The sequence below is a fragment of the Neobacillus sp. NPDC097160 genome (assembly GCF_044762155.1).
Classification (GTDB): domain Bacteria; phylum Bacillota; class Bacilli; order Bacillales; family Cytobacillaceae; genus Neobacillus.
Map to the genome: position 1 here is coordinate 173,015 of NZ_JBIWDU010000008.1, position 57,671 is coordinate 230,685.

Below are 57,671 nucleotides of genomic sequence, written 5' to 3' on the forward strand. Positions count from 1 at the left end.
TCGCGAACCCGCGACTCATTTGACCTAAGCTGATGTCGTAATGAACGCAGTAAGTCACTCGCGCTATCTAGTACCTCGCCGCTTTCATCAATGGCATGTTTAATGTCCTGTTCCAGGTTTGTCAGCGGAATAATTCGCCCAACTTGTTCTAATAAAATCGGCAGTTCCGTTCTTTCCTCGGCAACATCCTCAATGAACCGCTTCATCTGACGGCTGGCATGAATCGTGCTGGCAATTTGGTTTAGTTCATGCGGACTTAAGACACCGCCAATAACCGAGCGTTTTATATGGGCACGAATATCATGTATCCCTGATAACGGCACATTTCCTTTAATGCGAAAAACCGTTGCCGCTTCATCGGTTTCTATTTGAAGTCTGACCACTTCATCAAAATCAGTAGAAGGCAGTAAGTTTTTTATTTTTTCTTTTCCAAGTGAAGAAGCGGCATGTTCTAGAAGCTGCTCTCTCACCTTCGTGAATTCTAATACCTTTAAGGCTCTTTCTTGCATGGAGTTAAACCCCCTATTTATCTATTGTGTAAAAATTCAAGTAAGTCATATTTATCGTGTGCGTTTAGCACCGTAGTTTTTTTAATCCAGCCTTTTTTGGCTGCGGAAACGCCGATTTCCATATGCGTTAAAGTATCCATTTTATGGGCGTCCGTATTGATGAGAATCTTCACCCCAGCCTCCTGGGCCTTTCGTAAATATTCGGCCGCTAAGTCTAATCGGTTTGGATTCGCATTTAATTCTAAAGCCGTATTGGTTTCTTTCGCTAACTGGATCAGCAAATCGATGTCAACATCGTAGCCCGCGCGTCGCCCAATTTTTCTGCCGGTTGGATGGGCGATTAAATCTACATGTGCATTTTCAAGTGCGTTCTTTAGCCGCTCCATAATTTTTTCTTTAGGCTGTGAAAAAGCAGAATGAATCGATGCAATGACGAAATCCATTTCAGCCAAAAGTTCATCATCGTAGTCCAGTGTACCATCTGGAAGGATATCCATTTCTACCCCTGAAAGGATAAGAAAGTCATCGTATTTTTCATTTAATTTCTTAATTTCTTCTTTTTGCTTCAATAGCCGTTCGCGGGTGAGACCATTCGCTACCTTAAGGTACTGTGAATGGTCCGTAATCGCCATGTATTGATATCCACGTTTCCGGCAAGCTTCTGCCATTTCCTCAATCGAATGGGCACCATCACTCCACGTTGTATGCATATGAAGATCACCTTTAATATCAGTGAGCTCGATTAATTCCTCATTGGACGTGAAGGTTTCCACTTCCTTGCCGTCCTCCCTAATTTCCGGCGGAATAAACGGTAGATCAAAATGCTTGAAAAATTCTTCTTCTGAAGTGAAGGTACGAACTTCTCCTGTTTCCACGTTTTCTACACCATATTCACTGATTTTTTCACCGCGTTCTTTCGCAAGCTGCCGCATCCGGACATTATGGTCCTTGGAACCAGTAAAATGGTGCAAGGTGGTGATAAATTCCTCCGGTTTAACGAGGCGAAAATCGACGGAAATATCATAATCAAGCGCAAATACTAGTGAAACCTTTGTATCTCCTGCGCCAATGACCTCCTTAATATTTTGAAAATTCAAAAGATGCTCGCGAACTTTTTTCAATTGGTTTGTGGCAATAATAAAATCAAGATCCTTTATTGTCTCTCGCATTCTTCTTAAACTACCCGCTCTTGAAAAACGGGTAATCTCCGGCAGTGTTGCAAGCTTTCCTTCAATTTGCTCGGCAATTGGAAGCATGTAGGCAAGCGGCAGCCTTTCCGGTCTTGTTCCAACATCCGCAATGGCGCTTAAGATTTTTTCCTCAGTTTTTTTTCCAAAACCGGCGAGAGCTTGTACTTTCCCAGCTTCACAGGCTTCTTTTAAACTAGAAACATCAACAATGCCTAACTCCTTGTATAGCTTGGCGATTTTCTTCCCTCCAAGACCCGGGAGCTGCAGCAAAGGGATTAACCCGGCCGGCACTTCTTCCTTAAGCTCTTTTAAGACGGAAGAAGAACCCTCCTTTATGTATTCATCAATCACAGCTGCTGTGCCTTTGCCGATTCCTGATATCGCAGTAAAGTCATCAATCTCTGTTAAGGTTCGCTCATCAATTTCAAGCGCTGATGCCGCCTTGCGAAAGGCTGAAACCTTGAATGGGTTCTCCCCTTTTAATTCCATATATACCGCAATCATTTCTAGTAAACGAATGATTTCTTTTTTATTAACTTCCATTACATCCACCTGCCCTCTAGTTTAGCATCTTCATTTTACCTTATTTTAAGGCGAGAAAAGAAAAACTTCTCTGCTACAGAGAAGTTCAAGCAGCTGTATATTCAATCCACAAGCTTTTGATTTGCTGTGAAAGGATAGGCGTGTGATTCACAATTGCTTTCGCCAAAACGGAGTGATCCAAAAGATTTTGGATAAGTTCTATTGGTATTAAGGCGCCTATGTATAATAAAATAAAAATAATTAAATAGACTTCGCAGAAACCAAGGATTCCGCCTGCCAAAACATTTAACTGCTTTAAAACCGGCAGATGGGCAACAAAGTCAAGCATTGATCCAATGATTTGGAATAAGATTTTTACGGCAAAAAAGATGATCACGAAGGAAATGGCACGGTAGAATGCCGTTTCAATATCGCTTGAGTCCGTTAAAATTTTTAATGTCGTGCCTTCACCAAAGTTTGGATAAGGAATCCATAGCGTCAGCTTGGGTGCCAGCTCTTCGTAGTATGAAGTGGCAGCAATATATGCAATAATAAAACCTGTTAAATGAACGAGCTGAAGGATAAAGCCCCTTTTAAGGCCGACAAAGAATCCTATAATTAAAAAAATGATAATTGCTAAATCTAACATGATCTTTAGTCCTTTTCTTTTTGTAGTTCAGATTGCAGCCGCTCCAATTGATCTTTTATTTTTATATAATCATTGACTGCATTTACCGCTGTTAATACAGCAAGTTTATTCACGTCCAGACCTGGATTCTTAGAATGTATTTCACGCATTTTGTCGTCAACTAACGATGCCACAAGCCGAATATGACTTGGACTTTCCGTACCCATTATGACGTATTGCTGTCCGTATATATCAACTGTTGTTCGATGTTTTTGTGTATTTGACAACGCTAATGCCTCCAATCAAGAATCCTACTCTATACTATAACACGAAGTACTAGAAATCGAAAAGTCAAACAAATTATAAAAGAAGAAGCGCCGGTGCTAGAAAGGTATCAAAGTTTGTGTGATATTACTATATTTATAATAGAAATGTGGTGTTTTTACATTGGGAAATGTGGTACTTAATTTGGAAATGTCAAAGATTAGCGAAATGAAAAACTATTACGGAAAGCAACTTTTAGAGAAAAACATACCTGGAAGTGTGTTTGCCGCGAAAACTTCAGCTTGTATGATCACGGCTTATAAATCGGGGAAGGTCCTATTTCAGGGGAATGATTGTGAGAAGGAGGCCGGTAAGTGGGGCAATGCCAGTGCACCTTCTAAAAAAACAACCCCCGGTGCTGCGAAATCAAGTGCGAAAGGCGATGTCCCTGCCGGTATTGGGGAAATGTCTGCTATCGGTTCAGATGAAGTGGGCACTGGTGACTTTTTCGGGCCGATTACCGTTGTAGCTGCATATGTAAGGAAAGAAGATATACCTTTATTGAGGGAATTAGGTGTCCGCGATTCAAAGGATTTAAATGATGAAAAAATCATTGCGATTGCCAAGGTCATCAAGGATGTTGTTCCGTTTAGCCTGATGACGCTGAAAAATGATAAATATAATCAGGTACAGCGATCGGGAATGTCCCAAGGGAAAATGAAGGCCATCCTTCATAATCAAGCAATTTTAAATGTATTGGATAAAATTGCGCCTGTTAAGCCTGAGGCAATCCTAATTGACCAATTTGTCCAGCCAAGTACGTATTTTCAGCATTTAAAAGAACAAAAAGCAGTTGCCAAAGAAACTGTTTATTTTAGTACAAAGGCGGAAGGTATTCATCTTGCAGTCGCCGCTGCCAGTATTCTCGCTCGTTATGCCTTTATTCAATACATCGATAAGCTTAGCGAAGCAGCAGGCTTTAAGATTCCAAAAGGCGCCGGGGCACAAGTTGATGTAGCTGCAGCAAAGTTAATTTTGAGTAAAGGCCGTGACATTCTGCCTTCCTTTGTTAAGCTTCACTTTGCCAATACCGAAAAAGCGATCGCCCTTGTAAATAAAAAACAGCGTTAAAGAATATAAATAGGATGTAATCGTGGTTTGGAGGAGGTTTTTTAATGGCGAAAAGACTTAGTTTAACAGAAATTGATCAAGCACTTGCGGAATTACCCGGCTGGAAACTGGACGGAAAATTTATAGTGAAAAAGTATCGCTTTCAGGAATTTTTAAAAGGGGTAGCGTTCGTAAACGAAATCGCCCAGCTGTCTGAGGAAAAAAATCATCATCCGTTTATGGCAATTGACTATAAATTAGTTACACTACGGCTCACCTCCTGGAACGCCGGAGGATTAACCGATTTGGACGTTGACTTGGCGAAGAAATATGATGAAATTTATGGGAAAATGTAATTGAAAGAGGCTGCCCTCCGGTTTTTAACGGAGTGGCAACCTTTTTTGTTGTTTTTTGAGAAGTTTTTGTTAAAAATCTTTAAAATAAGATTTTTGTGCTTTATTCACACAAAAATTGGTGCACTATTCCTGTCAAAATGTCACAAACTAATTATATCAGCGACTTTTTGAGTTATATCAGCGAATTTGGACCATATATCAGCGAATTTTCCATTTTATCAGCGAATATTAAAATTTATCAGCGAATCGAAATTTTCACCATGGAAAAGTCTTCGGAAAATAAACTCTCCCTTTATTTGTTCCTGAATAGCTTAGATTTATATAAAGCAGTAATCTTTTAGCTGTATCAATTGATTTCAAATGACAAAACTCTCGAAACTGCTTATTTGTTATTTTTGAATCAATAAGTAAAAAATAATCTTTCAAAGCATCGATATGGGCATCCTTTGAAAATTGATCGCATGACGTGCAAAACCATTTTTGTTTTTTACGAATAAGTGGAGCATGATTGCAGTAGGGACCAAATACGCCAGTTTTGATATCTTTCTTTTTGATACCATATTTATTTAATATATAGGTTGTTGGAATTGTATTCTTTTTTACTAGAAGACGGCTTAATTTTCGGAGATCTTTTGTGTTTAGAAGCGGATTTAAATACATTTTTTCAAAAAACTGAATCTTGTTTATAAATGCATCTGATTTACATACTCGTGGTTTCACTTTATGGGCGTTCTTTCCGGTGATGACATATGAGGTATAATTATTGCTGATAACTACTAAATAATCAACAGGAACTGGTGGAAATTTATGTTCAGCCAATAGTTGCTTTATGTATTCTTGATGTCTTTCAGCTTGAGAGATTGGATTTGAATACCCCTTTTCCTTTTCATTGTTTATTTGAATAAACTGTTCATTATCGGTATCAAATATCAATTTACCGGCCATATTTTTCACTTCAATAATAAGGGCGAATTCTGGTGTGAGGAGAAGGGTATCAATTTGGCAGTTGTAGTCACCATCAGGAAGATTTAAGTCATGAAGGATCAGATATTTATCAATTGGGAGGAGACGTAAATAATAATCAAGAGCCACTTCTCCTTGGTAACCAGCACGTCTCCGGCCCAGTTCCTCTATTATTTGCTGGTATTTGGGGTAATTCAGTGGGAGACGCCTGCATAATGCCTCCAAAATCAGAAGAACTAACGGAATTGTCCTTTCTTTTATTACCAAAACTATCACTCCTTTCATTTTAATATAAAAGTTCTTATAACCCGCCGAGACTCCTGCCGAATTTTAGCGAAATTTGTTAACGTTTTTTGTCTATTTCATTTTATCAGCGCTTTTGAGTGATATATCGGCGAATCTAGAAATATATCAGCGAATTTGGACCATATATCGGCGAATTTTACATTATATCGGCGAATCTAAATTTTACCCAATAAAAAGAAAAAGCCAGCCCGAAAAATTTCGAGCCAGCCTCTATAAAATTAACCTCTCAGCACTGCGCTAGCCTTTTCCTTCAAGGCTTCAAGCACACGCTCGTGAACCTTCGTAACCTCTTCATCCGTCAAAGTACGTTCAGGGTCAGCATATTTAAGAGCGAAAGCAATCGACTTCATACCTGCCTCCATCTTGTCTCCCTCATATAAGTCAAACACTTCAGCTTCCTTCAGAAGCGGCGAACCGGCTTCAATGATAATGTTTTTCATGGTGCCTGACACCGTTTCTCTGTTTACCACAAGGGCAATGTCTCTTGTGATGGATGGGAAGCGTGGGATGGCTTCGTATTGTAATGCTGGTGTGTCTGCTTCTAGTACTGCTTTTAATGATAGTTCGAATACATAGGTGTCTTTTAAATCAAGTTCTTTTTGGACGCTTGGGTGGACTTGGCCAACGAAGCCGATTTTGTTACCATTCAAGCGGATTTCTGCGGTACGGCCAGGATGCATGCCGTCTGCTTGTGCCTGAACATATTCAACGCGATCTGCTAGACCTAGCTTGGCAAACATTCCTTCTAAAATCCCCTTCACTACGAAGAAATCGACTGGCTTCTTTTCGCCCTGCCAAGAATGGTTATGCCATAAGCCAGTTACCGCACCAGCTACATGTTCTTTTTCTTCCGGAAGCACGCCCGCACCATTTGCTAAGAATACGGCACCAGTTTCATACACGGCTAAACTATCGTTTTGACGAGCACTATTGTATTTTACTACTTCTAAAAGTTGCGGCAATATGCTAAGGCGAAGGATACTGCGCTCCTCACTCATTGGCATTGCAAGACGAATCGTGTCACGTTTTTCTAAAGCAAATTGTGCTGCTTTTTCTTCACTTGTTAAAGAGTAAGTTACAGCTTGGTATAATCCTGCACCCTCAAGGTACTGACGAACTTCGCGACGTTTCTTCTGATACTCGGACAATTTACCAGGCGTGGTGGAACCAATCGGCAATGTTCTCGGAATATTGTCATACCCATAAAGTCGGGCAACCTCTTCCACTAAATCTTCCTCGATTCTGATATCACCGCGGCGCGTCGGGGCAGTGACCGTAATCACATCTCCTTCGATGCTTACAGCAAATTGCAGGCGGTCGAAGATTTCTTTTACATCGTTCATCTGCAGTTCAGTACCAAGGACCCGATTTATTTTTTCAAGAGAAATTGAAACAACTGCCGGTTCAACTGTAAGGGTATCAGCCTCCGCAGCACCTTCTAATACTTCACCTCCAGCGTACTTCGCCATTAAGTATGCCGCACGCTCGCCTGCCGGTCGAACACGGTTTGGATCCACACCTTTTTCAAATCGAGCACTCGCTTCGCTTCTTAAGCCGTGGTCTTTTGATGCTTTTCTGACAGTTCCCCCGGTAAAATAAGCAGCCTCCAATAAAACGGTTGTTGTATCTGAAGTTACCTCTGAGTTTGCTCCACCCATTACACCTGCAAGTGCAACTGGCTCTGTACCATTTGTAATGACAAGATGGTCAGATGTTAAGGTCCGTTCCACATCATCAAGTGTTACAAATTTTTCGCCATCTGCCGCACGGCGAACAACGATTTCTTTTGATCCTAAGCGGTCGTAATCAAACGCATGGAGCGGCTGACCGTATTCTAATAAAATATAGTTTGTAATATCGACAACGTTATTGTGCGGACGGATACCGGCTGACATTAATCGCGTCTGCATCCATAGCGGTGATGGACCAATTTTTACATTTTTGATCATCTTTGCCACGTATAATGGGTTATCCTCTTTCGCATCTACGACAATCTTTACATATTCAGATGCTTTTTCGGCTGATGGCTCCAGGCTTGTTTCTGGAAGCTTAACCTCTCTGCCCAGAATTGCTGCCACTTCATAGGCAACACCAAGCATGCTCAAGCAATCAGCACGGTTTGGCGTTAAACTAAGCTCAAGGACCTCATCGTCCCGATTTAACAATGCAAGTGCATCAACGCCTACCTCTGCATCCGCTGGAAAAACAAAGATCCCTTCAGAATATTCTTTTGGAACGACCTTTCCTTCCATACCTAATTCAGTAAGGGAACAAATCATTCCGTTTGATTCTTCCCCGCGAAGCTTCGCCCGTTTAATTTTAAAATTGCCCGGTAAAACGGCACCCGTTTTAGCCACGGCAACCTTTTGTCCTTGTGCCACATTCGGAGCCCCACAAATGATTTGCACAGGCTGATCTTCACCAACATCGACAAGACATTTGCTTAATTTATCGGCATTTGGATGCTGTTCACGTTCAAGTACGTGACCGACAACAACGCCTTTAATACCTTCGTTTAATACTTCCACTCCTTCAACTTCGATACCACTTTTGGTGATTTTTTCAGCTAATTCGTCAGCTGTTACTCCAGTTAAATCAATGTAATCTTGGAGCCATTTATATGAAACGAACATGTCGTCATCCTCCTTTTATTATCCAGCTTCAGCGCCTAGGGGCTCGAGGTCATAAGCCAATCCGACATAAAGGTTAAAGAACAACCTTTCTGCCGGCTCGTCTTATGCTTGTCACCCCTGACCAAGGCGCTTCAGCATTTAGTCTTACTCGTGTTTTGAAAACTGCTTTAAAAATCGAACATCATTTGTATAGAAGTGTCTGATATCATCGACACCGTATTTTAACATTGCAATCCGTTCCGGACCCATACCGAAGGCGAATCCAGTGTATTTTTTAGAATCATATCCAGCCATCTCAAGGACGTTTGGATGAACCATACCGGCACCAAGAATTTCAATCCACCCTGTTTGCTTACAAACACTGCAGCCAGAGCCGCCACAAATTTTACAAGAAATATCCATTTCAACAGATGGTTCTGTGAATGGGAAGAAGCTTGGTCTTAAGCGGATTTCGCGGTCCTCGCCAAACATCTTTTTCGCAAAAACCTCTAACGTTCCTTTGAGATCGCTCATGCGGATATTCTCGCCGACCACAAGGCCTTCGATTTGCATGAATTGATGTGAATGCGTCGCGTCATCATTATCACGGCGGTACACTTTACCTGGGCAAATAATTTTGATTGGGCCCTTGCCTTGATGCTTCTCCATGGTCCGCGCTTGAACTGGTGAAGTGTGTGTTCGCATGAGGATTTCGTCTGTGATGTAAAAAGAATCCTGCATGTCGCGAGCCGGATGTCCTTTCGGTAAATTTAGCGCTTCGAAGTTATAGTAATCCTGCTCAACTTCTGGGCCTTCAGCTACTTGATATCCCATCCCAATAAATAAATCTTCAATTTCTTCGATAATTCTTGTTAATGGATGGTGATTTCCTAGCTTAACCGGGCGACCTGGCAGGGTCACGTCAATGCTTTCAGAAGCTAACTTTTCAAGGACAGCCGCCTCTTCCAATCCCTTTTGTTTCGCCTCGATTTTTACCGCAATCGCTTCACGGACTTCATTTGCGAGTGCTCCCATGACTGGCCGCTCTTCAGCAGACAGCTTGCCCATCCCGCGAAGTACTTCAGTGATTGGTCCTTTTTTACCTAAATACGCAACGCGAATGTCATTTAATTCTTTCAAGCTTGCAGACTGTTCAATCTTTTGAATAGCTTCTTCCTGCAATTCCTTTAAACGTTCTTGCATGTCTAAATCCTCCTTATTTTTAATCGATATAATTGGGTGAGCGGTTGGAATAGGTGGGATTCCGCGGATTTTTTGATTATTTCCTCCAAACTTAGCGACATCACCATTACTAACACAACGGTAGTAGAAAGGGTGACAGGCACCATTTCTACTACGAAAAACAAAAAAACCCCATCCCTGGAAAGGGACGAGGTTTGTTATTCGCGGTACCACCCTTGTAAACACGATATGTATGAAGATATTGTGTTCGCTTCATTCGGATAACGGCATCTGCCGGTGCATCTTTACATTTCTATAAAAGGAAATGGTCCCGATGCCAACTCAGGAGGTGAACTTCTCAAGTCTTGAACCATAAAAGTACTTTCAGTCGCGGCACTTTCTCCCTAAATGGTCAATGACAAGATACTTTTCTCCATCATCGTTTTTGTTATTATCAATATTGTTCATTATTATATAATAATTTTCAGCAAATGGTCAAATCAATTTGCGCCTATTTTTTCAAATAATAAAGCAGAATCCCGGTCGCAACCGCGACATTTAGCGACTCGCTTTTGCCATATATCGGAATATAAAGATTGGCATTGGTGCTTGAAAGAATATCTTTTCCAACCCCGTTACCCTCGTTCCCAACAATCAGTGCAAAAGTGTCACCACCTGAAACCTCAGTGTATGGAGATGCCCCTTCTAAAGCTGTTCCGTAAACTGGGATATGTGCCTCTTGAAGTTTGTCTATCCATTCATGCAGGTCACCCATAATGATAGGAAGGTGAAAATGACTTCCCTGGGCCGATCTTAGCACCTTTGAGTTAAAAAGATCCACGCTGCCGCGGCCGACGACGATGGCGTCAATCCCTGCTGCGTCCGCGGTGCGAATCATCGTTCCAAGATTACCCGGATCCTGGACAGCATCGATCAGCAGGTAAGTTTTAGCATCTCGAACTTCCGGTTTTTCTTGGCTGCAAACGGCATAAATTCCTTGTGGCGACTCGGTTTCGGATAATAAATTCGAAATCTCTTCTGTCACAAGAGTGACTGCCGTACCCTTAGTGTCCCAGCGTGGCGGCAAGCCTACTTTTTCAGTCACGATAATTTCCAAAATTTGTTCACCCTGCTTGATAGCCTCTTCGACTAAATGAAAGCCTTCAATTAAAAATGTTCCCGACTTATCCCGCTCTTTTTTTGTTAATAGTTTTTTCCATTGTTTTACCTTAGGATTATTGACAGATTCAATATGTTTCAAAACATGCTCCCCTTTAAAAATTCTCATCTAATATAATCATAACAAAAATACATAATTAAACCAAAAATAGAAAACATATTAAAGAAATACAGGATAAAAAGGAGTGTTTAGATATGAACCTAAACCTAAGAAATGCCATTATTCACAATGTTTCCGGCAACACGCAGGATCAATTAGAAGATACGATTGTCGATGCTATTCAAAATGGGGAAGAAAAGATGCTCCCCGGACTTGGTGTCTTATTTGAAATCATTTGGAAAAATTCATCTGAAGAAGAGAAAAAGGAAATGCTTACAGTCCTTGAAAGCGGACTTAAGTAAATTCCTCCTAAGCTGCCATTCACCCCGGCAGCTTTTTTAATTTAAAAAACCCCCGGCCAGAAATCGACAGCCAGGGATTCTAACACTTCTATTCAAATGTAATTTTATCAACGGTCTCGCGGTCCAGTCGCTTGATAACTTCGACAATCAATTTAACCGCGTTTTCGTAATCGTCACGATGAAGCATCGCTGCATGTGAATGGATATAACGTGTAGCAATCGTAATCGCTAGTGCAGGGACACCATTATGTGTTAAATGGATTGAACCTGCATCGGTTCCGCCGCCAGGGATTGATTCGAATTGATAAGGGATATTCAGCTCATCCGCTGTATCGGTAACCAAATCGCGCAAACCTTTATGAGCTACCATTGAGGCGTCGTAGACAACAACCTGAGGTCCTTTGCCCATTTTACTCAGCGCTTCTTTTTCAGATATCCCAGGTGTGTCACCGGCAATACCAACATCAACAGCAAAACCGATATCCGGCTGGATTTTGTAAGTTGCAGTCTTTGCGCCGCGCAATCCAACTTCTTCTTGAACCGCCCCAACACCGTATACCTCGTTAGGATGTTCAACATCTTTTAATAGCTTTAATACATCAATCGCAATCGCACAGCCAATCCGGTTATCCCATGCTTTCGCCAGCAGCATTTTCTCATTGTTCATGACCGTAAATTCGAAATATGGTACAACCATATCTCCGGGACGGACGCCCCACTCAGAAGCTTCCTCACGGCTTGAAGCACCGATATCAATGAACATGTCTTTAATTTCGACCGGTTTTTTGCGGGCTTCTGCCGACAGAACATGCGGTGGTTTAGAACCAATAATACCTGTTACATCACCTTTTCTCGTAACAATGGTAACGCGCTGTGCGAGCATAACCTGGCCCCACCAGCCGCCGACCGGTTGGAACCGCAGAAATCCTTTGTCATCGATTTGGGTAATCATGAAGCCAACTTCATCTAAGTGGCCGGCAACCATAATTTTGGGGCCGCCTGCTTTCCCGATCTTTTTGGCAATTAAACTGCCGAGTCCATCGGTTGTCATTTCATCAGCAAATGGTTCTATGTATTTCTTCATCACTTCGCGCACTTCACGCTCATTACCGGGAATTCCCCTGGCATCCGTTAATTCTTTTAACATTGTTAATGTTGCATCCAACTGCACCATTCATTAGCCCCCTTTTATGTATATTCACTCTTAATTATACAGAAAAAACTGCAATATTCACAAATTTTCCGCTAATAATTATTTTGTTGTCTTTGATAATTTACTTCGTTTTTATCAAAATATGCCTGTTCTATTTCCTCGTTTTTGAACCCAAGGAGAGAAGCAAGCTGAAAATACGATTCAACGATTCGTCTATAGTCCTCCAAACTCCTGCTCTTTTGAAAAATCGTTATCCATTCATAAACACTGAGAAACTGCTCCGTCGCGTTCAAAGGGGAATCGCGGGCTTCCAAAACAACTGGTTTCTGTTCAAAGCCACACTCGATTCCAAGTGACAAAATAAAATGAACACCGTCGACAAACTCTTCTAAGATCACTTCTTTGGCCGAAGATGGTTTCACGCTCCAGAACTTAAAACAGCGGGTTTCATTCGCCAATTCACCGATTTCAACAAGTAAAGCAAGAACCTTTCTATCAAATAAGTCCTCATTCTGCAGCTGGTGTTTTTCTTCAATATGTGTATCTAATGCTTTTTGCATCTGAAACAGTTTTTCAAGTTGCATCATATCATCACTCCTTATGGAAAAATTATAGCAAAATGTGAAATGATTGAAACCTTTTCGCTACTAAGTCGTATTAAAAGAAAAATAGGTGTAGGGGGCTTAGCCATGATTTGGTTACTGCGCTTTGTATTGTTATTTATCATCATTTTTTTATTTTACATGGGGGTAAAATTACTTTTTCAATCTTCCCGAAAGCTTGAATCGGCACGTAAACATAAACGATTCTTACTTATTGATCATGAAGATGTCAGAAAGAATTTCCTGTTAACCTATAAAGGTGCTGTCTTTGCCGGCGAAAAATACATGGGAACTGCTAATAATACCTTTGACGTTGTCTCCATCTCAATTTGGCCGGAAAATACCGCCACCCTAAAAGGGATGGTCAAGGAAGACTTTTTTTATATGGATAAAAAAATACTTGAGCACTACCCAAATGCTGATATCAATTGGAAAAGTCCGGTGAAGGAATTCTTACAACAATAGCCGCTTACAATGCGGCTTTTACAATAAAACCTTTATCAAAAGAACCAATTCGACAACGGCAAGGACAGGAAAACCAATTTTAAACGATAGATGCTTTGTTTTGTGGCGGTATAGCTGCATACCAGCCGTCGTCCCGATGGCTCCCCCAAAGAGCGCCACAAGCCACAAGGTTCGCTCGCGAATTCTGTATTCATGCTTTTTCGCCCTCTTCTTATCCTCTCCCATAATCAAAAGACCAACTATATTCATAATGAAAACGCCCGCTAGCAATATTGTCATATCTTAATTTCCCCTCTTATTAGAAAAAGCCATCCTCATCGTTAGAGAATGGCTTGTTATTTAAATTACTTGTTGTTTTGTTGTTTTGCAACGTTTGCTAATTCAGCAAATGCGTTAGCATCGCTTACTGCTAATTCAGCAAGCATCTTGCGGTTTACTTCGATACCAGCAAGCTTTAAGCCGTGCATTAAACGGCTGTAAGAAAGACCGTTCATACGTGCTGCTGCATTGATACGAGTAATCCAAAGTTTGCGGAAGTCGCGTTTTTTCTGGCGACGGTCGCGGAATGCATACATTAAAGATTTCATAACCTGTTGGTTAGCAACTTTATATAATGTATGTTTTGAACCGTAATAACCTTTTGCTAATTTTAAAACTTTTTTACGACGCTTGCGCGTAACTGTACCGCCTTTAACACGTGGCATGTAATTTCCCTCCTATATATCGATCACTGAGATTACTTCATGTAAGTTAATAATTGACGAATGCGTTTGAAATCGCCTTTAGAAACAAGAGTTCCTTTGCGAAGTTTACGCTTAGCTTTTGTTGATTTGTTCGCAAATAAGTGGCTTGTATAAGCATGGTCACGTTTTAACTGACCAGAACCAGTTTTCTTGAAACGCTTTGCAGCGCCGCGGTGAGTTTTCATTTTAGGCATTATGATTGTCCTCCTTATTACTTCTCTTGTTTTGGTGCTAAAACTAGGAACATGCTTCGTCCATCCATTTTAGGATGTGACTCAATCGTTGCAACTTCCTTGCACGCTTCGGAAAAACGGTCTAACACACGTTGACCGATTTCTTTATGGGTAATCGCCCGGCCTTTGAAACGGATTGAAGCTTTTACCTTGTCGCCTTTTTCCAAAAACTTAATGGCATTGCGAAGCTTTGTATTAAAGTCATGCTCATCAATCGTTGGGCTGAGACGTACTTCTTTTGTCGTAATAATTTTTTGATTCTTTCGAGCTTCTTTTTCTTTCTTTTGATTCTCGAATTTAAATTTGCCATAGTCCATAATTCGGGCTACTGGAGGCTTCGCATTTGGTGCTACAAGTACCAAATCAAGATTCACTCTTCCAGCAATTTCTAACGCTTCAAATTTAGTTTTAATTCCTAATTGCTCGCCGTTTTGATCAATTAAGCGAACTTCGCGAGCGCGAATGCCCTCATTTAACAACATGTCTTTGCTAATAATTAGCCACCTCCAAGGATTTATCACGAGTACAACTTCAGGGTCTAGAAACATCTGATCTGACACTATGTTGAATCGACAGATTAAAAAAACTTTTACGTTTTTAACAAATAAAAAAGTGCGGATGAATACACCCACACTTTACGAAACATAAGTAATAAACAAAAAGTTCACGTAAAACCTGCCAACTGCCAATTGCGTCAATCAGGTGAGAAGCGGGTGCTTCTTCTTTTCCCAAAACTCGTATTCAATTTTCACCTTAGTAACTATACCATGAACAAAGACGTAATGTCAAACGACTATTTTCTTTGACAACGAAATTCATTGTAGCAAGAAACTAAAAATTATTCAACAGTTTTTTTTAAAGAAGGAGAGATCGCTCTCTCCTTTCAAAAAATTATCCACGTTTTACTTCAGTATTAAGTGCTGCAAGAAACTCGGCAAATGGCTTTGTTTCTGAGTTTTGCTCCCCGTATTTGCGAACGTTGACTGCTTGATCCTCAACCTCTTTGTCGCCAACAACGAGCATATATGGTATTTTTTGCATTTGCGCTTCACGGATTTTATAGCCGATTTTTTCATCACGGCCATCCAATTCAACACGGAAGCCCTCGTTTTGCAGCTGCTCCTGAACTTTTCGCGCATAATCGTAATGCGCGCCCGGCGACACAGGAATCACTTGTACTTGAACTGGTGCAAGCCAAGTTGGGAATGCTCCCTTGTATTCTTCAATTAAGAAGGCTACAAAACGTTCCATTGTTGATACGACACCGCGGTGGATGACGACTGGACGATGTTGTTTGCCGTCCTCACCCACATAATTTAAATCAAAGCGCTCTGGCAGTAAGAAGTCTAATTGAACAGTAGATAAAGTTTCCTCTTTACCTAAGGCCGTTTTCACCTGAACATCAAGCTTTGGACCGTAAAAAGCAGCTTCTCCTTCTGCCTCATAATAATCAAGTCCAAGGTCATCCATTGCTTCTTTCAGCATGCCTTGTGCTTTTTCCCACATCGCATCGTCGTCAAAATACTTTTCAGTATCCTGAGGGTCACGGTAGGAAAGACGGAAAGAATAATCAGTAAGGTTAAAATCTTTATAGACAGCTAAAATAAGGTTCACAACTCGCTTGAATTCGTCCTTAATTTGATCTGGCCGAACAAAAATGTGGGCGTCATTTAACGTCATTCCGCGCACACGCTGTAATCCGGATAATGCTCCGGACATTTCATACCGGTGCATCGTACCAAGTTCTGCAATCCGAATCGGCAATTCACGATAGCTGTGAATGCTGTTTTTATACACCATCATGTGGTGCGGGCAGTTCATTGGACGAAGAACTAATTGCTCGTTGTCCATGTCCATGACCGGGAACATGTCTTCTTGATAATGATCCCAGTGGCCGGAAGTTTTATAAAGGTCCACACTGCCCATCACCGGAGTATACACATGGTCATAACCAAGACGAATTTCTTTATCTACAATATAGCGCTCTACGATACGGCGGATAGTTGCGCCTTTAGGGAGCCATAACGGTAATCCTTGTCCAACCAATTGGGAATTAGTGAAAAGGCTCAATTCTTTGCCAATTTTACGGTGATCACGCTCTTTCGCTTCTTCAAGCAAACGTAGGTGCTCTGCTAAATCCTCTTTCTTAAAAAAGGCAGTTCCATACACACGCTGCAGCATTTTATTGTCACTATTGCCACGCCAATAAGCGCCGGCAATGCTCAATAATTTGAATTCTTTAATCTTTCCAGTTGATGGAACATGGATGCCACGGCAAAGGTCAACAAATTCACCTTGTTGATAGAGTGTTACACTTTCCTCATCTGGGATCGCTTCAATTAATTCAAGCTTATATGGGTCATCCATTTCTTTAAAAAGCTGAACTGCTTCATCCCTGCTTACTTCTTTACGGATAATTTCCAGGTTTTCATTGACGATTTTCGCCATTTCTTTTTCAATCTTTGGCAGGTCTTCAGGTGTTAATGATTCCTCCAGATCCATGTCATAATAGAATCCACCTTCAATAACTGGGCCTACACCAAGATTCACATCTGGATAAAGCCTTTTAACTGCTTGTGCCATTAAGTGTGCAGTACTGTGGCGCAATACCTCCAATGCATCATTGGAATCAGGTACAACGATTTCTATGGAACCGTCGTCTAAGATCGGACGGCGAAGATCAAACATTTGACCGTTCCATTTGCCGGCAATGGCTTTTTTCTTTAGGCCAGGGCTTATGGAAGCGGCAATATCTTCCGTTGTTGTTCCCCGTGGAAACTCCTTTACTGCTCCATCAGGAAACGAAATCTTAACAACGTCTGACATATTAATTCCTCCTTTGAATTAGAAAAGCGGAAGCGCCTTACTCAGGGGCTTATGAACCCGAGCCCCTAGGCGCTGCAGCTAGACATTTCTCATTGTTTTTTTAAAAATAAAAAAACCCGTCCCTGGAATAGGGACGAGTTTTGATTAACACGTGGTTCCACCCAATTTTTCATTTTCATTACACATTAAGGAAAATGACTTTGGTCAGGTAACGGCTGTAGACCGTCAACAATTACTGCCTCCATAAAACAGGAAGTTTTCACTGCTGAAGTTTAAAGGTGGTAAGTATATTTTTCGTGTTAGGAGACTTTCAGCCTTGTTCTCCCTCTCTATAAACCGTAAAAAGATACTGTTATCCTTATCATTACTTTTACTATGATAAATGCTATGTACGCTATTATAATGATTTCCCGTAAAAAAAGCAAGCGGCATAAAACTAAATATTGCCATAATTATAGTTTTTATGCGTGATTTTCGGAAGAATCGTGAACTTCCGCTGATTTTTTCATCTCACGGAGGGCCGCAAATGTTTTGATCGTTACTCGTTCTTCAAAGATATTTTTGATCGTCCTTACAAGCGGCTCGTCAGGATTATTTGTATAAATAAAAATAGATGTTGGCGCAAGCGATAACAGCGGCGCAATGGATGCAGAGTCTACATATACAGGATGGTTCACTAATAATTTACGGTCAATCATCCTCGTTAATTCACCCCTTTTAATCTCGGCAAACTGCTCATTATAAAAGGTAATTTCCTCATCCAATAATAAATGGAGAATATCCATTTTCGGTTCACGATTCGTCAGAAAATCACGGAGCATCTGGACAAACATTTGATACTCCTGCTCCATTTTATATTCATCAATAGCAATCTCTACATAGCTTTCCAGCAGCTGAATATAAGGACGCAACCGAAATTTAAGGAAAGAGTCAAACGAAAAAGAAATAGGATCCTGAAAAACATGATCAATTGCAGACTTAATCATATCGAGCTCCACACTTGTTTCTTTTAAAAAAACAGCAAGATCTTCTCTTTGCCCTTCAATCACAGAATAAATGATCTCCATAATTTGCTGTTGTTCTTCTAAATCCTCATAATAATAGTGATTCTTTAAAATTTCTCTAAACCAGTCATTTCGTTTTGTGTTCGTAATAAAATCATAAAATGCAGTTTTAAGCAATTCAAAAACATCAAAAGAAATAATACCGTCTAAAATTCTCACTATATGTTGATCTTCTAAAAGAAGAATAGTTTCCTTTTTTGAATGATATGGTAATTCCTTCAGCAAGTGGTTATAAAATCTTTGTGCATCCAGCTTGCTTTGGAAGATGATTTCCGCCAACCAAATCCCCCCTTTTTAGCAAATCTCTGTTCTAAATATATATGGGGGACTTGGCCAAAATAGAAGTTAGCTGACCACTACATTTTGGATTTAAACAAAAAAAAGATTGCCGATTTTTTACGGCAATCCTAAAATCACGATCTATTTCACTTTATTATCTCCGATTTGGACCATCTACCAACACCGGCTCGCTCAAGGTTCGAATCCTCTCCATGATTCTTCGTGCTTTCATTTTCTCTTCTTCTCCCCGCTGGCTGTAAGTTAAATGATGTTCCAGTTCTCCAAAATTAAAATTGGAGGTAAAAAACGTCGGCAGGCTTTCAAGCATACGGAACTGCAGAATCGGCCCTAGTACCTCATCCCTTGTCCAGCTCGACACAGCCTCAGCCCCAATATCATCTAGCATTAAGATCGGCTCTTTTTTTAACGCTTCAATTTTTTCATTTAAGGTAGAATCGGCAATAGAGCTTTTCATTTCTCTTAGTAATTCCGGAACATAGACAATCATCGATGAAATCTGTTTTCTAGCTAATTCATTGGCAATTGCCCCTAAAATATACGATTTACCTACACCGAATTTTCCATATAAATACAGACCTTTCGCTTTTTTACCTGCTTCATAATTCATTAAGAAAGTCGCTGCTCTATCACCTGCATCGAGCCGGCCGGAGTCTCCTTCAAAGTCTTCAAATGTCGCATCCAGTATATCTCTTGGTACATATAGGCTTTTGATTAGCTTTTCATTTTTCTTTTTTTCATCTGCCATGATTTTTCGTTTGCAACGCTTATAGACCACATCAATGGAGTTTCGTGACAGGACCAATTCAGGGTGATATCCCTTCATAAAGTTTATACATTTTTCAAGACTTTCACAGCGGTCGCAATCTTGGCTTTGGTTCGTGTACTCGTATAGTTTACTCATGCTTTTTTCAATCATTTCTTGGGTAATCTCATCTTCATGCTTTGATAAAAATACTTGGATCCCCCGATTTTGCAGGACTACCTGGCGCTGCTCCTGGTAGCGTTTTTGAAAATTTGGATTCGAGGCAAGCCGTTGCAATGTTTTATTTATTTTTTCCACACGATTCACATCCTACTTCCTAAAAGCCTTTAATTTTTCTTCTATGGCCCGCTTTTTCGCTTCGTCTTCGGAGCTGTTTCCTTGTGCCTGATTTTTAACCGGTGCATTCGAGCTTTCAAACCATTCAGGTATCAGTTCTGTCCGAATTGGCTTTTTCTTTGCTCCCTTTCCAGCCTTTTTACTTTCGATCTGAGCACTTTCATTATTTTTGGCGAGCTCCATCGCTTCTTTCACCGTTTTTATTTGCAGCCGCGCCCAAGTGCTGGCGACGGCATCAACATATTTCTTTGAAAATTGCATCTTCGTTTTTCTCATAACAAAATCAATCAAAACATTTACCACACCCGGAGTAAGCTTATATTTAATCATGACTTCTTCCAAAACTTTCAAATTGGCATCTGATGGTTCTACACCACCCGAGATTTCTTTAAAAACGGTAAGCGGTGAGGTTGTTTCATATGATCGAATTAAATTTTCCTCCGGTGTTTTCGGTTCGGTTAATTGAGTTTGAAGTGCAGCCGGCTGGGTGCGATTAATCAGGCTTGGAAGCTGATCGTAATTCTCAAATTGATACCAATCACGGGCACCCTTTCTTAAGTCTTCAATATCAATTTCATCGTTTGGATTAATCGCACCCAATATGAAATTTTTCATTTCAATGGGATTAATATTATAAAGAAATGCAAGATTGCTTATTACGCTCTTTACCTTTGGTGTCAATGATTTTTTAGGGACAAGCGATTCATTTAGTCCTGCTTCTAACAAATCAAAATCAAATAGGCTGCTATCAATTTGGATGGGGTCTGTTTCGGTTCGGCCAATAAACTGGTTATTTTCCCCGGCCGCTTCAATATCTTCGGAAACATCTTGAAGATATTGAAAACTTCCGGGTGTGGCTGAAGCAAATACATCCTGAAAAGCCCTCGTCACATTTTGATATTCTTTTTCTTCCGGTTTTTGCTGGTCAGTAAAGAAACGTTTCAGACGGGCAAAATGGTTTTTGCCAATCTTCCGGTAAAGATAAATATTTAACATCCCGTCTAAAAAGAATTGCTCAGGATTTAACGGGGGATATAATTCGTAAATAAAGGAGCGTTCCCCATTATCCGTTTTGACATATGTTTTTAATAACCCAATGCCCTCAAGTTTTAATCGCGCCTCATAAATATCCTTTAAATTCATTTCCATTAAGTTCATCAATAAATGATGCGTGGAGGATTCAGACCAGAGCCGGTTTTCCTCGAGTTCCGCCCAAAGAGTCATATACAAACTAAAACAAGTTGACCCGATCAAAGGCTGATATAACAACGTCAGCACTTTACGGTCATACTCGTGAAGCAGACCATCGGCCGCTACAATATACCGGTCGATAGGAAGAATCTCCTGCCAATGCTGCGCCATATCCATCCAACCTTTCCTCTGTTAGTGAAAAAAGAGCTAAAGATTTTTTAGCTCATTCGGATTTTTCTTTTTTGATCAATTCTTTTAATTCATCTATAAATACATTAATATCTTTAAATTGGCGGTAAACGGAGGCGAATCTCACATATGCGACTTCATCAACATGTGCCAGCCTGTCCATCACCATTTCGCCAACGGCCTCACTCTTGATTTCAGAAATACCCTGGCTGCGAAGATCCTTTTCGACACCATGGGTGATATCTTCCAATTCCTTTAAGGCTACAGGCCGCTTTTCACAAGCCTTAATCAAGCCCCGCAGTATTTTATCACGGCTAAATTCTTCTCTCGTTCCTTCTTTTTTCACCACTATTAAGGGAATCTCTTCAATCTTCTCAAAAGTGGTAAACCGATATCCGCATTCTTCACATTCTCGTCTTCTCCGTGTTGCACGTCCTTCATCAACAGGCCGGGAATCAAGCACACGTGTACCATAGTTTTGACATGAAGGGCATTTCATTATTTAATCAGCTCCAAATCCGACAAAATCCTTATCATTATCTTATTAAAAAGCAGCCCTTTGTACAAGTAGAAGTGTTACGAGTTTTTTCTTATTCCGACTAGGTTATGTATTTGGCCAATCCGCTCGTAATAGGAATTGATCCGTTTTTTTAAACCCGGATAGAGCCCAAGCAATGAAAATTTCTCTGATGAAATATTAAAATCTACTGCTGTTTCCATCGGTTTTACCGAAACGATGGTAACAATAAGGAAGCACGGTATTGGTTTACTGACTTCTACAGCAATCTCTCCATGTTCTTTAGAAACGGTTGTTACCTGGCAATCCGCGTCTTCATGGAATAACTTTTCTACAGATTGAAATAATTGATTAAAAGTTGCCTTATAATAATGTGTTTTCAAGGAATCATCCGTATTTCGATCTGAAGTTTCAATTTGTTTTTTAAAACGTGTTAGAATGCCCATATAAACCCTCCAAGTGTCTATTCTATAGTATTAGTTTACAACATTTAAGCAAAAATATAAAAAGAGGTGTACGATTGGTACACCTCTTGGCTATTTGTTTTTATTAAGATTATAGCACCTTTGCCTGTTTTACATGTACAGGACCCATTCCACGTGGAATTTCAATATTTTCACGTGTTTCAGCATTTAATGCTTCTGCAATGTAGTCAGCAGCTACATTCGGGTTTAAATCGCCGCAAGTATACACATCAATGCTGGCATATCCATGTTCAGGGAAGCTGTGGATAGTAAGGTGTGATTCAGAAATAATGACAACACCGCTTACACCTTGTGGAGCAAATTTATGAAATGCTACCTCACGGATTTCCGCACCTGATTTAAGAGCAGCTTCAACAAAAGTTGTTTCAATAAAGTTCATGTCATTCAATTTTTCAAAGTCGCAGCCCCAAAGTTCTGAGATTACGTGACGTCCCATTGTTTCCATATTCATTTTTCCCCCTTTAACCTTTTATGATGGTTTCTTGAAATCCTGTTATTGACGGTATCAGCGTAACTACCACGGGGGAAAGTTAGTCCAGAGAGGTCCTAACCCTTTAAGTAATTAACCGCTACCTAATTTCAAGAAGTTCACGATGACTAGTATACTTTGTTTATATTTTTTTTGCAACCTATCAAAATAATTTTTTTAAAAAGAATAATTTGTAACATAGTTCCACGGGCATTTTCCTGTATCTTTGTACGAACATGTCGCTAAATCTAAACTATAATATGCATAAAAAAACCAAGAATGTACAAACTAGTAAAAAAAAATGCTGTCGTTTGACAGCATTTTTTTATGAGTTTTGTTATTAGCTAACCTTTACCTTGGATGCTTTTGCGATCTCTTCCGCAACATATAAGGCTAGATCGACAACACGAGATGAATAACCCCATTCATTATCATACCAGGCTAACACCTTTACTTTTCTTGTCCCCATTACCATTGTCGAAAGACCGTCAATAATCGCAGAATGTTCATTTGTATTAAAATCAACAGATACCAATGGTTCCATTGTGAAATCAACGATCCCTCTTAATGAACCGTTCGAAGCTTCAATAAAGGCATGGTTAATATCATCAACTGTCACATCTTGATTTAGATCCACTACCAAGTCTACAAGCGAAACGTTAGGTGTAGGCACTCGAAGTGACATCCCATGTAATTTCCCCTTCAACTGCGGCAAAACAAGCGATAAGGCTTTGGCTGCACCTGTTGTGGTCGGAATAATAGATTGTCCACATGCACGAGCTCTGCGTAAATCTTTATGCGGATTATCAATATTCTTTTGGTCATTTGTATAAGCATGAATGGTAGTCATTAAACCGCTGTCAATTCCAAACTTTTTATCCAGCACCATTGCAACCGGTGCAAGGCAGTTCGTTGTGCATGAAGCATTGGAAATAATATCATGCTTCGTAATATCAAGCATATCCTCGTTAACACCCATTACAATCGTAATATCCTCATTTTTTCCTGGAGCTGTCAAAATGACCTTTTTCGCTCCAGCGACTAAGTGTAGTTCTGCTTTTTCCCTGGCATTAAACTTTCCAGTTGCCTCAATCACAATATCAATCCCAAGTTCTTTCCATGGAAGCTCCTCAGGATTACGCTTATTTAATAGTTTAATTCTTTTGCTATTCACGATTAATTCATCATCTAAAGGAATGACATCCCCTTGAAATGGCCCGTGGTTTGTGTCGTATTTAAGTAAATGGGCTAAAGTTTCTGCCGGATAACTCGCATTTATGGCTGTAATCTCAAATTTATTTTCAAGGATTGCTTTTCGAAAAACCATCCTTCCAATTCTCCCAAAACCATTAATTGCAATTCTCGCCTTCATTTTACGGCCCCTTCCGCATTAACGTTATACTTATTATTCACTTTGATGTAATTAGTATAACACATTTAGGTTTAATTGTGATGAATAAATGGCGGATTTTTAAAATGTTTTTTCAGCTAATAACTTAATTACATAAAAAGAGAAGAAAGCACAGGGCCCCCTTCTCATTTTGCAATTAGGCTATCATAATTTCCCACTTTTTTAAAACTTCAATGAGTTGTTTCATGGTATTCTCTTGTGATCCATTATTATCAATCACCGCATCCGCCAGCGCTACTTTTTCGGAAAGCGGCATCTGGGACCGAATCCTTGCTTCAGCATCCCCTACAGAGAGGTTATTCCTTGCGATGAGTCTTTGCAGCTGCGTTTCATTGTCCACAAATACAAGAATCGTTTTATCCACCATAAACGTTAGTTTACTTTCAAACAATAAGGGGATGTCGAGAACAACCACTGCTTCATTGTTCTTTTTTGCCTGTTCTACTTGTTCCCTCATTCTTTTCCTTACTTCCGGGTGGGTAATTTCATTTAAGAGCTGCCTTTTCTCTGCTTGATGGAAAATAATCGAGCCGAGTTTAGGACGGTCAATTTCGCCATCCTCCATTAAAATTTCACGGCCAAATTCAGCGATGATTTTATTGTAAGCAGGTTCCCCTTTTCCCACTGCCAGGCGTGCTTCAACATCGGCATCAACCACTTTTATTTCCATTTCTTTAAACATGTTAGATACTGTACTTTTTCCACTGGCAATTCCGCCTGTTAAACCAATAACTAATGTCATGCTCGTTTCCTTTCAAAGGATTAAATTTTCCAAATCCCAATTATTATTAATAAAATCCCTGGCAAAAAGGTAAACTTTTGAATCCATTCAAATTTATGAAAGAACGTTCCGCTTTTTATCCCTAATAGTACAAATAAAGAGCTCATAATCGCAACAGTTAAAGCTAAATAAATGGGCGAAAATCCAAGCATGGCTGCTCCAATCCCTGCTCCAAATGAGTCTATGGATAAGGCAAAGCCCAGCATAAACGCTTCAATCCCTGTAATCGTCCCTGATTGGTCAAAATCAGCTGACATTGGCTTTTTCAGGATATTAATCGCTAATCCTAAAGAGCGGATTTCAAAATTCACAATTGTCTTTTCATGTTTTAATATTTCCTTTTCTTTCTCTGGCCGGAAAAATTGGAACAATACCCAGGCACCGAGGGCGATTAAAATGAATCCGCCCAAGCTTGACGTAATCCTCGGCGATAGCACCTTTTCCAGGCCATGTCCAATTGACACGGCAAGCATTAAAGAGACAGCCGAGCATGTGGCAATAATGAGAACTGACTTAATCGGCATGACCATTTGCCGGAGCCCATAGGTAAACCCGACACTGAAGCTGTCAAGGCTGAGCGCAAAAGCTAATACAAGAAGTGAGAACAATTGAACCATTTAGACTCTGACTCCTTCCTCCAAAATCACTACGATAGTATATGGCAGGAGCCCATCCAATGTTATTCAAATGTTATTAATAGAAAAGAAAAGCGCCTTGGTCAGGCGCTGTAGCTAGACAATTCTCAAAGCTTAAAGCCTTTGACAATTCGGACAATAATGTGTGCCTCTGCCACCCACAGTCGTTTTCTCTAGAGGAGTGCCGCAATTTTTGCATGCCTCCCCTTTCCGGCCATAGGCGTATAACTCAAGCTGAAACATGCCGATCTCCCCTTGAGAATTAACATAAGAGCGAATCGTACTGCCGCCCTTTTTGACTGCTTCGCTTAACGTTGCTACAATTTCTCGGTGAAGAACGGCCGTTTCCTTTTCGTTTAGGGTACTGGCTAGGCGTTCCGGATGTATTCCAGCTCGAAAAAGTGCCTCATCAACATAGATGTTGCCCAGCCCGACAAAGAGCTTTTGATCAAGTAAAGCTGGTTTGACTTTCCTGTTGGTCTTTTTTAGCTTCTCCGACAAATATTCTTCGGTAAATTCCACTGAAAAGGGTTCCGGCCCAAGGTCAATCAGCGGCTGTTTTAGAAATTCATCGCCTTTCTTGTACAAGTGCATCGTTCCAAATTTTCGAACGTCCCGATACCTTAGTTCTGTACCATCTGTGAAATGGAACAGGACATGCGTATGTTTATCAAATGGTTCATCCTTTTGATAGAGCCCATATTTTCCTTCCATTCTTAAATGGGACACTAATGCGAATTCCCCTGTATAAATAATTAAAAACTTTCCTCTTCTGCCAACATCAATAATGGTTTCCCCTTTTAAGGCATCAATAAATTGTTCGACCTCTAGCGGATTTTTAATGATTTTTGGCCAAAAGACGGATATATTTTCAATTGTTTTATGAAGAACTAATTTCTTTAACGTTCTTCGTATTGTTTCAACCTCAGGAAGTTCTGGCATATTCCGAGTCCCCCTTGCTGTGTTTTATTTCGCATCAAACCAGGTTGGACCATAGGAGTAGTCTACTTTTAACGGAACCTTCAATTCGAGCGCGTTTTCCATCACGTCTGGAACTAATTTTTTCAGGATTTCCACTTCCTCTTCAGGCGCTTCAAAAATCAATTCATCGTGGACCTGAAGTAGTAGTCGTGACTTTAACCCTTGATCCTTTAATGCTTCATCCATATCGATCATTGCTTTTTTAATAATATCAGCGGCACTGCCCTGAATTGGCGTGTTCATCGCTGTTCTTTCAGCAAAACTTCTGATGTTAAAATTGCGGCTTGTAATCTCAGGGATATATCTTCTCCTTTGCATTACGGTTGATACATAGCCTTTTTCTCTAGCTGAGTGAATAATGTCATCCATATATTCCTTTACACCCGGATAGCTGTTAAGATACCGCTCAATGAATTGGCCAGCCTCTTTTCTTGTGATTCCCAAGGATTGGGAAAGACCATAATCACTTATGCCATAGACGATTCCGAAGTTTACTGCCTTGGCATGACGTCTCATGTTAGAGGTTACCTCATCTTTATCAACGTGGAAGACCTCCATGGCTGTTTTCGTATGAATATCCATATCATCTTTAAAGGCCTGAATCAGTTTTTCATCGCCGGCAATGTCCGCAAGTACGCGCAGCTCAATTTGCGAATAATCCGCTGCAAATATCACCCAGCCCTCTTCTGAAGGGACAAAGGCTTGACGGATCTTCCTGCCTTCTTCAAGGCGGATGGGGATGTTTTGCAGGTTCGGATCGATTGAACTTAATCTGCCAGTCGATGTTAAGGTTTGTTGGTACCTTGTATGAACTTTTTCTGTTTTGGGATCAATAACTTTTAGCAGCCCCTCAATATAGGTAGACTGAAGCTTTCCAAGTTGCCTGTAAAGCAGAATATGCCCAATGATTTCGTGATCGTCTGCTAATTTTTCTAACACATCTGCTGAAGTCGAATGACCTGTTTTTGTTTTCTTAAAGGAGTGAAGGCCCAATTTTTCAAATAAGATAGCACCCAGCTGTTTAGGAGAGTTGATATTAAATTTTTCACCGGCTAATTCACAAATATTCTCTTCAATTTCAATGAGACGCTCATTCAGTTCTTTCCCCATCATCTGAAGACGGTCCCGCTCAACCTTAATACCGCACGATTCCATATCGGCTAATATAAGCGATAAAGGCATTTCAAGCTCTGTAAATAATTCATATTGTTCATTTTTTCTTAATTCATCTTCCAGTTTTTCCTTTAAGTCAGACATGGCTAGACCCTTTCGAACGAGATGTTCTGCGAGCTTAGACGCTTCTGGAACTTTTCGTTTGGCCCCTTTGCCATAAAACGATTCATCTGATTGGATATTATAGATATCATATCTCTTCGCAATCGCTGCCAGATCTTCAATATTTTCGGATGGATTAATTATGTAGGAAGCCATTAAAATATCAAAGTCGGTTCCTTTCAAATGGATGTCCTGCCTTCTTAAGGAAACTTCGGACCGCTTTGCATCATAAACGATTTTCTTTTTTCCTTCATCTTCCGCCCATTTTTTAAAGGCTGCAGATTGTAATGCTTGCTCTGTCGGCAAGTAATAATGACCCTTTTCATTTACAAGTGAAAAACCAATGATCTCTGCATAGTGGTAATTGTCATCCAGCATTTCAACATAAAAATAATTGGTATCTGCAAATAGTTCATCCGTTATTTCAGCTGGAATTAGATACTCGACCTCTTCAAGCTCTTGCGCCTCGGTAACTGATGTATCTTCACCAAGTCTGTCCAATAACGAATGAAAACCTAATTCTTTAAATATGGCTACTAATTTTTCTCTCGTAAAGCCCTCATAGGCAATTGTTTCTAAATCCACTTCTACCGGAGCCTGCCGCTCAATTGTGGCAAGTTCCTTGCTCATTAAGGCTTGGTTTTTAAATTCAGCTAATTTTTCCTTTAGTTTGTTTCCACTTACTTGTTCAATCGAATCCAACAGATTTTCTAAGGTTGAAAACTCTTTTAAGAGTTTAATCGCAGTCTTTTCCCCAACACCCGGAATCCCGGGAATATTATCAGAAGTATCACCCATTAAGCCCTTCATATCGATAATTTGTTCTGGAGTTAGGCTGTATTTTTCAGCCACGTGCTCTGGGGTATACTCTTCAATATCGGTAATCCCTTTCCGGGTTATCCCTACAGTTGTAGTAGGGGAGGTGAGCTGGGTCAAATCTTTGTCTCCGGAAATCACTTTTACTTCATAGCCATCCTTTTCAGCTGTTAAAGAAAGGGTTCCGATAATGTCATCTGCCTCGTAATTCTCAAGCTCGTATCTGGAAATTCCATAAGCATCTAACAATTCACGAATGAACGGAAATTGTTCTGATAACTCCGGCGGGGTTTTTTGTCTGCCGCCTTTGTATTCCGTAAAGGTTTTATGACGAAATGTTGTTTTTCCGGCATCAAAGGCAACAAGCAAATGTGTTGGCTTCTCATCCTCCAGTATTCTCATCAGCATCATTGTAAAGCCATATACCGCATTCGTATGGATCCCTTTATCGTTATTAAGCAGAGGGAGTGCAAAAAAAGCACGGTAGGCAATACTATTACCGTCAATCAGCACAAGCTTTTTCTTTTCCATTTATTTTCACCATCCCAAAAAATCATTTCTTATGAAGCTCGATAATAAATTCACTGCCTTCGCCCACTTTACTTTTAACACTTATGTTCCCATGATGTGCTTCTATCAAATGCTTGACGATTGCTAAACCTAATCCTGTCCCGCCCGAGTTGCGGCTTCTGGCACGGTCAACCCTGTAAAAACGTTCAAAAATACGGGGAATTTCTTCTTCTTTTATGCCAACGCCAGAATCTTTTACATGAATCCGGACAGTTTCTTTACAGTCAAGCAGGATGATTTTCACATCCCCTTCAGACGGTGTATAGGTAATGGCATTGCCAATTAAGTTGATAAACACCTGTTTTAGGCGATCCGCGTCACATTTTATTAGCACTTGGTTTTGCTTGCAATAAAACTCAAGGCGGATATTCTTCTCCTCTGCTTTCCCTGTTAGGAGTGTGATCACTTCTTCCAAGAGGGCGCGCAGATCAACTTCCAGCAGGTTTAGTTGAAAGCCTTGCTGCTCTATTTTAGAAAGCTCCAGCAGTTCTTGAATAAGCGTTTGTAGCCGATCACTTTCTTTTAAAATAATAGAAAGGAATGCCTCCAATGTTTCTTGGTTATTCATCGCCCCATCCATAAGAGTCTCAGTAAACCCTTTAATCGATGTAACAGGAGTTTTTAGTTCGTGCGAAACATTGGCAACAAAATCCTTACGCATTTGCTCAAGTTTTTTTAATTCTGTTATGTCATGGAAAACGAGCAGTACCCCTTTCCAAACATTGTTTGTCCCAATAATCGGTACTCCATAAACGACAAAATATCTTCTTTCTATCAAAAATGGAATAAGTAATTGTTTGCTGGCCTTTTTTTCCGTCCGGAATACTTCTGCAATTAAATGAGAGATTTCATCATTTTCAATGATTTCGTAATAAAGTTTGTTTAAGTAATCTTTCGGATTTACATGAAAGATTTCAATATAGCCTTTATTAATTAGATTTATGTACCCGCGGCTATCAATTAAAACTAACCCGGCTCCCATATTTTCAATTAAAACACTTAATCGATCCTGCTGCATTTCATGGTCTTTCGTTAGCTCTTGAAGGTTTTCTGCCAGCATATTAATCGCTGTACCGAGCATTCCCGCATTGTCTAAACGATGCACTGTTGTTCTGGCCCGGTAGTTTCCTTGAGCGAGTTCTATGGCAACCTCCGTAGCCGCCTTAATTGGCTTTGTATATCTTGAGGTAATCCTAAGACCTAAAATAATGCTGACAATCGCGGCTATCCCAAGACCTATTGAGAGGATCCACCATAATTCAATTTTTATCTGTTCATTAAGCGAATCTAAGAAATCATATCTAAACATCAACCCGAGCAATATTCCTAATCCGACTAATACAATAATAATTAACGTAATTAGTGCAAATAATAGCCTTGTTCGGAAATTTGTCATTCTCCTTTGGGCTCCTCCAGTTTGTAGCCAAGGCCGCGGATCGTTTTAATATAGGCCGGCTTTCTCGTATCCTCTTCAATTTTTTCTCTAAGATGTGAAATATGTACATCAACAATCCTAGTATCGCCAGCAAAGTCATAATTCCAAACAGAACTTAGTAATTGATCCCGTGTTAACACGCGGCCTTTATTTTGGGCAAGGTAATGAAGCAACTCAAATTCCTTTAATGTTAATTCCAACTGATTTTTTGAAAAATATGCCTCATATTTTTCAGGGTATATGGTTAATTGGCCTATTTCAATTTGCCCATCTGGTTGATCATTTTCTCCAACAGCTTCTGTTTGAATCTGTGTTCTTCTTAAAATGGCTTTTACACGGGCAATGACTTCTCTTGGACTGAAGGGCTTTACCATGTAGTCGTCTGCACCAAGCTCGAGGCCTAATATTTTATCAAGCTCATCATCTTTTGCTGTCAGCATTAAAATTGGAGTCATGATATTTTTTTGACGAAGCTGCTTACAAACTTCCATTCCATCTAATTTTGGCAGCATGAGATCTAGCACGATGATATCAGGTGACTCGGTTTCAGCTAACTGTTTCCCCTCTTTACCATCCACTGCTGTAATAACTTCAAATCCGGCTTGCTTCAAATTATATTGAAGCAATGTAACAATCGATTGCTCATCATCGACAACAAGTACTTTATTATTCATAATAACCCCCGCTAAACAAGATACCTTCATTATATATTTAAGGAACAGGGATTATCTAGTTTTATGGGCTGATTGATTTTTTTAAAAATTTTACAAATTAGACATGTTTCAGCGAAAGCCCTTACTGTGTTTTTTTGTAAAATAAACTTAGGTATTTAGAAAGGATGTGGATTATGGCTTACAAACCTCGCTTTGAACCACCGGAATTGTTGAAATTAAGAATTTTGGATGTACGCATGAAATTATCCGCTGAGGAGCATCGGTATTATTTAAATAAGGAAAAAGGCTTTGCAGGTGAAGTACAGTTTGATTTATTGACAAAGCAGCTTCAAAGTGAATGCCTCATATTAAATGATTTGCAGTTAGAGGTGGACAACACGACTTTCCAACTAGATACGACCATCATTTACCAAGAAACTATTTACCCTTTTGAGGTGAAAAATTTTGAAGGCGATTTCATTTACAAACCTGACAGGCTTGAAACGACTTCCGGTAAGCGATATAAGAATCCGCTTGACCAACTAAAACGAAGCAAATTTTTGCTCACCCAATTACTCCAAAAGCTCAGGGTTCATTTTGCTATTGAGGGATTAGTTGTGTTTATTAACCCCGAATTTACCTTATATGAGACGCCCCAGGACAAACCCTTTATTTTTCCAACCCAGCTACCTGCTTTAATGAAAAAATTAAATGCGCTGCCTTCAAAACTAACTAATAGGCACCGGATACTTGCGGATAAGCTCGTTTCTTTGCATCAACCTAAATCAATTTTTAGTAAGGTGCCTGCTTATGATTACGAGAGCTTACGAAAAGGATTTACTTGTAAGGGGTGTCATTCATTTAAAATTGTTTTTGCGGAAGGCGGAAAGAAAATAGTATGTCAAGATTGCGGATGCGCGGAAGGTATTGACGCTGCGATTTTGCGTAATGTGGAGGAAATAAAGCTGTTGTTTCCGGATAAAAAGATTGCTACTAAACTTGTTTATGAGTGGTGTGGGGGGATTGTATCTAAAAAGCAAATCAATAGGAAATTGACTAAAAAGTTTAAGCGAGTAGGGCATGGGAAATTTTCATACTATGTAGATGATTGATATTTTTTATATGAACTACACATGAGGATGAATTCGAGTCTTATAAAACGGGTTCCGTCCTCATGAACCCCTCATGAGGACACTTTTGTCTTCCATTGACGATTACTGTCCTCATGAACCTCTCATGAGGACACTTTTCGTTTTTCATGCATGATTTCCGTCCTCATGAACCTCTCATGAGGACACTTTTGTCTTTCCATTTACGATTACTGTCCTCATGAACCTCTCATGAGGACACTTTTGTCTTTCCATTTACGATTACTGTCCTCATGAACCTCTCATGAGGACACTTTTGTCTTTCCATCTACGATTACAGTCCGCGTGAACCTTTCAAAAATACATTCTTGCATTAAAAATTCTCCAACACCCTCCCATGAATCTCTTCCAACCGGTGCGGCGGGCAAACTTTGATTTTACCATTGATCACTGTCTCGTTTTTTTCATTTGTCCCCACAACACGCATCACCACAGTGTGCTCAGTGGGATTCACCTCAATGACTTCCAGCAAAAATTCGACGGTGCCGTAATGATAGACTGGCTTAGGGAACTCAATATTCTGGCTAATGATATGGCTGCCAGGCCCTGGTAAATATTTTGAAACTGCAGAGGTTATCATACCTGTAAGCATAATACTTGGGACTATCGGTTTTTCAAATGGAGTTTGTGATGCATAGTCATGTTGAATATAGAGTGGGTTCGCATCATCGGTTAATCCTAGATAGAGAAGAAGATCCTTGTCTTCAATTTTTTCCGTTAATGATAATTTCTCACCAACCGTTATTTCTTCAATTCTCCGACCTAGCTTTCTTTTTTTTCCTAAAAGCATCAAATTTCACCTCAGTATTGTAAGCGATTTCACATCAAAAGATAGAGAAATTCGGGGACACCAGTAGGACCCCGAATTTCTCATTATATTACGCTAAAACTTGCATGACATTGCGAACAGATTCAACCGATTTGTCTAATGCAGCTTTTTCATCTGCAGTAAGCTCAAGCTCGATAATTTTTTCAATTCCATTTGCACCTAAGATGGTTGGTACACCAAGGTAAATGCCTTCATAACCAAATTCGCCTTCAAGGTAAGCAATGGACGGTAGAACACGACGTTGGTCTTTAAGAATTGCTTCACACATTTCAACTAAGGATGCTGCAGGTGCATAATATGCACTTCCGTTACCAAGAAGGTTAACGATTTCGCCGCCGCCTTTTCTTGTACGCTCCACAATTGCTTCCAAGCGATCTTTAGGAATCAATGTTTCTAACGGAATACCGCCGGCATATGAGTAGCGCACTAGTGGCACCATATCGTCCCCATGGCCGCCAAGAACAAATCCAGTAATATCTTTAACAGATAGGTTTAATTCTTGAGCAACAAATGTACGGAAACGAGCAGTATCAAGAACACCGGACTGACCGATTACACGATTCTTAGGGAAACCTGATTCTTTAAACACAGTGTAAGTCATGGCATCAACTGGGTTTGTTAACACAACAATCGTACAGTTTGGAGAATATTTAACAATCTCCTGCGTTACGCTTTTCATTACTTTTTGGTTTGTTTGCACTAAATCATCACGGCTCATGCCTGGTTTACGAGCAATACCGGCTGTAATGACAACAATATCAGAATCGCGTGTATCTTCGTAGTTGGATGTACCGGTAATATTAGCATCAAAGCCTTGAACAGGACTAGCCTCAAGCATATCTAATGCTTTACCTTTTGTAGGGTTTTCCATTGGAGCGATATCAACTAAAACAACATCACCAAGTTCTTTTTGTGCGAGTAAAAATGCAGTTGTAGCACCAGTAAATCCGCCGCCGATTACAGAAACCTTTTTGCGTTTTAATGACATGTTAAGCTCTCCCCTTTTATGTAAAATTAATTACTTGGGCTGTCAGTAAACAGCCCAAGTCAATCTTTGTCCTGCATTAGCGCCTAAACAATTATTCCATATTTTTGATTAATTCATCAGCAAACTCTGAAGTTTTTACTTCTGTTGCTCCATCCATTAAACGCGCGAAGTCATATGTGACAACTTTAGATGCAATTGTTTTTTCTACTGATTTAATAACCATTGTAGCTGCTTCATTCCAGCCTAAGTGCTCAAGCAGTAACACACCTGATAAAATGACAGATGAAGGGTTTACTTTATCAAGGCCTGCATATTTTGGTGCAGTACCATGTGTTGCTTCAAAAATGGCATGTCCAGTTTCATAGTTGATATTAGCTCCCGGAGCAATTCCGATTCCGCCAACTTGTGCTGCAAGTGCATCTGAAATGAAGTCGCCGTTTAAGTTCATTGTTGCCACAACATCAAACTCACGTGGGCGAGTAAGGATTTGCTGTAAGAAAATATCAGCAATGGCATCTTTTACGATAATTTTTCCAGCAGCTTCTGCATCAGATTGTGCCTTACTGGCAGCATCTGATCCTTGCTCAGCCTTAATTCGATCATATTGAGCCCATGTAAAGACTTTATCGCCAAATTCCTTTTCTGCTAGCTCATAACCCCAGTTTTTAAACGCGCCTTCAGTGAATTTCATGATATTTCCTTTATGCACGATTGTAACGGATTTACGGCCTTCTTTAATCGCATAGTTAATAGCTGCGCGTACAAGACGGCTAGTACCTTCTTCAGAAATAGGTTTAATACCGATACCTGACGTTTCAGGGAATCTGATTTTCTTTACACCCATTTCGTTTTGAAGGAAGTCGATGACCTTCTTAACTGCTTCAGTGCCTTTTTCATATTCAATACCAGCATAAATATCTTCAGTGTTTTCACGGAAGATGACCATGTCAGTGTCTTGCGGACGCTTAACTGGTGAAGGAACGCCTTCAAACCATCTAACAGGACGTAAGCAGACAAACAAATCTAATTCTTGGCGTAAAGCAACGTTCAATGAACGGATTCCGCCGCCAACCGGAGTTGTTAAAGGTCCTTTAATGGCAATCAAATATTCATTGATTTCATCAAGTGTTTCTGATGGGAGCCATTCACCCGTTTGGTTAAATGCCTTTTCACCTGCTAATACTTCTTTCCATACTAATTTACGCTCGCCTTTATAGGCTTTTTCAACCGCTGCATTTAAGACTCTTTCAGAAGCCGCCCAAATATCTGGTCCGATACCGTCACCCTCAATAAATGGGATAATTGGATTGTTTGGTACATTTAATACTCCGTCTTTAACCGTGATTTTTTCGCCTTGCATAGTTGTATTCCCTCCTAGTATGTATAAAAACTAAAACATTTGGACTGAATCAAAGGCTAGAGAGCTGAGAGCTTCTAACCTTTTCATACCTTCCTATTTTACTACAATTTTTTGAAAAAAAGAAAAATATTAACCTCTTTGCTCGATTGGAACATATTTTTGCATTCCAGGACCCGTGTATTCTGCACGAGGACGGATTAAACGATTGTTTTCATATTGCTCTAAAATATGTGCAAGCCATCCCGATATACGACTTACAGCAAAGATTGGTGTCATTAAGTCGTGGTCAATTCCTAAGCTGTGATATACAGATGCAGAATAGAAATCCACGTTTGGCGGTAAATTCTTTTCACCTGTAACGATGTCTTGAATTTTTACAGACATATTGTACCAGTGTGGCTCACCAGTAAGTTCTGTTAACTTTTGGGACATTGCTTTTAAATGCTTGGCACGTGGGTCGCCTTTACGATACACCCTGTGGCCGAAGCCCATAATTTTTTCTTTGTTTGCAAGCTTACCGCGAACATATGGCTCAACATTTTCAAGAGTGCCAATTTCAGTTAGCATTTTCATAACGGCTTCATTTGCACCACCATGGAGAGGACCCTTTAAAGCGCCAATTGCGGCTGTTACACCTGAGTAAACATCGGATAATGTTGCTACACATACACGAGCTGTAAAGGTTGAAGCATTTAATTCATGATCTGCGTGCAATACAAGTGCCTTATTCATGGCTTCTACGGCAATTGCTTCAGGTTCTTTACCAGTTAACATGTATAAGAAATTTGCTGCAAAGCTTAAATCCTGCCTTGGAGCGATTGGGTCAAGCCCTTTTCTTACACGTGCAAAGGTGGTTACAATGGCAGGCATTTTTGCTTGAAGTCGAACCGCTTTGCGATAATTGGCTTCCGCATCCATTAAATCGGCTTCGTCATCATAAAGTCCCAATAGAGAAACAGCTGAACGAAGTGCCGCCATTGGATGTACTTTTTGAATGGGATACATCTTAAAGTGCTCAATCACTTCTTGTGGTAGTGCGTAGTTTTCAGCGAGTTGTTGTTTCAATTCTGCTAACTGTTCAGCATTTGGTAATTTGCGATGCCATAATAAATAGATTACCTCTTCAAAGCTAGCATTTACAGCTAAATCATCAATGTCATAGCCAACGTATGTTAACGTGTCGTCAATAATTGAGCTGATAGAGGAAGTTGTTGCCACAATCCCTTCAAGACCTTGTTTTACTGTCATAGTAAATCTCTCCTTTATATTCTAAATTTCCCCATTACCCCTTTTGTAAATCAAAAAAACTTTCCGACTAGTGAACTTTTCCATAAATTGACTGAGCGATTGCTCGGGATTGACGCAAACAGTGTGTATACCTTTTCATTCACAATAAAAAATTATTTTACAAGTAATTTAGCATATATCTATATGGTTTATGTAAAAAAGGATACGCTTACAAGCCTATTATAAACAATTATCAAATTTTTGTGAACGAAAAGGAGTTGAAAAATACAAAAAAAATATTATTTTACAAAAAATCTAGCTAAAAAAACCAAAAACTTTCATTGCAGCATAGGCGATTCCTGCACCAATTAATGGTCCAACCGCCACACCCTTAAAAATAGAAACAGATAGAATGGTTCCAAGCACTAGTGCCGTTGTAATCTGCGGGTCATCAGCCAGCAGCTTTACACCGCCCTTTGCAAGCATAGCCACAAGCATCCCTGAGATGAGGGCAATCCAAGCAAATGGTGTTTTAAAAGCACCTGATAAGTCCTTAAACCCTATTTCTCCGCTGGCTATCGGAGCTAACACCGCAATGGTAATCACGGTGACCCCCCAGTTAATTCCCTTTGATTGTAAAAATGTAAAAGACTTTGCGTCCATTCCGCCAGCTTTCAATAAAAGCAGTACAGCAATAGCAATCATTAACGAACTATTTTTTGCGATTAAGCCGATTATCAGTAAAAGCAACAAGAATAATAATGACTCACTTATCAAACTTTCACAACCTTCCTCCCAAATTATCGTACCATAATATTTTTCTGATTTCGGAAAAAGCAAGTTTCATTTCTACCATGAAACTTTTCTTCAAAGTGTTCGTATAAATTTTTGAGAATATAAATCAAGTTGGGAAATTATGCAGTTTTATTCATAAAATGTTAAACTGAGACTATTAATTTTATAATAAAGGAGGCCTGTTTTTGAATCCCAAGTACATATACCGGACAATACGATTTGTACTCGTCGTTGGTGCAGTTGTTTTAACACTCTACGCATTTTATTTTTTGTCATCAGTAACATATCCGTTTTTAATTGGTCTTATTATTGCCTTTATGATTAATCCTTTCGTTAACTTTCTTGAAAAGAAGACAAAAATGCCGCGAATACTTGCTGTTTTCATCGCACTAGTTATACTCTTTGCTTTGTTTGCAGGGTTAATTACACTTTTAGTTGCGGAGATTGTCTCCGGCACATCATATTTGGCTAAAGTCGTTCCGGAACATCTGGATACGCTGATTAATTATATTGAGGATTATTTTACTGCCCAAATCATTCCACTTTACAATCAATTAACAAGTGTATTTAATAAGCTGGATGCCGGCCAGAAGGATACAATTATCGGGAATATTCAGCATGTGGGGACGAATATCGGGACAACAGTTGGAACATTTTTAAAAAATCTGTTTGGTAATATTCCCAATATCATATCATGGTTTCCGAATGCAGCAACAGTCCTGATTTTTTCGTTGTTGGCTACCTTTTTTATCAGTAAGGATTGGTATCGCTTGTCGGCAATAGGGGGAAAACTATTACCGGAGAGGGCTAAAAGAAGCGGCAGAACCGTTTTTGTCGACTTAAAAAAAGCATTATTTGGTTTTATTAAAGCTCAGGTAACGCTAATTTCGATTACTACTGTGATCATTCTAATCGGTCTTTTGATATTAAGGGTTGATTATGCGATTACGATTGCATTAGCAACAGGTATCGTCGATATTATTCCTTACCTTGGTACCGGTGCTGTGTTTGTGCCCTGGATCATTTATACAGCCATTAGTGGGAATACAGGCCTTGCCCTTGGTTTAGGAGTTCTTTATATTGTTGTCCTCGTTCAACGGCAAATTATGGAGCCGAAGATCCTCTCATCAAGTATTGGTCTTGATCCATTAGCTACATTGATTGCCTTATTTGTCGGTTTCAAATTAATAGGCTTTTTAGGCTTAATTGTCGGCCCTGTCACCCTAGTCATTATCAGTACCCTTTATCGCGCAAATGTCTTTCATGATGTTTGGGCATTTATTAAAGGGAAAGAGGTATAGTAGAAAAGCGGAAGGCGCCCGCCTATCGGCGTATGGACTGGAGCGCTTCGACTGAGATAAAGGAAACACGGAGAGCGGAGCGATCCGATGTTGACTTATCGTAGGGAGACGAGCGAAGTACACTAGCCGATGGCGCCTGGAGCTGGACAATTCTCAAAGTCGAAATTTATACTTTCTTATTTCTAAAAAAACGTCAGCTCCTTTATATGGAAGCTGACGTTTTTTATTATAGGACGCTCGCGTGGCCGTTATAGATAACGCCTCTTGTAGCATCAACGGTTATTTCTTGACCATCTTTGAACAGCTCTAACGCGTTATCCACTCCAACAATAACTGGAATGCTTAGGTTTAAACCAACAACAGCCGCATGGCTTGTTAATCCACCTTCTTGCGTAATAAGGGCAGCACATTTTTCAATCGCCGGCACCATATCACGGTCTGAACCGATTGTCACAAGAATAGAACCTGGCTTTACTTTTTCTAAAGCCTCCTTGGCATCATGTGCAAGTACTACTTTCCCAAATGCAGACCTGCGGCCAATTCCCTGTGCCTTTGCAATGACATCACCAACAACATGAATCTTCATTAAATTCGTTGTGCCTGCTTCTCCAACAGGAACGCCTGCAGTGATGACAACTAAATCACCATGCTTCACAATACCGCTATTTAAGCTTTCTTCCACTGCAATATCGAGCATTTCATCAGTAGTTGTGCAAATTCTGCCAAGCTGCGGGTAAACACCCCAAACTAGCTGCAAACGACGGCATACATGATCATTTGCTGTCACAGCTACAATCGCTGCCTTCGGACGATACCTCGAAATCATTCGCGCCGTATGGCCGCTTTCCGTTGGCGTAATAATCGATTTAACATCAAGGTTTAATGCTGTGTGGGCAACGGATTGACCAATAGCATCTGTAAGATTGTGTTCCGTGTCTTTGCTCCGGCTTGATAAAATTTCTTTATGATCCAATGCCTGTTCAGCTCTTGAAGCAATATTGTGCATCGTTTGGACGGCCTCAACTGGGTAAGTGCCGGCAGCCGTTTCACCTGAAAGCATGATCGCGTCTGTTCCATCAAAAATGGCATTGGCAACATCGCTCGCTTCGGCACGAGTAGGTCTTGGGTTCCGCTGCATCGAATCAAGCATTTGTGTTGCTGTAATGACAGGTTTTCCGAGGGCATTACACTTCTTAATTAGCATTTTTTGCACAAGCGGAACCTCTTCTGCAGGGATTTCCACGCCAAGGTCTCCACGGGCAACCATAAGGCCGTCAGAGATTTCAAGGATTTCATCAATGTTATCTACGCCTTCTTGGTTTTCAATCTTAGGAATAATATGGATATGTGTAGCATTGTTTTCTTCTAAAAGCTGACGAATTTCTAAAACATCTTTAGCCCTGCGGACAAAGGAAGCTGCAATGAAATCAACCCCTTGTTCGATACCAAAAAGAATATCTTGTCTGTCCTTTTCGGTAATCCCCGGCAAGTTAACTGATACACCAGGAACGTTAACACCTTTTTTATTTTTCAACGTGCCGCTGTTTAAAATTTTTGTATGAATTTCCTTTGCAGCCTTATTCAATTCTACAACTTCAAGTCCAATTAAGCCGTCATCAAGAAGGATTTTTGAGCCCACCTGAACATCGTCAATCAACTCAGCGTATGTAACAGAGAATTTCTGTGTGGTTCCTTCCACTTCAGTCATGGAAACAATCACATTTTCTCCAGATTTCAGCTCAATTGCACCATTTTGCATGTTATTTGTCCGAATTTCCGGGCCTTTAGTATCTAGCAGGATGGCTACCGTTTTTCCGGTTTGCTTCGCTGCTTCACGTATATTTTGAATCCGTGCACCATGTTCTTCGAAATCACCATGTGAAAAATTCAAGCGGGCAACGTTCATTCCCGAATTGATTAATTGAGTTAATTTTTCTGTGCTCTCACTTGCAGGACCGATCGTACATACAATTTTTGTTTTTCGTAACATCCTTTTTTTCCTCCCATATTAGAAAAGGCAAACGCTATTTTCTTAAATTGATAATTCTTTGGATAGTTTGAATAGGTCAAGATCCAACGTATGTTTTTTATCTAGAGCTTCAATGATATCGTAATCAACAAGTGTATTCTTTTCAATTCCTACCGCACGGCCGCCTTTTCCTTCGATTAAAAGCTCTACTGCTCTTGCTCCTAATCTGCTGGCAAGCACTCTGTCTGCAGCAGTTGGCGACCCGCCTCGCTGGATATGCCCTAAAACTGAGACTCTTGTATCCATGCTGGTTGCTTCCTGCAGCTGACGAGCAAATTCGTATCCACTGCAAACTCCTTCGGCAACCACGATGATACTATGCTTTTTCCCGCGTTCTTGACCGCTGCGCAGCCTCTCTGCTACTTCATTCATGTCATAGTTCTCTTCAGGAATTAAAATCGTTTCTGCGCCGCCTGCAAGCCCTGCCCATAAAGCAATATCACCTGCATTACGTCCCATTACTTCGATAATAAAGGTTCTTTCATGTGATGTTGCAGTATCACGGATTTTATCGATGGCGTCAATTACTGTATTTAAGGCCGTATCAAATCCAATAGTTTGTTCCGTTCCAGGAATATCATTATCAATCGTTCCAGGTACACCTACACATGGAAACCCTTGCTCTGTTAATGCTTTTGCCCCGCGGTAAGAGCCATCCCCGCCAATGACAACCAGCCCGTCAATTCCATGTGCTCTAAGCTGCTCAATACCTTTTTGCTGCACATCTTTTGTTTTAAATTCCGGACAGCGTGCCGAATGAAGCATTGTGCCTCCTCGATGAATGATATCCCCAACAGAACCAAGCTCAAGTTTTTTTATATTTCCGCAAATTAATCCCGAATAACCGCCATAAATACCATAAACCTCTACATTATGAAATATTGCTTTACGGACAACGGCACGAATCGCCGGATTCATCCCAGGAGAGTCGCCGCCGCTCGTAAGTACTCCTATTTTTTTCATGCTTATCACCTCAATCATAAATTAAAAACTTATGTAGAATCTTGTCAGTAAATGAGAAAAACTTGCCATTGGATAATTACTTCTTTTATTATTGACATAAAACCTGTGAATATTAATAAAATACCATGAAGAAATCCCCTTAACAACCGATTCATATTAGTAATTACAATAGACGGAATAGTAAGTGAACTGGAAGCGTTTTATTCATGATTGAAAGCGGCGTCATCATCTTTTTGAGGAATTTTTCGTGAAAAGTTTGTGAACACCTCACCCCTATAAAAAGCCGTGCCCGAATGAGCACGACTTTTTTAATTTACTCCAATGTAATCCTTCAATTCGGTGTACTGCCCAATTGTCCTAAATCGATTATAACGGTCTGCTATTAATTCATCTTCTGAAAGTTTAAGCAGCTGCTGAAGAGAATTTTTGAGCACCGTTTCGATTCCTTCTGCTTGCTTTTTAACATCCTTATGGGCTCCGCCTTTTATTTCGGGAATTATATCATCAATAACACCCAGTTCTTTCAAGTCAGGGGCAGTTATTTTCATTGTTTCAGCCGCATTTTTAGCAAGGGAGGCATCCTTCCACAAAATAGCTGCCGCTCCTTCAGGAGAAATAACGGAGTAAGTTGAGTTTTCAAGCATGTAGATACGGTTGCCAACGCCAAGTGCCAAGGCACCACCGCTTCCGCCCTCACCAATAACAATACAAATAACAGGGACTTTTAGGCCTGCCATTTCAAATAAATTTCGGGCGATTGCTTCACTTTGGCCGCGCTCTTCAGCCGCTTTCCCCGGGTAGGCACCTTTCGTATCAATAAAACAAATGATGGGACGATTAAATTTGTCAGCCTGTTTCATCAAGCGCAAGGCTTTACGGTAGCCTTCAGGATGGGGCATCCCAAAGTTTCGACGAATATTCTCTTTCGTATCTTTTCCCCGTTGGTGCCCTATTACAGTAACGGGCAGCCCCTTAAATTTAGCCACTCCGCCAACGATGGCCTCATCATCTCCAAAGCTTCGGTCTCCGTGGCATTCAAAGAAGCCTTCAAATAGGTAAGAAATATAATCAAGTGTTGTCGGTCTATTCGCAAGACGTGCTATTTGCACACGGTCCCACGGCTTAATATTTTCGTAAATGTCCTGCTCGAGCTTTACAAGCCTTGCTTCTAATTTTACAATCTCCGAGCTTAAATCAACATCGGCTGTTTTTGTGAACTCTTTTAATTCAGTGATTTTCTTTCTTAATTCCACAATCGGGCGTTCAAACTCTAATTCCCCTACCATTCGATCTCACCACCTGGTTGATGAATTTCTAAAATGTTCGTGATTTTCTCGACTAAATCTATTCGTGAAATAATCGCATCCAGTTGACCGTGTTTTAAAAGAAACTCAGCCGTTTGAAAATCCTCCGGCAATTCTTCACGAATGGATTGTTCAATGACTCTGCGGCCGGCAAAGGCGATTAGTGCTCCAGGCTCAGCGAAATTGTAATCGCCCAATGAAGCGAAGCTTGCAGAAACACCGCCAGTTGTCGGGTGTGTCATAATGGAAATAATTAACCCGCCATTATTACTGAACCTCTTTAACGCGACACTTGTTTTGGCCATTTGCATCAAGCTCAAGGCACCCTCCTGCATTCTGGCACCGCCTGATGCCGTAAAGACGATGAAAGGAATGGACAATTCATCTGCCTTTTCAATCGCAAGGGTAATTTTTTCACCAACAACAGAGCCCATACTTCCCATTCGGAAAGAAGCATCCATAATTGCAAAAACAATCTTTTGACCATTAACCGTTCCCATGCCAGTGACAACGGCCTCGTTTAACTTACTTTTTTGACGGTCTTTTTCTAGCTTTTCAAGATAGTCAGGGAAATTCAGTGGATTTTCAGATACCATGTTTTCGTTAATTTCTACAAAACTACCCTCATCAATAAAGCTATCAATTCGCTCTTTTGCATTCATTTGGAAATGAAAGCCGCAATGTAAACAAACCTTTGCATTTTTCGCTAATTCCTTAGAATACATGATTTTCTTACATGATGGGCACTTTGTCATAATCCCTTCAGGTACGTCATTTTTAGCAGTTTCTGTAGGAATTGTTGCATATTTTTTCTTTTTCGGCTGATTTTTAGTAAAAAGATCTTTAAGCGCCAAAATAAAACCTCCCTAGTGTAACACGGCCTGCCGAACGGCAAGATTCTCCATCTTTTACTATTCAGAAGTCTTCCTATACTAAGTCAACTTCATACCTGCAATCATCCAAAAGTGGTCAGACCACTGGATAATTAAAAATACCCGTTTTCTCAGGGCTTGTATAATTTCCACTATAAAATAAAAAAAGTTCAAAATCTGTTAGTATTTGTCGTTAAAATCAGACAAATTTCGAAGTTTACCATACGCAGAAAGTGTTTTTCCTAAATCCTTTTCTCCTAAAGCCTCTAGCAAACCAAGATAGTTTTCCCGCTTATAGTTTACATGATTGTCGTCTAATGAATAATAGTATTCCTTTAAAATTAACCACATTCTTGAAAAAAGATGGTTATCTGAAATCTCAATGATCCGATGAAAAAACTCATCATCCGTAAAGCTATTAGCCTTTATTACCCATTCCTTTAATGTATCAATATGTTGATTGGTGACTCTTTGCAATGCTAATCGCAAGCAATCCATCTCAATATAGTTTTTTGTTTCGAATACATCTCGTTTTGCTTTTTCATCCTGCAAAATAAATGTGCTGAGAAGCTGAACCAGTTGATGGCCGCGAAAGTCCCTGATAAACGTTCCTTCGCCCCGCCTTGTTTCAATTAAGCCAAGTAATTCCAACGCTCTTAGTGCTTCGCGAACGGAAGAGCGCCCGAAATTCAGGCGCTCTGACAATTCCCGTTCTGAAGGAATCTTATCTCCGGTCTTAAGTCCATCAATGGTAATCATTTCTCGTAACTGCTTTACAATCTCTATATACACTTTGGTATTCGTCACTTACTTGATCACTCACTTTTGCCAATAATCGCGAGCCTCTGTGTTTTTTCTTTTATATCTTCAGGATCTACCTTAATACGAGCTACGCCCGTTTCCATTGCTGCTTTTGCCACCGCGGCAGCTACATTTGGAGCTACTCTTGGGTCAAAAGGTGCCGGAATGACATAATCTGGACTAAGCTCATCCTCACCAATTAAGCCGGCAATGGCTTCCACTGCAGCTACTTTCATTTTTTCGTTTATATGTGTCGCACGAACATCAAGCGCTCCACGGAAAATTCCAGGGAAGGCAAGGACATTGTTTACTTGGTTTGGAAAATCAGAACGACCCGTTCCTACTACTTTTGCCCCTGCTGCTTTTGCATCATCAGGCATAATCTCAGGGTCTGGATTGGCCATGGCAAAAATAATCGAATCTTCATTCATCGACGCTACCATTTCTTTCGTTAGTGCTCCTGCTACAGATACTCCAATAAATACATCGGCACCTTTGATGACATCCGCGAGACTTCCCGTTAAGTTATCACGGTTGGTAAACTTCGCCACTTCTGCTTTGACATTATTCATCCCATTTGGGCGTCCTTCGTAAATCGCACCTTTAGTATCACACATAATAATATCTCGTACACCATAGCTATATAACAACTTAATAATCGCAATCCCAGCTGCACCTGCACCGCTTGCAACTACTTTTATTTCAGTTATTTTCTTTCCAATCAATTTAAGGGCATTGACAAGACCGGCAACCGTAACAATGGCAGTACCATGCTGGTCATCATGAAAAATAGGAATATTTGCTTCCTTCTTCAATCTTTCCTCTATGACAAAGCAATTTGGCGCGGCAATATCTTCGAGATTAACTCCCCCGAAGGTTGGTTCAAGCAGTTTAACCGTTTCAACAATTTTATCTACGTCGGTCGTATTTAAGCAAATTGGAAACGCATCAACACCGGCAAAGCTTTTAAAAAGAACAGCCTTGCCTTCCATTACAGGAAGCGCTGCTTCAGGTCCAATATTACCAAGTCCCAGAACAGCAGTGCCATCGGAAACCACAGCAACCATGTTTCCTTTCATGGTATAATCGTAAACTGTTTCCGGTTTTTCATAAATATCTTTGCATGGCTCTGCCACACCTGGTGAATAGGCTAAACTTAAATCATGTGCATTTCGAACTGGAACTTTTGATTTCGACTCTAACTTTCCTTTATTAATTCGATGCATATGCAATGCTTCTTCACGTAAAGTCAAGATTGATCACCCCTTAAATGATTCAAAAAGATAAATAAATAACAATCCGACTATAGTGGTCAGACCACACTCGTCTCTTTACCACTATAACATATCCTCAAAAGTTGTAAAGAATTAATCTTTCAGAACAACATTTTTTGACCCAAGTATATTTCTTAATTGCTGAATCAATTCATGGGATGGATTGACATTGTTTTCCTCCGCTAACCTTACTGTTTTTTTTGTCCCTTCATCATGCAAAATAACAACTGCATCCCCTTTATTTTCCTTTAAAAGCTGATTCATTTTTTGCAGCAATTGCTCATCCTGCTGATTCGAGATAATTTTTAAATATAAAACCGGTTGTTTTACAGCTTTTGTTTGTAACCAATGTTCTAACTCCGCCACCTGTTGTATGATAAATTGCGGCTTCCCGTCCCGTTCTTCCATTTTCCCTTCCAGCAGTACAAAATTCCCCTGTCGCAATAATGGTTGGAATCTTTTATATATAGCAGGAAATACGACTGCCTCCATTTCACCGCTGGCATCACTTACCGTTAAAAAGGCCATCGAATCACCCTTTTTGGTACGAATTGCTTTCAGAGCTGAAATATAAACACCTGAAACGGCTCTTTTATTGTCACTTCTTAATTGATACAACATATATGCCCCGCTTCGCTTAAGGTCTTTTTCAAAAATAGAAATGGGGTGATCAGAGAGATAAAAGCCAAGCGCCTCTTTCTCAAATGTCAGCTTATTTTCCAGGCTAATAGAGTCCACTTGAACATATTTCGGTTTTGGGATCATTTCATCTTCAAATAAGTCAAATTGGTTGGAATCATCCGGTTTGAAGATTTGTGCATGTTCGATGGCAACGTCTAAACTTGCCAGCAGAACGGCACGATCTTCGCCAAATTCATCGAAACATCCGGAGTGAACCAGGAACTCGAGTGTTTTTCGGTTAATCGCTTTTGACGAAACCCTAATACAAAAATCAAATAGGCCATCAAATTTCTTTCGTTTCCTTGATTGAAAGATTTCCTTTAAGGCGGCCGCTCCAACACTTTTTATGGCTGCAAGGCTATAGCGAATGTCCCCCGCTTTTTCTACTTGGAAAGAGTACGTACTATAATTAATCGATGGCGCCAGGACTTCAATATCCTTTTGCCGCGTTTCCATAACGTATTGGGCAATTTTCGTGTCATTGCCGATTGCTGAAGTCAAGAGACCTGCCATAAAATGAACCGGAAAATTGGCTTTTAAATAGGCCAGCTGATAAGCAATCATACTATAGGCAACAGCATGACTCCGGTTAAAGCCATAGTTTGCAAATTTGACAATTAAATCATATATTTCATTAGCAAGTACTTGTCTATATCCCTTTTTCAGTGCCCCCTGGACGAAGTGGCTCCGCTCTTTGTCCAATATTTCTTTTTGTTTTTTCCCAACGGCCCGTCGTAAAAGGTCTGCTTCACCGAGTGAGAATCCCGCCATTTTCGAAGCAATCTGCATGATTTGTTCTTGGTAGACAATGACCCCATATGTATTCTCTAGAATTGGCTCCAAATCGGGATGTGGATATTCAACAGCCTTGCTTCCATGTTTTCGGTCAATAAAAAGAGGAATATTTTCCATCGGCCCCGGGCGGTATAAGGCATTGACTGCAACAATATCTTCAAAACGTGAAGGTTTTAAGCGAATTAAAACCTTCCGCATCCCTTCCGATTCCAGTTGAAAGATGCCTGTTGTTTCACCTTTAGCCAGCAAATCGAATGTCTTTGTGTCATCTAATGGAATTCGTCCAATCTCCACTTTCCTTCCGGTATGGCGGTTAATGGAGGAAAGGATTGTTTCAATAAGTGAAAGATTTCTGAGACCTAGGAAATCCATTTTCAGCAGGCCAATCTCTTCGAGGTATTCCATTGAGTACTGCGTTAAGTAAACATGGTTTGATCCACGTTGGATTGGAATTAATTCAATAAGCTGCTTCTCGCTTATGACCACACCTGCAGCATGTGTGGATGTATGCCGAGGCAAACCTTCGAGCTTTAAGGCTGTGTCAAAAAGTTTACGGTTTAACGGTGTCTCATTGATAAACCTTCTTAACGGTTCAGATTCTTTATAAGCCGATTTTAGATCGATCCCTGGGCGGGACGAGATCATTCTTGATAATTGCTCCAGTTCTTTAGAATTTAACCCAAAAGCCTTGCCGACATCTCTTATAGCTGCTTTTGCTGCAAGTGTTCCAAAGGTCACAATTTGAGCGACATGCAGTTCCCCATACTTCTGTGCGACATATTCGATCACTTCATCGCGGCGGTGGTCAGGGAAATCAATATCAATATCAGGCATCGAAACCCGTTCGGGATTTAAAAACCGTTCAAACAATAAATTATGTTCGATTGGATCAACGTCGGTTATATACAAAACATAGGCAACAAGCGAGCCTGCGGCCGAGCCCCTGCCAGGCCCTGTCAAAATCCCCTGCTTGCGTGCATATCTCATAAAATCCCAAACAATTAAAAAGTAGTTGCTAAATTTCATTCTCTTAATGACTGCTAGTTCAAACGATAACCGGTCAACATATTCCTGAGACGGGGTGGAAAAGCGTTCACTTAATCCCTTCTTACATAACATCTCGAGATATTCCTCTGCTGGCAAATCATTTTCAGTCGGAAAGGTAGGTAAGTAGGTTTTATTTAGTTCAATATTTACGCTGCATCGTTTTTCAATCCGGAGTGTATTTTCCAGTGCTTCAGGAACTTCTGAAAAGCAATCGACCATTTCTGCTGCTGTTTTTAAATAAAATTGATCACTTTCCAGTTTTTCGCGATGATCATCCTGTAATTTATTGCCATTCTTGATAGCCAATAAACATTCATGGGAGAAACTATCATCTTTTTCTAAATAAAGTACCCGGTTGGTTGCAACAAGGGGCACGTGTAACTCATTTGCAATCGTGAGTAATTGTTTTCTAAGGTTCGCTTCTTGTTCGAGTTGATGATTTTGCAGCGAGAGAAAAAAGCTGCCATTCCCGAAGATGGCAGCTAATTTTCCAATTAACTCTCTTGCCATCTCCTCGTTTCCGTTTAACAGTGATTGTTCAATTTCTCCTTCAAGTCCAGGCGTTATAGCAATAAGCCCCTCCGAATAATGCTTCAGCCATTTTTGTGGAATCCCGTTGTCCGTCTTTGTCTGAACTGCACTGGTTATTTTCAATAGGTTTCTAAAACCTTTCTCATTTTCCGCTAACAAGACGAGCGGAAACGATTCGTTTGCAGTGATGTCACTTTCTACATCAACCGTTAACCCAATAATCGGTTTCACATTGTGTTTTTTACAAAGCTTATAAAATTCAATGGTTCCGTACATGACATTTCTGTCGGTTAAAGCAATGGCAGAAAACCCTTTTCGTTTTGCATTTTCGATTAAATTCGGGACAGACGCCGTACTTGTCAACAAACTATAGGCACTATATACATGAAGGTGAATAAAAGACATATCGTCACACCGTTCCTTAAACTTATTATCTATTATTTATTATAAATCTTTATTGAAAAAAAGGAAAATATGTTCTGTTTTTTAAAAACATATTCATGATACTTTGTCCATATAAATGAATATAGGGTTATCTTGATTATGCGTGAAGGCGGTTGAAGGGATGAAAGAAATTGGTTTTTTTCCTGCTTTTATCGAAAGTTATTTTATTGCCTTAGGAGTCCTGCTTGGCGGGTCGTTAATAGGCGGAATTGCCGCCTTCTTAACCGGACAGCCTCCGCTTACGACCGTTTATCGCTTGTCATCAGCACTCAGAATTTGGGCCATAGTTGCAGCGATTGGCGGGACGTTTGATGCGGTTTATACGTTTGAAAGAGGCATTTTAAACGCGGACACAAAGGACCTTTTTAAACAATTATTATTAATTCTTTCTGCCTTAGGCGGCGCCCAGACAGGTGCCCTCATCATTAATTGGCTCACCCAGGAGTATATTTCATCATGAGAATTCCGCCATTATATCGCAAACCTGCATGGCAGCGTTTTTTTGCTGGGATGGCTATTGGCGGCGCCATAAGCTGGTGTATCTTTTTGTATATTTATGGTGTCTGGCAGGAAGAGAATACCGAATTGCTCCACAAACAGCAAGAGGACATCGTTGATTTAAATAATGAAAAAAAGATTTGGCAGGAAGAATATAAAGAATTGAACAAGCGGAATATTGAAAAGCTGACAGTCCAAAAGCTTACCATCAAAATCACTAATTCGGAAAAATATAAGCTGGATTTATTAAGTGTTCAGGAGACGGAAAACGCAGTTAACGATGATATTAGTATGATGCTGGCAAAGGATTTAGAGACAGTCTATAAAAGCAGGGATCTGCTAAAAAAAATTATCGAAAACAAACCGGTAAAAATCAATGAAAAAAGGTACAAACTGAAGGTTAAAGAAATGGTTATTTATACAACCGTAATAATCCAGTTAGAAATTCAATTTGAATGAACGGCCCAAATAGGGCCGTTCTGTTTATTTTGATTGTTTTTCGCACACCTCGTTCAGTTCCTTTAAGACATCATCCACTTTTTCCCATGAATAAATCGATGCACCTGATGCAAGCGGATGTCCGCCACCATTAAACTTTCTGGCAACTCCATTGATGACCGGTCCCTTTGAACGGAGCCGAACACGGATTTGATCCTCTTCCTCAATAAAAAAGACCCATGCGACAATTCCTTTCACATCCCCTAATATACCAACAAGTAAAGATGCTTCTGCCGGCCTTGCACTATATTCTTTTAATAAATCCTTTGTAAGCATAACGGAAGCAACACCGTTTGCCTGAAGCTCGAAATTTTGAAGGACATACCCCTTTAACTTTATTATATTTGGTTCTAATTCATACATCCTGTCAAAAAGCTCAGTCCGTGAAAAATTGTAGTGTATCAATTCCCCGGCATAGGCGAATGTTTTATCTGTTGAACTCGGAAAAAGAAATCTTCCCGTATCCCCGACAATTCCGGCAAATAAAAGTCTTGCCGCTTCATCATTCATTTTTAAGCCTGAAGCTTTTCCTTTTAAGTAAAATTCATAGATCATTTCACTGCACGAGCTTGCGGTTGTGTCGACCCATAACAAATCCCCATAAGGATCTTCGTTTGGATGATGATCAATTTTTATTAGCTTATCACCCAGCGGGTAACGCCTGTCACATATTCTTTCAGCATTAGCGGTATCACAAACAATAACCAATGCCCCTTTATAGACTTCATCCTCAATTACATCAAGCCTGCGCATGTAATTAAGCGTCTGCTCTTCCTGCCCAACTGCATATATCTTTTTTTCCGGATAGGATTCTTGTAGTATGGCAACTAACCCGCCTTGCGAACCATAGGCATCCGGGTCAGGACGGACGTGACGGTGAACAATGATGGTTTCATATTGTTCGATAGTTGCTAAAATTTGCTCAATCATGGACACTGCTCCTTATGAACCAATAATGGCTTTTTTTTAATTTACACGGTAAAATAGTAGATGATTTTTAGAAACTTGGAGGAACAAATTATGTTTGTACTTGTTATTTTAATTGCCGTGTTATTTGCCTTCTATTTATTTTATAAAACAAAATACTTCAGAAGCAACCGTCAAGTAGAAAAGAAATGGCTTTCTGCAAAAGCAAACATTGCTCTGGGCCTTTTTGTCTGCTTATTTGGTATCAATCATTTGCTATTTATCTCCGAATCAACTGTTTCTTATATTGTGGGAGCCATATTTACTATTTATGGGGCCGTATTCAGCTGGATTGGTTTTAAAAAGTATAAACACTATCTTCCGTTTGCCATTGAGGAAGCAAACATGCATGAAGCTCAAAATTAATATTTAAGCCGCTTCTCAAGGCTTGAGAAGCGGCTTTCAATTTTTAATATGACTCCCGAGAACACTCTAGTTCCGGTCAATCAATTGACACATCATCATCGCTTTTCCGACCAATATACCTTCATTGAAAACTTCCACATCTACCTTTCCAAACTTCCGTCCTACCTCAAGTATTCTTGGGAAAATTTCTAATGTACTCTCCATTTGAACAGGTTTGATAAAGTAAATCGACATATTTTCTACCACTAAATCACCTTTTTTATAGCTTCGTAATACCCGGTTGGCTGCGTCTGAGACTATGGTGGTGAATACGCCGTAAGAAATCGTTCCAAGGTGATTGGTCATTTGCGGCGTCACTTCGCAAGAGTAAACTTCCTCACCCTTTGGTTTGCCCTGCATTAATACCATTTGATTGGTCACGATGTCATCAATGGTTTCACCAACTTGCGGCTGCCGTTGGTTCATTTGCAATGCCTTTAAAACATCCTGCCTGCTAATAATCCCTTCTAACCGATTTGAGTCATCGGCAACCGGAAGAACTTCAATCCCTTCCCAGACCATCGTATGGGCGGTGGATGCAACACTTGTTTTTCCATTTACCGTCATTGGATGTTTTGTCATAATCTTATCGATAGAGACTTCCATATTCTGACCTAAAATGTCCTTACTTGTGACCATACCCTGAATCTTCAAGTTTTGATCCACTACGGGGTAACGGCTGTGTGTTGTTTTTTGATTAAATTCATGCCATTTTGACACCTTATCGGATGTTTTTAGATAAAAAGTATCCGCAAGAGGCGTTAAAATATCTTCTACTAATATAATTTCCTTTTTAATTAATTGATCGTAAATGGCACGGTTAATCATCGTGGCAACAGTAAAGGTGTCATAGCTTGTTGAAATAACCGGCAGTTCTAATTTATCTGCCAGTTTTTTTACATGCTCTTCCGAATCAAATCCTCCGGTAATCAGCACAGCGGCTCCTGCTTTTAAAGCTAACTCATGTGCCTGTGTCCGGTTCCCGACAATTAACAGGTTACCTGCCTCGGTATAGCGCATCATTGCCTCTAGTTTCATCGCACCGATTACAAATTTATTGAGGGTTTTATGCAAACCCGTTCTTCCGCCTAATACCTGTCCGTCCACGATATTGACGACTTCAGCAAACGTAAGCTTTTCAATATTTTCTTTCTTCTTCCGTTCAATTCTAATGGTGCCTACTCGTTCAATCGTACTGACATATCCTTTATTTTCAGCTTCCTTAATCGCTCGATAGGCTGTACCTTCACTCACGGTCATCGCCTTGGCGATTTGCCGCACTGATATTTTTTCCCCGATTGGAAGTCCATCAATGTATTGCAAAATTAGTTCATGCTTAGTAGCCAAGACCTTCACCCTTTATAATCCGAATTCCTACTCTTTTAGTCAGTTTAATTTATCCGCTAAATTCTATTATAAAGTTTAAAAAGCCTTGGTTCAATGCGGTTCATTACATTATCACACTTTTCTTAGTAAAAGGACCGGGATTTTTTCTTGGTGCGCTGTGCCTGTAGCCTTTGTGCTTGCTTTTTCGGACTATAAAGAAGTCCTGTCAGATTTCCGGCCATCACAATCAATGCAAAGGCAAGCCACATAATGGCGAAAAGTCCTTGTGTCCCTTCTGCAGTTACTGATAATTTCGGTACAGCAATATAAAGCATAAATCCACACAGAAGCAAGCATAGTAAATATCTGTTCTTTTTCATACTTTTTTCCCCCTTCATGATAAACACTGCTTGTTTCATCTTTATGCAGACAGGAGGAAAAAAAGTATGTGAAACCACTAGTACAGTTAAATTTCTATCGCTTCACCAGGGGCTAGTACTTTCCCATTTTGATCTTCAAGCATGGCAATAAAGTGATTTGGGTCTTGTTTAATTGGCGGGAAGGTATTAAAGTGAATCGGTACAACTGTCTTTGCCTTAAGGAGTTTAGCTGCAAAGGCAGCATCTTCAGGCCCCATTGTAAAATTATCACCAATCGGTAAGAAGGCTACATCAATCGGATGGCGTTCGCCAATCAGCTTCATATCAGAAAACAATCCTGTATCACCGGCATGATAAATCGTCTTGCCTTCATTACTGAACAAAATACCCGTTGGCATGCCACAATAAATGATTTCATTTTTATCTGTGATATAACCTGAACCGTGAAAAGCTTGGGTGAGCTTTACCGTTCCAAAATCAAATTTGTATGAACCGCCGATATTCATTCCGTGGGTTTTGACCCCTTGCCCGCTAAGAAAATCGGTAAGATCTGCACTTGCTATCACAAGAGAATCGTTTCTTTTCGCTATTGCGACCGTATCCCCGACATGATCGTTATGTCCGTGCGTTAAAATAATCGCATCCGCTTTTACTTCCTCTGCCTTTAAATCTGTTAAGCCATTGCCGTTAATAAATGGATCAATTAGGATCGTTTTTCCATTTGTTTGAATTTGGACAACTGCATGTCCATGGTAAGAAATTCTCATTTTCCCAACTCCTCTTAAATTGTTATTATATGTACTTCCATAAAAAGTTTCAAAATCCTTCTAGATTTATTCCCATACCTCCCTCGTTTTAGCTTAATATAAGCTCAGACAGTTTACATTCTCCTTTTATATTGATACTCTCATTATGGATTTTATTTTTTAAAAGGGGGTTCCCTGCACATGAATCAGCGATTAGTTAAGCTTCAAACATGGATGAAGGAAAATGGAATTGAAGTAAGCTTTCTTACTTCTTCCGAAAATGTATTTTATTTAAGCGGTTATTATACAGACCCGCATGAAAGATTGTTGGCCCTTGCTGTTTTTCAAGAGGAAGAACCGTTCCTCGTCTGCCCGGCGATGGAAGTACCAGATGCCAAACGTTCCGGTTGGGGGCATGAAATCATCGGTTATAGCGACATCGAAAACCCATGGGAAATGATTCAACATTCCATCAATAAAAGAATCAACGGCGTTTCAAAGGCCGCAATTGAAAAAGAACATATGAATGTCGAACGCTATGAGCATCTATCACAGTTGTTCCCTAAGGCATCTTTTGTTTCTGCAGAAGAAAAATTACGATTGTTACGGATGATTAAAGATGCCAAAGAATTAAAAACAATTGAAGAGGCTTGTGCCCTTGCCGATTATGCCGTTGAATTCGGTGCAAGTGAAATCAAGGAAGGTAAAACAGAGCTGGACGTCCTTAATACCTTAGAGTACGCCCTAAAGCAAAAGGGTGTAACCGAGATGTCATTTTCGACCATGGTGTTAACCGGTGCAAACGCGGCTTCCCCTCACGGTAACCCGGGCGAAACGAAAATTCAAAAAGGTGATCTCGTGTTATTCGATTTGGGTGTTGTTGTCGATCGATATTGTTCAGATATCACAAGAACGGTTGCTTTCGGGGACATTAACGACAAGCAGAAAGAAATTTATGATACTGTTTTAAAGGCACAGCTCGCTGCGATAGAGGCAAGTAAGCCAGGAGTTACAGCAGCAGAAATAGACCTTACGGCTCGCCGAATTATTGCAGAAGCAGGATATGGAGAATATTTTCCACATCGTTTAGGCCACGGACTTGGAATAGGTGTCCATGAGTATCCTTCAATGACCGAAACAAACCAGCTGGTAATTGAAGAAGGAATGGTCTATACAATCGAACCGGGAATTTATGTGCCAGAGGTGGCAGGTGTTCGAATTGAAGATGATATTTATATAACGGCTGACGGGGCAAAAGTTTTAACCAACTTCCCAAAAGAATTACAGATTCTTAAATAAGAAAATTGGTTTTTTTTTACATTGAACTTTAGTAGAAATTGATGTAATATACAAATACAAGCTGCGTTGTTCGTACTCATAATAAAGTTTTAACCTTTAAGCTGTAAAAGGGAGTTTAACTATCGATGCCGGAATGACAAGCCTCTGTCTATAAGACATGGAGGACACGCAGAAAGGTTTCTGAGAACACCCACTTTGAGGAGTGGTGGTTTAAAACTTTCTTATCTTACTACGGCAAATGCGGCTGTACATTATGTATTTCAAACCAGCTCTTTATGGAGCTGGTTTTTATTTTCATTATTGCTGGTTTAACAATGTTTTTGTATCTGAGAATTCCACGCCATGTGCTTCAGCAACAGCTTGATAGGTTACATAACCGCCTAAAGTATTGATTCCTTTTAACAATGCCTCATTTTCAAGGCATGCCTTTTGGTAACCCTTATTGGCAATAAGGACAGCATATGGAACAGTCACGTTTGTTAACGCAATCGTTGATGTTCTTGGTACCGCACCAGGCATATTGGCTACGGCATAATGAACAACACCATGTTTAACGTAAGTTGGATTGTCATGTGTGGTAATCCGATCCGTTGTTTCAAAAATACCACCTTGGTCGATGGCAATATCAACCACAACGCTGCCAGGCTTCATCGATTGAATCATCTCTTCACTAACAAGCTTTGGCGCCTTCGCTCCAGGGATTAAAACAGCACCAATGACTAAATCAGATTCCTTTACCGCTTCGGCAATGTTGTAGGGGTTAGACATTAACGTTGTCACGTCAGATCCAAATATATCATCTAATTGACGAAGACGATCGGGATTTAAATCAATAATCGTTACCTTTGAACCTAGACCGATTGCCATTTTCGCCGCATTTGTACCTGCTACACCTCCGCCAATAATCGTAACGGTTCCTCTTTGTACCCCTGGAACACCCGAGAGAAGAATCCCCTTTCCACCATAGACCTTTTCCAAAAATTGAGCGCCGATTTGCGCTGCCATCCTCCCGGCAACTTCACTCATTGGCGTCAATAATGGCAGACTTCTGTTCGCTAACTGAACTGTTTCATAAGCAATCCCGACTACTTTATTGTCAATTAGCGCTTTTGTTAATTCCGGTTCAGGTGCTAAATGTAAATATGTAAATAAAATTAAACCTTCACGGAAGTATTGGTATTCGCTTGGCAGCGGTTCTTTCACCTTCATGACCATATCCATGGACCATGCTTCAGACGCGGTTTCCACTAGCATTGCACCTGCAGTACTGTAATCTTCATCCAAAAATCCGGAACCAAGTCCCGCACCTTTTTCAATAAAAACCTCATGGCCAAATTTCACTAGGTTCACTACTCCGGCCGGTGTCATCGCTACACGGTTTTCATTATTTTTGACCTCTTTAGGTACCCCAATCCGCATGTGCTTACCTCCAAATAAATTATTTCATCGTAAAGAAACAAGTCAATATTAATATATCATCTTTCCACAGGAAAGATGTAACATCTAAGCATCTTTATGGAAGATGGGAAAACCATACTTTTTATTTCCTGCTTCTTCGCACCATCAGAAGAGCTTTACCAGGAGGGCAAAGCTCTTCGCACAACCTGTTATTAATAATAAGGGTATGGGTACCCATAATAATATGGGTCGTAATATGGATATCCATAACCGTACCCATATGGACCTGCTAATAATGCCCCTGCTGCTAACCCACCCAAAAACGGCAAACCAAAACCAAATCCCGGACGACCAAATCCAAATCCCGGACGACCAAATCCAAACCCTGGCCTTCCAAACCCACCAAACCCACCAAAGCCATGACCGAACCCTCCATGAATCCTCTCATCTACGTTTGCGGGCATCCCATACATTTCTGTATTCATTTTTCTCCTCCTCAATTTTATTACTTCACACACTAAAGAATATGCAAAATTGAAAGCAATCTCTTGGGTAAAGGCCCTGAATGACCGAATTTCCCATGACAGATAACTACTTATCGAATAGTAAAAGGCTGTCCAATGTGATGGACAGCCTTTTACTTACTTGAA

Annotated in this window: 56 protein-coding genes, 1 other RNA gene and 3 other annotated features (1 of these 60 cut by a window edge); of the genes, 11 read left to right on the plus strand and 46 right to left on the minus strand. The window is 40.2% G+C overall.

What is annotated here, in order from left to right; genetic code table 11:
* From ACIQXV_RS13450 to zapA, 4 genes are all read right to left on the minus strand, one after another.
* Window positions 1–509: the beginning of an endonuclease MutS2 gene (locus ACIQXV_RS13450; RefSeq protein ID WP_402959588.1), read on the minus strand. The gene continues 1,849 nt to the left of window position 1, outside the view; the window shows 509 of its 2,358 coding nt (coding positions 1–509); its start codon is at window positions 507–509; its stop codon lies beyond the left edge, outside the window.
* A 17-nt stretch (window positions 510–526) separates the two neighbouring features.
* Window positions 527–2,242: a DNA polymerase/3'-5' exonuclease PolX gene (gene polX / locus ACIQXV_RS13455; protein ID WP_402959590.1), complete on the minus strand. Its 1,716-nt coding sequence runs from the start codon at window positions 2,240–2,242 to the stop codon at window positions 527–529.
* Window positions 2,243–2,327: 85 nt separating this feature from the next.
* Window positions 2,328–2,870 (minus strand): CvpA family protein, encoded by a 543-nt coding sequence (locus tag ACIQXV_RS13460; protein WP_402959591.1) that lies wholly within the window; start codon window positions 2,868–2,870, stop codon window positions 2,328–2,330.
* Between the two features lie 5 nt (window positions 2,871–2,875).
* The gene (zapA, locus tag ACIQXV_RS13465) at window positions 2,876–3,136 is read right to left on the minus strand and encodes a cell division protein ZapA (RefSeq protein ID WP_402959593.1); all 261 of its coding nucleotides are present in this window, start codon (window positions 3,134–3,136) and stop codon (window positions 2,876–2,878) included.
* A 160-nt stretch (window positions 3,137–3,296) separates the two neighbouring features.
* Here zapA and rnhC point away from each other — a divergent pair, with 160 nt between their 5' ends.
* Window positions 3,297–4,244 (plus strand): ribonuclease HIII, encoded by a 948-nt coding sequence (gene rnhC, locus ACIQXV_RS13470; protein WP_402959595.1) that lies wholly within the window; start codon window positions 3,297–3,299, stop codon window positions 4,242–4,244.
* A 44-nt stretch (window positions 4,245–4,288) separates the two neighbouring features.
* Window positions 4,289–4,579 carry a 4a-hydroxytetrahydrobiopterin dehydratase gene (locus tag ACIQXV_RS13475; protein WP_402959596.1) on the plus strand — a complete coding sequence of 97 codons (291 nt, stop codon included), beginning with the start codon at window positions 4,289–4,291 and terminating at the stop codon, window positions 4,577–4,579.
* A gap of 255 nt (window positions 4,580–4,834) precedes the next feature.
* Here ACIQXV_RS13475 and ACIQXV_RS13480 read toward each other — a convergent pair whose 3' ends face one another.
* The 4 genes from ACIQXV_RS13480 to ACIQXV_RS13495 form a co-directional block, all read right to left on the minus strand.
* A complete protein-coding gene (locus ACIQXV_RS13480; RefSeq protein WP_402959598.1) occupies window positions 4,835–5,809 on the minus strand; it encodes a nuclease-related domain-containing protein in 975 nt (324 codons plus the stop codon).
* A gap of 257 nt (window positions 5,810–6,066) precedes the next feature.
* Complete coding sequence (gene pheT / locus ACIQXV_RS13485; RefSeq protein ID WP_402959600.1) at window positions 6,067–8,481, minus strand: phenylalanine--tRNA ligase subunit beta; 2,415 nt, start codon at window positions 8,479–8,481, stop codon at window positions 6,067–6,069.
* Window positions 8,482–8,625: 144 nt separating this feature from the next.
* Entirely contained in the window at window positions 8,626–9,663 is a 1,038-nt protein-coding gene (gene pheS / locus ACIQXV_RS13490; RefSeq protein WP_402959601.1) for a phenylalanine--tRNA ligase subunit alpha, read from the minus strand.
* A gap of 180 nt (window positions 9,664–9,843) precedes the next feature.
* Window positions 9,844–10,091: a binding site (T-box leader), on the minus strand.
* A gap of 62 nt (window positions 10,092–10,153) precedes the next feature.
* A complete protein-coding gene (locus ACIQXV_RS13495; protein WP_402959603.1) occupies window positions 10,154–10,903 on the minus strand; it encodes a TrmH family RNA methyltransferase in 750 nt (249 codons plus the stop codon).
* A gap of 113 nt (window positions 10,904–11,016) precedes the next feature.
* Between ACIQXV_RS13495 and sspI the strand changes: the two genes are divergently transcribed.
* Entirely contained in the window at window positions 11,017–11,223 is a 207-nt protein-coding gene (gene sspI, locus ACIQXV_RS13500; RefSeq protein WP_149871201.1) for a small acid-soluble spore protein SspI, read from the plus strand.
* Between the two features lie 88 nt (window positions 11,224–11,311).
* Here sspI and ACIQXV_RS13505 read toward each other — a convergent pair whose 3' ends face one another.
* Window positions 11,312–12,397 (minus strand): M42 family metallopeptidase, encoded by a 1,086-nt coding sequence (locus tag ACIQXV_RS13505; RefSeq protein ID WP_402959605.1) that lies wholly within the window; start codon window positions 12,395–12,397, stop codon window positions 11,312–11,314.
* A gap of 71 nt (window positions 12,398–12,468) precedes the next feature.
* Window positions 12,469–12,960, minus strand: a complete 492-nt coding sequence (locus ACIQXV_RS13510) for a dUTP diphosphatase (RefSeq protein WP_402959735.1) — start codon at window positions 12,958–12,960, stop codon at window positions 12,469–12,471.
* Between the two features lie 105 nt (window positions 12,961–13,065).
* On the opposite strand from ACIQXV_RS13510, the gene ACIQXV_RS13515 reads away from it, so the two are divergent.
* The gene (locus tag ACIQXV_RS13515) at window positions 13,066–13,443 is read left to right on the plus strand and encodes a sigma-w pathway protein ysdB (RefSeq protein WP_402959607.1); all 378 of its coding nucleotides are present in this window, start codon (window positions 13,066–13,068) and stop codon (window positions 13,441–13,443) included.
* 18 nt (window positions 13,444–13,461) lie between these two features.
* Here ACIQXV_RS13515 and ACIQXV_RS13520 read toward each other — a convergent pair whose 3' ends face one another.
* From ACIQXV_RS13520 to ACIQXV_RS13605, 18 genes are all read right to left on the minus strand, one after another.
* A complete protein-coding gene (locus ACIQXV_RS13520) occupies window positions 13,462–13,722 on the minus strand; it encodes a DUF1294 domain-containing protein (RefSeq protein WP_402959609.1) in 261 nt (86 codons plus the stop codon).
* 65 nt (window positions 13,723–13,787) lie between these two features.
* Window positions 13,788–14,147, minus strand: a complete 360-nt coding sequence (rplT, locus tag ACIQXV_RS13525; protein ID WP_007087364.1) for a 50S ribosomal protein L20 — start codon at window positions 14,145–14,147, stop codon at window positions 13,788–13,790.
* A gap of 32 nt (window positions 14,148–14,179) precedes the next feature.
* A complete protein-coding gene (rpmI, locus tag ACIQXV_RS13530; RefSeq protein WP_007087365.1) occupies window positions 14,180–14,380 on the minus strand; it encodes a 50S ribosomal protein L35 in 201 nt (66 codons plus the stop codon).
* Between the two features lie 17 nt (window positions 14,381–14,397).
* Window positions 14,398–14,901 (minus strand): translation initiation factor IF-3, encoded by a 504-nt coding sequence (gene infC / locus ACIQXV_RS13535; protein WP_007087366.1) that lies wholly within the window; start codon window positions 14,899–14,901, stop codon window positions 14,398–14,400.
* Between the two features lie 118 nt (window positions 14,902–15,019).
* Window positions 15,020–15,150 (minus strand) — a sequence feature (ribosomal protein L20 leader region).
* A gap of 160 nt (window positions 15,151–15,310) precedes the next feature.
* A complete protein-coding gene (gene thrS / locus ACIQXV_RS13540) occupies window positions 15,311–17,245 on the minus strand; it encodes a threonine--tRNA ligase (protein ID WP_402959611.1) in 1,935 nt (644 codons plus the stop codon).
* 126 nt (window positions 17,246–17,371) lie between these two features.
* Window positions 17,372–17,619 (minus strand) — a binding site (T-box leader).
* A gap of 87 nt (window positions 17,620–17,706) precedes the next feature.
* Window positions 17,707–18,588 carry a putative sporulation protein YtxC gene (gene ytxC, locus ACIQXV_RS13545; protein WP_402959613.1) on the minus strand — a complete coding sequence of 294 codons (882 nt, stop codon included), beginning with the start codon at window positions 18,586–18,588 and terminating at the stop codon, window positions 17,707–17,709.
* Between the two features lie 154 nt (window positions 18,589–18,742).
* Complete coding sequence (gene dnaI, locus ACIQXV_RS13550) at window positions 18,743–19,669, minus strand: primosomal protein DnaI (protein WP_402959615.1); 927 nt, start codon at window positions 19,667–19,669, stop codon at window positions 18,743–18,745.
* Window positions 19,670–19,681: 12 nt separating this feature from the next.
* Complete coding sequence (locus tag ACIQXV_RS13555) at window positions 19,682–21,070, minus strand: replication initiation and membrane attachment family protein (protein WP_402959738.1); 1,389 nt, start codon at window positions 21,068–21,070, stop codon at window positions 19,682–19,684.
* A gap of 52 nt (window positions 21,071–21,122) precedes the next feature.
* Complete coding sequence (nrdR, locus tag ACIQXV_RS13560; RefSeq protein WP_402959616.1) at window positions 21,123–21,587, minus strand: transcriptional regulator NrdR; 465 nt, start codon at window positions 21,585–21,587, stop codon at window positions 21,123–21,125.
* 77 nt (window positions 21,588–21,664) lie between these two features.
* Window positions 21,665–22,051, minus strand: a complete 387-nt coding sequence (locus tag ACIQXV_RS13565) for a hypothetical protein (protein WP_402959618.1) — start codon at window positions 22,049–22,051, stop codon at window positions 21,665–21,667.
* 109 nt (window positions 22,052–22,160) lie between these two features.
* Complete coding sequence (gene speD, locus ACIQXV_RS13570; RefSeq protein ID WP_402959740.1) at window positions 22,161–22,535, minus strand: adenosylmethionine decarboxylase; 375 nt, start codon at window positions 22,533–22,535, stop codon at window positions 22,161–22,163.
* Window positions 22,536–22,899: 364 nt separating this feature from the next.
* Window positions 22,900–23,931 carry a glyceraldehyde-3-phosphate dehydrogenase gene (locus ACIQXV_RS13575; protein WP_402959620.1) on the minus strand — a complete coding sequence of 344 codons (1,032 nt, stop codon included), beginning with the start codon at window positions 23,929–23,931 and terminating at the stop codon, window positions 22,900–22,902.
* Window positions 23,932–24,106: 175 nt separating this feature from the next.
* Window positions 24,107–24,712: a dephospho-CoA kinase gene (coaE, locus tag ACIQXV_RS13580; RefSeq protein WP_402959622.1), complete on the minus strand. Its 606-nt coding sequence runs from the start codon at window positions 24,710–24,712 to the stop codon at window positions 24,107–24,109.
* A 20-nt stretch (window positions 24,713–24,732) separates the two neighbouring features.
* Entirely contained in the window at window positions 24,733–25,368 is a 636-nt protein-coding gene (gene ytaF, locus ACIQXV_RS13585) for a sporulation membrane protein YtaF (protein WP_402959624.1), read from the minus strand.
* 132 nt (window positions 25,369–25,500) lie between these two features.
* Entirely contained in the window at window positions 25,501–26,328 is an 828-nt protein-coding gene (gene mutM / locus ACIQXV_RS13590) for a DNA-formamidopyrimidine glycosylase (RefSeq protein WP_402959626.1), read from the minus strand.
* A gap of 24 nt (window positions 26,329–26,352) precedes the next feature.
* Complete coding sequence (polA, locus tag ACIQXV_RS13595) at window positions 26,353–28,989, minus strand: DNA polymerase I (RefSeq protein ID WP_402959628.1); 2,637 nt, start codon at window positions 28,987–28,989, stop codon at window positions 26,353–26,355.
* Between the two features lie 22 nt (window positions 28,990–29,011).
* The gene (pnpS, locus tag ACIQXV_RS13600; RefSeq protein ID WP_402959630.1) at window positions 29,012–30,424 is read right to left on the minus strand and encodes a two-component system histidine kinase PnpS; all 1,413 of its coding nucleotides are present in this window, start codon (window positions 30,422–30,424) and stop codon (window positions 29,012–29,014) included.
* Entirely contained in the window at window positions 30,421–31,137 is a 717-nt protein-coding gene (locus ACIQXV_RS13605; RefSeq protein WP_402959632.1) for a winged helix-turn-helix domain-containing protein, read from the minus strand. The genes pnpS and ACIQXV_RS13605 overlap by 4 nt, the downstream gene beginning before the upstream one ends.
* 173 nt (window positions 31,138–31,310) lie before the next feature.
* Here ACIQXV_RS13605 and ACIQXV_RS13610 point away from each other — a divergent pair, with 173 nt between their 5' ends.
* The gene (locus tag ACIQXV_RS13610; protein ID WP_402959634.1) at window positions 31,311–32,228 is read left to right on the plus strand and encodes a nuclease-related domain-containing protein; all 918 of its coding nucleotides are present in this window, start codon (window positions 31,311–31,313) and stop codon (window positions 32,226–32,228) included.
* A 349-nt stretch (window positions 32,229–32,577) separates the two neighbouring features.
* On the opposite strand, the gene ACIQXV_RS13615 is transcribed toward ACIQXV_RS13610, so the two are convergent.
* The 5 genes from ACIQXV_RS13615 to ACIQXV_RS13635 all read right to left on the minus strand — a co-directional run bounded on the left by ACIQXV_RS13615 (window position 32,578) and on the right by ACIQXV_RS13635 (window position 37,445).
* Window positions 32,578–33,054, minus strand: coding sequence for a MaoC/PaaZ C-terminal domain-containing protein (locus ACIQXV_RS13615; protein WP_402959636.1), 477 nt, complete (start codon window positions 33,052–33,054; stop codon window positions 32,578–32,580).
* An 88-nt stretch (window positions 33,055–33,142) separates the two neighbouring features.
* Window positions 33,143–34,081, minus strand: a complete 939-nt coding sequence (gene mdh, locus ACIQXV_RS13620) for a malate dehydrogenase (RefSeq protein WP_402959638.1) — start codon at window positions 34,079–34,081, stop codon at window positions 33,143–33,145.
* A 91-nt stretch (window positions 34,082–34,172) separates the two neighbouring features.
* Window positions 34,173–35,441 carry an NADP-dependent isocitrate dehydrogenase gene (gene icd / locus ACIQXV_RS13625; RefSeq protein WP_402959640.1) on the minus strand — a complete coding sequence of 423 codons (1,269 nt, stop codon included), beginning with the start codon at window positions 35,439–35,441 and terminating at the stop codon, window positions 34,173–34,175.
* A 129-nt stretch (window positions 35,442–35,570) separates the two neighbouring features.
* Window positions 35,571–36,689 carry a citrate synthase gene (gene citZ, locus ACIQXV_RS13630; protein WP_402959642.1) on the minus strand — a complete coding sequence of 373 codons (1,119 nt, stop codon included), beginning with the start codon at window positions 36,687–36,689 and terminating at the stop codon, window positions 35,571–35,573.
* A gap of 294 nt (window positions 36,690–36,983) precedes the next feature.
* A complete protein-coding gene (locus ACIQXV_RS13635) occupies window positions 36,984–37,445 on the minus strand; it encodes a DUF441 domain-containing protein (protein WP_402959644.1) in 462 nt (153 codons plus the stop codon).
* A gap of 203 nt (window positions 37,446–37,648) precedes the next feature.
* On the opposite strand from ACIQXV_RS13635, the gene ytvI reads away from it, so the two are divergent.
* On the plus strand, window positions 37,649–38,764 hold the full coding sequence (gene ytvI / locus ACIQXV_RS13640) for a sporulation integral membrane protein YtvI (RefSeq protein WP_402959645.1): 1,116 nt from the start codon (window positions 37,649–37,651) through the stop codon (window positions 38,762–38,764).
* Window positions 38,765–38,990: 226 nt separating this feature from the next.
* Here ytvI and pyk read toward each other — a convergent pair whose 3' ends face one another.
* The 7 genes from pyk to dnaE form a co-directional block, all read right to left on the minus strand.
* Window positions 38,991–40,754: a pyruvate kinase gene (gene pyk / locus ACIQXV_RS13645; RefSeq protein ID WP_402959647.1), complete on the minus strand. Its 1,764-nt coding sequence runs from the start codon at window positions 40,752–40,754 to the stop codon at window positions 38,991–38,993.
* Between the two features lie 42 nt (window positions 40,755–40,796).
* Complete coding sequence (pfkA, locus tag ACIQXV_RS13650) at window positions 40,797–41,756, minus strand: 6-phosphofructokinase (protein WP_402959648.1); 960 nt, start codon at window positions 41,754–41,756, stop codon at window positions 40,797–40,799.
* 308 nt (window positions 41,757–42,064) lie between these two features.
* Window positions 42,065–43,042 carry an acetyl-CoA carboxylase carboxyl transferase subunit alpha gene (gene accA, locus ACIQXV_RS13655; RefSeq protein WP_402959650.1) on the minus strand — a complete coding sequence of 326 codons (978 nt, stop codon included), beginning with the start codon at window positions 43,040–43,042 and terminating at the stop codon, window positions 42,065–42,067.
* Window positions 43,036–43,914: an acetyl-CoA carboxylase, carboxyltransferase subunit beta gene (gene accD, locus ACIQXV_RS13660; RefSeq protein ID WP_402959652.1), complete on the minus strand. Its 879-nt coding sequence runs from the start codon at window positions 43,912–43,914 to the stop codon at window positions 43,036–43,038. The genes accA and accD overlap by 7 nt, the downstream gene beginning before the upstream one ends.
* Window positions 43,915–44,112: 198 nt before the next feature.
* Window positions 44,113–44,691, minus strand: a complete 579-nt coding sequence (locus tag ACIQXV_RS13665) for a FadR/GntR family transcriptional regulator (protein ID WP_402959742.1) — start codon at window positions 44,689–44,691, stop codon at window positions 44,113–44,115.
* Window positions 44,692–44,747: 56 nt separating this feature from the next.
* Entirely contained in the window at window positions 44,748–45,986 is a 1,239-nt protein-coding gene (gene ystJ / locus ACIQXV_RS13670; protein ID WP_402959654.1) for an NADP-dependent malic enzyme, read from the minus strand.
* Window positions 45,987–46,100: 114 nt separating this feature from the next.
* Window positions 46,101–49,466: a DNA polymerase III subunit alpha gene (dnaE, locus tag ACIQXV_RS13675; protein WP_402959656.1), complete on the minus strand. Its 3,366-nt coding sequence runs from the start codon at window positions 49,464–49,466 to the stop codon at window positions 46,101–46,103.
* Window positions 49,467–49,626: 160 nt separating this feature from the next.
* Between dnaE and ytrH the strand changes: the two genes are divergently transcribed.
* Entirely contained in the window at window positions 49,627–49,965 is a 339-nt protein-coding gene (ytrH, locus tag ACIQXV_RS13680; protein WP_402959658.1) for a sporulation membrane protein YtrH, read from the plus strand.
* Window positions 49,962–50,462, plus strand: a complete 501-nt coding sequence (gene ytrI / locus ACIQXV_RS13685; protein WP_402959660.1) for a sporulation membrane protein YtrI — start codon at window positions 49,962–49,964, stop codon at window positions 50,460–50,462. The genes ytrH and ytrI overlap by 4 nt, the downstream gene beginning before the upstream one ends.
* A gap of 24 nt (window positions 50,463–50,486) precedes the next feature.
* Here ytrI and ACIQXV_RS13690 read toward each other — a convergent pair whose 3' ends face one another.
* On the minus strand, window positions 50,487–51,431 hold the full coding sequence (locus tag ACIQXV_RS13690; RefSeq protein ID WP_402959662.1) for a DHH family phosphoesterase: 945 nt from the start codon (window positions 51,429–51,431) through the stop codon (window positions 50,487–50,489).
* A 90-nt stretch (window positions 51,432–51,521) separates the two neighbouring features.
* Here ACIQXV_RS13690 and ACIQXV_RS13695 point away from each other — a divergent pair, with 90 nt between their 5' ends.
* Window positions 51,522–51,833 carry a YtpI family protein gene (locus tag ACIQXV_RS13695; protein WP_402959663.1) on the plus strand — a complete coding sequence of 104 codons (312 nt, stop codon included), beginning with the start codon at window positions 51,522–51,524 and terminating at the stop codon, window positions 51,831–51,833.
* Between the two features lie 66 nt (window positions 51,834–51,899).
* Here the strand turns inward: ACIQXV_RS13695 and ACIQXV_RS13700 are convergent, their stop codons facing one another.
* From ACIQXV_RS13700 to ACIQXV_RS13710, 3 genes are all read right to left on the minus strand, one after another.
* A complete protein-coding gene (locus ACIQXV_RS13700; protein WP_402959665.1) occupies window positions 51,900–53,219 on the minus strand; it encodes a DRTGG domain-containing protein in 1,320 nt (439 codons plus the stop codon).
* A 122-nt stretch (window positions 53,220–53,341) separates the two neighbouring features.
* Window positions 53,342–53,578: a hypothetical protein gene (locus tag ACIQXV_RS13705; protein ID WP_402959666.1), complete on the minus strand. Its 237-nt coding sequence runs from the start codon at window positions 53,576–53,578 to the stop codon at window positions 53,342–53,344.
* Window positions 53,579–53,664: 86 nt separating this feature from the next.
* The gene (locus ACIQXV_RS13710) at window positions 53,665–54,345 is read right to left on the minus strand and encodes a metal-dependent hydrolase (protein ID WP_402959668.1); all 681 of its coding nucleotides are present in this window, start codon (window positions 54,343–54,345) and stop codon (window positions 53,665–53,667) included.
* Between the two features lie 180 nt (window positions 54,346–54,525).
* Between ACIQXV_RS13710 and ACIQXV_RS13715 the strand changes: the two genes are divergently transcribed.
* Together ACIQXV_RS13715 and ssrS are read left to right on the plus strand one after the other, a co-directional pair.
* A complete protein-coding gene (locus ACIQXV_RS13715; protein WP_402959670.1) occupies window positions 54,526–55,623 on the plus strand; it encodes a M24 family metallopeptidase in 1,098 nt (365 codons plus the stop codon).
* A gap of 55 nt (window positions 55,624–55,678) precedes the next feature.
* Window positions 55,679–55,874, plus strand: a non-coding RNA gene (ssrS, locus tag ACIQXV_RS13720) — 6S RNA.
* Window positions 55,875–55,920: 46 nt separating this feature from the next.
* On the opposite strand, the gene ald is transcribed toward ssrS, so the two are convergent.
* Both ald and ACIQXV_RS13730 read right to left on the minus strand, forming a co-directional pair.
* A complete protein-coding gene (gene ald / locus ACIQXV_RS13725; protein ID WP_402959672.1) occupies window positions 55,921–57,042 on the minus strand; it encodes an alanine dehydrogenase in 1,122 nt (373 codons plus the stop codon).
* Between the two features lie 191 nt (window positions 57,043–57,233).
* Window positions 57,234–57,506, minus strand: a complete 273-nt coding sequence (locus ACIQXV_RS13730) for a hypothetical protein (RefSeq protein ID WP_402959674.1) — start codon at window positions 57,504–57,506, stop codon at window positions 57,234–57,236.
* Window positions 57,507–57,671: the final 165 nt, after the last annotated feature.

Excerpts from the sequence above, each read along its gene's own strand:
- polX (WP_402959590.1), bottom strand. The coding sequence starts at position 2,242 with ATGGAAGTTAATAAAAAAGAAATCATTCGTTTACTAGAAATGATTGCG.
- ACIQXV_RS13460 (WP_402959591.1), bottom strand. The coding sequence starts at position 2,870 with ATGTTAGATTTAGCAATTATCATTTTTTTAATTATAGGATTCTTTGTC.
- ACIQXV_RS13475 (WP_402959596.1), top strand. The coding sequence starts at position 4,289 with ATGGCGAAAAGACTTAGTTTAACAGAAATTGATCAAGCACTTGCGGAA.
- pheT (WP_402959600.1), bottom strand. The coding sequence starts at position 8,481 with ATGTTCGTTTCATATAAATGGCTCCAAGATTACATTGATTTAACTGGA.
- pheS (WP_402959601.1), bottom strand. The coding sequence starts at position 9,663 with ATGCAAGAACGTTTAAAGGAATTGCAGGAAGAAGCTATTCAAAAGATT.
- sspI (WP_149871201.1), top strand. The coding sequence starts at position 11,017 with ATGAACCTAAACCTAAGAAATGCCATTATTCACAATGTTTCCGGCAAC.
- ACIQXV_RS13505 (WP_402959605.1), bottom strand. The coding sequence starts at position 12,397 with ATGGTGCAGTTGGATGCAACATTAACAATGTTAAAAGAATTAACGGAT.
- ACIQXV_RS13510 (WP_402959735.1), bottom strand. The coding sequence starts at position 12,960 with ATGCAACTTGAAAAACTGTTTCAGATGCAAAAAGCATTAGATACACAT.
- ACIQXV_RS13515 (WP_402959607.1), top strand. The coding sequence starts at position 13,066 with ATGATTTGGTTACTGCGCTTTGTATTGTTATTTATCATCATTTTTTTA.
- ACIQXV_RS13520 (WP_402959609.1), bottom strand. The coding sequence starts at position 13,722 with ATGACAATATTGCTAGCGGGCGTTTTCATTATGAATATAGTTGGTCTT.
- rplT (WP_007087364.1), bottom strand. The coding sequence starts at position 14,147 with ATGCCACGTGTTAAAGGCGGTACAGTTACGCGCAAGCGTCGTAAAAAA.
- rpmI (WP_007087365.1), bottom strand. The coding sequence starts at position 14,380 with ATGCCTAAAATGAAAACTCACCGCGGCGCTGCAAAGCGTTTCAAGAAA.
- infC (WP_007087366.1), bottom strand. The coding sequence starts at position 14,901 with ATGTTGTTAAATGAGGGCATTCGCGCTCGCGAAGTTCGCTTAATTGAT.
- thrS (WP_402959611.1), bottom strand. The coding sequence starts at position 17,245 with ATGTCAGACGTTGTTAAGATTTCGTTTCCTGATGGAGCAGTAAAGGAG.
- ACIQXV_RS13555 (WP_402959738.1), bottom strand. The coding sequence starts at position 21,070 with ATGGCGCAGCATTGGCAGGAGATTCTTCCTATCGACCGGTATATTGTA.
- nrdR (WP_402959616.1), bottom strand. The coding sequence starts at position 21,587 with ATGAAATGCCCTTCATGTCAAAACTATGGTACACGTGTGCTTGATTCC.
- ACIQXV_RS13565 (WP_402959618.1), bottom strand. The coding sequence starts at position 22,051 with ATGGGCATTCTAACACGTTTTAAAAAACAAATTGAAACTTCAGATCGA.
- speD (WP_402959740.1), bottom strand. The coding sequence starts at position 22,535 with ATGGAAACAATGGGACGTCACGTAATCTCAGAACTTTGGGGCTGCGAC.
- ACIQXV_RS13575 (WP_402959620.1), bottom strand. The coding sequence starts at position 23,931 with ATGAAGGCGAGAATTGCAATTAATGGTTTTGGGAGAATTGGAAGGATG.
- coaE (WP_402959622.1), bottom strand. The coding sequence starts at position 24,712 with ATGACATTAGTTATTGGTTTAACAGGCGGAATTGCCAGTGGAAAAAGT.
- ytaF (WP_402959624.1), bottom strand. The coding sequence starts at position 25,368 with ATGGTTCAATTGTTCTCACTTCTTGTATTAGCTTTTGCGCTCAGCCTT.
- mutM (WP_402959626.1), bottom strand. The coding sequence starts at position 26,328 with ATGCCAGAACTTCCTGAGGTTGAAACAATACGAAGAACGTTAAAGAAA.
- polA (WP_402959628.1), bottom strand. The coding sequence starts at position 28,989 with ATGGAAAAGAAAAAGCTTGTGCTGATTGACGGTAATAGTATTGCCTAC.
- pnpS (WP_402959630.1), bottom strand. The coding sequence starts at position 30,424 with ATGACAAATTTCCGAACAAGGCTATTATTTGCACTAATTACGTTAATT.
- ACIQXV_RS13605 (WP_402959632.1), bottom strand. The coding sequence starts at position 31,137 with ATGAATAATAAAGTACTTGTTGTCGATGATGAGCAATCGATTGTTACA.
- ACIQXV_RS13610 (WP_402959634.1), top strand. The coding sequence starts at position 31,311 with ATGGCTTACAAACCTCGCTTTGAACCACCGGAATTGTTGAAATTAAGA.
- ACIQXV_RS13615 (WP_402959636.1), bottom strand. The coding sequence starts at position 33,054 with ATGCTTTTAGGAAAAAAAAGAAAGCTAGGTCGGAGAATTGAAGAAATA.
- mdh (WP_402959638.1), bottom strand. The coding sequence starts at position 34,081 with ATGTCATTAAAACGCAAAAAGGTTTCTGTAATCGGCGGCGGATTTACT.
- icd (WP_402959640.1), bottom strand. The coding sequence starts at position 35,441 with ATGCAAGGCGAAAAAATCACGGTTAAAGACGGAGTATTAAATGTACCA.
- citZ (WP_402959642.1), bottom strand. The coding sequence starts at position 36,689 with ATGACAGTAAAACAAGGTCTTGAAGGGATTGTGGCAACAACTTCCTCT.
- pyk (WP_402959647.1), bottom strand. The coding sequence starts at position 40,754 with ATGTTACGAAAAACAAAAATTGTATGTACGATCGGTCCTGCAAGTGAG.
- pfkA (WP_402959648.1), bottom strand. The coding sequence starts at position 41,756 with ATGAAAAAAATAGGAGTACTTACGAGCGGCGGCGACTCTCCTGGGATG.
- accA (WP_402959650.1), bottom strand. The coding sequence starts at position 43,042 with ATGGTAGGGGAATTAGAGTTTGAACGCCCGATTGTGGAATTAAGAAAG.
- ACIQXV_RS13665 (WP_402959742.1), bottom strand. The coding sequence starts at position 44,691 with ATGATTACCATTGATGGACTTAAGACCGGAGATAAGATTCCTTCAGAA.
- dnaE (WP_402959656.1), bottom strand. The coding sequence starts at position 49,466 with ATGTCTTTTATTCACCTTCATGTATATAGTGCCTATAGTTTGTTGACA.
- ytrH (WP_402959658.1), top strand. The coding sequence starts at position 49,627 with ATGAAAGAAATTGGTTTTTTTCCTGCTTTTATCGAAAGTTATTTTATT.
- ytrI (WP_402959660.1), top strand. The coding sequence starts at position 49,962 with ATGAGAATTCCGCCATTATATCGCAAACCTGCATGGCAGCGTTTTTTT.
- ACIQXV_RS13690 (WP_402959662.1), bottom strand. The coding sequence starts at position 51,431 with ATGATTGAGCAAATTTTAGCAACTATCGAACAATATGAAACCATCATT.
- ACIQXV_RS13695 (WP_402959663.1), top strand. The coding sequence starts at position 51,522 with ATGTTTGTACTTGTTATTTTAATTGCCGTGTTATTTGCCTTCTATTTA.
- ACIQXV_RS13705 (WP_402959666.1), bottom strand. The coding sequence starts at position 53,578 with ATGAAAAAGAACAGATATTTACTATGCTTGCTTCTGTGTGGATTTATG.
- ACIQXV_RS13710 (WP_402959668.1), bottom strand. The coding sequence starts at position 54,345 with ATGAGAATTTCTTACCATGGACATGCAGTTGTCCAAATTCAAACAAAT.
- ACIQXV_RS13715 (WP_402959670.1), top strand. The coding sequence starts at position 54,526 with ATGAATCAGCGATTAGTTAAGCTTCAAACATGGATGAAGGAAAATGGA.
- ald (WP_402959672.1), bottom strand. The coding sequence starts at position 57,042 with ATGCGGATTGGGGTACCTAAAGAGGTCAAAAATAATGAAAACCGTGTA.
- ACIQXV_RS13730 (WP_402959674.1), bottom strand. The coding sequence starts at position 57,506 with ATGAATACAGAAATGTATGGGATGCCCGCAAACGTAGATGAGAGGATT.